Annotated in this window: 47 protein-coding genes; 20 read left to right on the top strand and 27 right to left on the bottom strand. The window is 38.4% G+C overall.

What is annotated here, in order from left to right; all coding sequences use genetic code 11:
• Positions 1 to 189: 189 nt before the first annotated feature.
• The 6 genes from GQR56_RS14465 to GQR56_RS14440 form a co-directional block, all read right to left on the bottom strand.
• Positions 190 to 2193 (bottom strand): methyl-accepting chemotaxis protein, encoded by a 2004-nt coding sequence (locus GQR56_RS14465; RefSeq protein WP_166112703.1) that lies wholly within the window; start codon positions 2191 to 2193, stop codon positions 190 to 192.
• A gap of 296 nt (positions 2194 to 2489) precedes the next feature.
• Positions 2490 to 5021, bottom strand: a complete 2532-nt coding sequence (locus tag GQR56_RS14460) for a TonB-dependent receptor (RefSeq protein WP_166112700.1) — start codon at positions 5019 to 5021, stop codon at positions 2490 to 2492.
• A 279-nt stretch (positions 5022 to 5300) separates the two neighbouring features.
• Complete coding sequence (locus tag GQR56_RS14455) at positions 5301 to 6146, bottom strand: DUF4198 domain-containing protein (RefSeq protein WP_024609996.1); 846 nt, start codon at positions 6144 to 6146, stop codon at positions 5301 to 5303.
• A gap of 49 nt (positions 6147 to 6195) precedes the next feature.
• Positions 6196 to 6705 (bottom strand): DUF2271 domain-containing protein, encoded by a 510-nt coding sequence (locus tag GQR56_RS14450; RefSeq protein ID WP_024609995.1) that lies wholly within the window; start codon positions 6703 to 6705, stop codon positions 6196 to 6198.
• Complete coding sequence (locus tag GQR56_RS14445) at positions 6705 to 7337, bottom strand: PepSY-associated TM helix domain-containing protein (protein WP_024609994.1); 633 nt, start codon at positions 7335 to 7337, stop codon at positions 6705 to 6707. Before GQR56_RS14445 ends, GQR56_RS14450 begins: the two co-directional genes overlap by 1 nt.
• Positions 7338 to 7505: 168 nt before the next feature.
• Positions 7506 to 7901, bottom strand: coding sequence for a YbaN family protein (locus GQR56_RS14440; RefSeq protein ID WP_024609993.1), 396 nt, complete (start codon positions 7899 to 7901; stop codon positions 7506 to 7508).
• Between the two features lie 420 nt (positions 7902 to 8321).
• Here GQR56_RS14440 and GQR56_RS14435 point away from each other — a divergent pair, with 420 nt between their 5' ends.
• Positions 8322 to 8522 (top strand): hypothetical protein, encoded by a 201-nt coding sequence (locus GQR56_RS14435; RefSeq protein ID WP_024609992.1) that lies wholly within the window; start codon positions 8322 to 8324, stop codon positions 8520 to 8522.
• An 80-nt stretch (positions 8523 to 8602) separates the two neighbouring features.
• On the opposite strand, the gene GQR56_RS14430 is transcribed toward GQR56_RS14435, so the two are convergent.
• Positions 8603 to 9919, bottom strand: a complete 1317-nt coding sequence (locus GQR56_RS14430) for a porin (protein WP_166112697.1) — start codon at positions 9917 to 9919, stop codon at positions 8603 to 8605.
• 100 nt (positions 9920 to 10019) lie between these two features.
• Positions 10020 to 10502 (bottom strand): MarR family transcriptional regulator, encoded by a 483-nt coding sequence (locus GQR56_RS14425; protein ID WP_024609990.1) that lies wholly within the window; start codon positions 10500 to 10502, stop codon positions 10020 to 10022.
• 444 nt (positions 10503 to 10946) lie between these two features.
• Here GQR56_RS14425 and GQR56_RS14420 point away from each other — a divergent pair, with 444 nt between their 5' ends.
• The 4 genes from GQR56_RS14420 (at position 10947) to GQR56_RS14405 (ending at position 16850) form a co-directional block, all read left to right on the top strand.
• Complete coding sequence (locus GQR56_RS14420; RefSeq protein ID WP_166112694.1) at positions 10947 to 11810, top strand: D-hexose-6-phosphate mutarotase; 864 nt, start codon at positions 10947 to 10949, stop codon at positions 11808 to 11810.
• A gap of 21 nt (positions 11811 to 11831) precedes the next feature.
• Positions 11832 to 12365, top strand: coding sequence for a PH domain-containing protein (locus GQR56_RS14415; RefSeq protein ID WP_346775769.1), 534 nt, complete (start codon positions 11832 to 11834; stop codon positions 12363 to 12365).
• The gene (locus GQR56_RS14410; protein ID WP_024609987.1) at positions 12358 to 13902 is read left to right on the top strand and encodes a PH domain-containing protein; all 1545 of its coding nucleotides are present in this window, start codon (positions 12358 to 12360) and stop codon (positions 13900 to 13902) included. The genes GQR56_RS14415 and GQR56_RS14410 overlap by 8 nt, the downstream gene beginning before the upstream one ends.
• Before the next feature lie 131 nt (positions 13903 to 14033).
• Positions 14034 to 16850, top strand: coding sequence for a hypothetical protein (locus GQR56_RS14405; protein ID WP_166112691.1), 2817 nt, complete (start codon positions 14034 to 14036; stop codon positions 16848 to 16850).
• 29 nt (positions 16851 to 16879) lie between these two features.
• On the opposite strand, the gene GQR56_RS14400 is transcribed toward GQR56_RS14405, so the two are convergent.
• Together GQR56_RS14400 and GQR56_RS14395 are read right to left on the bottom strand one after the other, a co-directional pair.
• On the bottom strand, positions 16880 to 18031 hold the full coding sequence (locus tag GQR56_RS14400) for a tetratricopeptide repeat protein (protein ID WP_166112688.1): 1152 nt from the start codon (positions 18029 to 18031) through the stop codon (positions 16880 to 16882).
• Between the two features lie 49 nt (positions 18032 to 18080).
• The gene (locus tag GQR56_RS14395; protein ID WP_166112685.1) at positions 18081 to 19214 is read right to left on the bottom strand and encodes a PepSY-associated TM helix domain-containing protein; all 1134 of its coding nucleotides are present in this window, start codon (positions 19212 to 19214) and stop codon (positions 18081 to 18083) included.
• Positions 19215 to 19502: 288 nt separating this feature from the next.
• Here GQR56_RS14395 and GQR56_RS14390 point away from each other — a divergent pair, with 288 nt between their 5' ends.
• The 4 genes from GQR56_RS14390 (at position 19503) to GQR56_RS14375 (ending at position 22286) form a co-directional block, all read left to right on the top strand.
• Positions 19503 to 20117, top strand: coding sequence for a PQ-loop repeat-containing protein (locus GQR56_RS14390; RefSeq protein WP_033024247.1), 615 nt, complete (start codon positions 19503 to 19505; stop codon positions 20115 to 20117).
• Positions 20118 to 20183: 66 nt separating this feature from the next.
• On the top strand, positions 20184 to 21008 hold the full coding sequence (locus tag GQR56_RS14385) for a hypothetical protein (RefSeq protein ID WP_166112682.1): 825 nt from the start codon (positions 20184 to 20186) through the stop codon (positions 21006 to 21008).
• Positions 21005 to 21478, top strand: coding sequence for a pilin (locus GQR56_RS14380; protein ID WP_166112679.1), 474 nt, complete (start codon positions 21005 to 21007; stop codon positions 21476 to 21478). Before GQR56_RS14385 ends, GQR56_RS14380 begins: the two co-directional genes overlap by 4 nt.
• Positions 21479 to 21497: 19 nt before the next feature.
• On the top strand, positions 21498 to 22286 hold the full coding sequence (locus GQR56_RS14375; RefSeq protein ID WP_166112676.1) for a PhzF family phenazine biosynthesis protein: 789 nt from the start codon (positions 21498 to 21500) through the stop codon (positions 22284 to 22286).
• 68 nt (positions 22287 to 22354) lie between these two features.
• On the opposite strand, the gene GQR56_RS14370 is transcribed toward GQR56_RS14375, so the two are convergent.
• A complete protein-coding gene (locus GQR56_RS14370) occupies positions 22355 to 24862 on the bottom strand; it encodes a zinc-dependent metalloprotease (RefSeq protein WP_166112673.1) in 2508 nt (835 codons plus the stop codon).
• A 287-nt stretch (positions 24863 to 25149) separates the two neighbouring features.
• Between GQR56_RS14370 and GQR56_RS14365 the strand changes: the two genes are divergently transcribed.
• The gene (locus tag GQR56_RS14365) at positions 25150 to 26328 is read left to right on the top strand and encodes an efflux RND transporter periplasmic adaptor subunit (RefSeq protein WP_166112670.1); all 1179 of its coding nucleotides are present in this window, start codon (positions 25150 to 25152) and stop codon (positions 26326 to 26328) included.
• Between the two features lie 14 nt (positions 26329 to 26342).
• Entirely contained in the window at positions 26343 to 29516 is a 3174-nt protein-coding gene (locus tag GQR56_RS14360; RefSeq protein WP_166112667.1) for an efflux RND transporter permease subunit, read from the top strand.
• A 92-nt stretch (positions 29517 to 29608) separates the two neighbouring features.
• Here the strand turns inward: GQR56_RS14360 and GQR56_RS14355 are convergent, their stop codons facing one another.
• Together GQR56_RS14355 and GQR56_RS14350 are read right to left on the bottom strand one after the other, a co-directional pair.
• Positions 29609 to 30061, bottom strand: coding sequence for a cytochrome c (locus GQR56_RS14355; RefSeq protein WP_166112664.1), 453 nt, complete (start codon positions 30059 to 30061; stop codon positions 29609 to 29611).
• A 93-nt stretch (positions 30062 to 30154) separates the two neighbouring features.
• Positions 30155 to 30625 (bottom strand): DUF2721 domain-containing protein, encoded by a 471-nt coding sequence (locus tag GQR56_RS14350; protein ID WP_024609978.1) that lies wholly within the window; start codon positions 30623 to 30625, stop codon positions 30155 to 30157.
• A 192-nt stretch (positions 30626 to 30817) separates the two neighbouring features.
• On the opposite strand from GQR56_RS14350, the gene GQR56_RS14345 reads away from it, so the two are divergent.
• Complete coding sequence (locus GQR56_RS14345) at positions 30818 to 32992, top strand: S9 family peptidase (RefSeq protein ID WP_166112661.1); 2175 nt, start codon at positions 30818 to 30820, stop codon at positions 32990 to 32992.
• Between the two features lie 43 nt (positions 32993 to 33035).
• Here the strand turns inward: GQR56_RS14345 and GQR56_RS14340 are convergent, their stop codons facing one another.
• From GQR56_RS14340 to GQR56_RS14325, 4 genes are all read right to left on the bottom strand, one after another.
• Positions 33036 to 34523, bottom strand: coding sequence for a HAMP domain-containing sensor histidine kinase (locus GQR56_RS14340; protein WP_166112659.1), 1488 nt, complete (start codon positions 34521 to 34523; stop codon positions 33036 to 33038).
• Between the two features lie 10 nt (positions 34524 to 34533).
• Positions 34534 to 35259, bottom strand: coding sequence for a response regulator transcription factor (locus GQR56_RS14335; protein WP_007580488.1), 726 nt, complete (start codon positions 35257 to 35259; stop codon positions 34534 to 34536).
• Positions 35260 to 35321: 62 nt separating this feature from the next.
• A complete protein-coding gene (locus GQR56_RS14330; RefSeq protein ID WP_024609975.1) occupies positions 35322 to 36059 on the bottom strand; it encodes a spondin domain-containing protein in 738 nt (245 codons plus the stop codon).
• 11 nt (positions 36060 to 36070) lie between these two features.
• Positions 36071 to 36772, bottom strand: a complete 702-nt coding sequence (locus GQR56_RS14325) for a spondin domain-containing protein (protein WP_024609974.1) — start codon at positions 36770 to 36772, stop codon at positions 36071 to 36073.
• Between the two features lie 183 nt (positions 36773 to 36955).
• Here GQR56_RS14325 and GQR56_RS14320 point away from each other — a divergent pair, with 183 nt between their 5' ends.
• Positions 36956 to 37321: a DUF4870 domain-containing protein gene (locus GQR56_RS14320; protein ID WP_024609973.1), complete on the top strand. Its 366-nt coding sequence runs from the start codon at positions 36956 to 36958 to the stop codon at positions 37319 to 37321.
• A 193-nt stretch (positions 37322 to 37514) separates the two neighbouring features.
• Complete coding sequence (locus GQR56_RS14315; RefSeq protein WP_346775768.1) at positions 37515 to 39296, top strand: tetratricopeptide repeat protein; 1782 nt, start codon at positions 37515 to 37517, stop codon at positions 39294 to 39296.
• Here the strand turns inward: GQR56_RS14315 and GQR56_RS14310 are convergent, their stop codons facing one another.
• Positions 39297 to 39977: a hypothetical protein gene (locus GQR56_RS14310; RefSeq protein WP_166112656.1), complete on the bottom strand. Its 681-nt coding sequence runs from the start codon at positions 39975 to 39977 to the stop codon at positions 39297 to 39299. It lies immediately after the preceding gene.
• A 202-nt stretch (positions 39978 to 40179) separates the two neighbouring features.
• On the opposite strand from GQR56_RS14310, the gene GQR56_RS14305 reads away from it, so the two are divergent.
• Both GQR56_RS14305 and GQR56_RS14300 read left to right on the top strand, forming a co-directional pair.
• On the top strand, positions 40180 to 41205 hold the full coding sequence (locus tag GQR56_RS14305; protein ID WP_166112653.1) for a hypothetical protein: 1026 nt from the start codon (positions 40180 to 40182) through the stop codon (positions 41203 to 41205).
• A gap of 115 nt (positions 41206 to 41320) precedes the next feature.
• Positions 41321 to 41755: a YqaA family protein gene (locus GQR56_RS14300; protein ID WP_024609969.1), complete on the top strand. Its 435-nt coding sequence runs from the start codon at positions 41321 to 41323 to the stop codon at positions 41753 to 41755.
• A gap of 14 nt (positions 41756 to 41769) precedes the next feature.
• Here the strand turns inward: GQR56_RS14300 and folX are convergent, their stop codons facing one another.
• The 7 genes from folX to ycaO all read right to left on the bottom strand — a co-directional run bounded on the left by folX (position 41770) and on the right by ycaO (position 50380).
• Positions 41770 to 42126: a dihydroneopterin triphosphate 2'-epimerase gene (gene folX, locus GQR56_RS14295; RefSeq protein WP_166112650.1), complete on the bottom strand. Its 357-nt coding sequence runs from the start codon at positions 42124 to 42126 to the stop codon at positions 41770 to 41772.
• A gap of 3 nt (positions 42127 to 42129) precedes the next feature.
• Entirely contained in the window at positions 42130 to 42684 is a 555-nt protein-coding gene (folE, locus tag GQR56_RS14290; RefSeq protein ID WP_024609967.1) for a GTP cyclohydrolase I FolE, read from the bottom strand.
• Between the two features lie 24 nt (positions 42685 to 42708).
• On the bottom strand, positions 42709 to 43428 hold the full coding sequence (folM, locus tag GQR56_RS14285; RefSeq protein WP_166112647.1) for a dihydromonapterin reductase: 720 nt from the start codon (positions 43426 to 43428) through the stop codon (positions 42709 to 42711).
• 133 nt (positions 43429 to 43561) lie between these two features.
• Positions 43562 to 44398: an ammonia-dependent NAD(+) synthetase gene (gene nadE, locus GQR56_RS14280; RefSeq protein WP_166112642.1), complete on the bottom strand. Its 837-nt coding sequence runs from the start codon at positions 44396 to 44398 to the stop codon at positions 43562 to 43564.
• Positions 44399 to 44468: 70 nt separating this feature from the next.
• A complete protein-coding gene (locus GQR56_RS14275) occupies positions 44469 to 45098 on the bottom strand; it encodes a DUF480 domain-containing protein (protein WP_166112639.1) in 630 nt (209 codons plus the stop codon).
• Positions 45099 to 45141: 43 nt separating this feature from the next.
• Positions 45142 to 48504, bottom strand: a complete 3363-nt coding sequence (locus GQR56_RS14270; RefSeq protein ID WP_166112636.1) for an ATP-binding protein — start codon at positions 48502 to 48504, stop codon at positions 45142 to 45144.
• A gap of 115 nt (positions 48505 to 48619) precedes the next feature.
• Positions 48620 to 50380, bottom strand: a complete 1761-nt coding sequence (gene ycaO / locus GQR56_RS14265; RefSeq protein WP_166112633.1) for a 30S ribosomal protein S12 methylthiotransferase accessory factor YcaO — start codon at positions 50378 to 50380, stop codon at positions 48620 to 48622.
• A 156-nt stretch (positions 50381 to 50536) separates the two neighbouring features.
• Here ycaO and GQR56_RS14260 point away from each other — a divergent pair, with 156 nt between their 5' ends.
• The 4 genes from GQR56_RS14260 to GQR56_RS14245 all read left to right on the top strand — a co-directional run bounded on the left by GQR56_RS14260 (position 50537) and on the right by GQR56_RS14245 (position 55699).
• Positions 50537 to 52822 carry a penicillin acylase family protein gene (locus tag GQR56_RS14260; RefSeq protein ID WP_166112630.1) on the top strand — a complete coding sequence of 762 codons (2286 nt, stop codon included), beginning with the start codon at positions 50537 to 50539 and terminating at the stop codon, positions 52820 to 52822.
• 79 nt (positions 52823 to 52901) lie between these two features.
• Positions 52902 to 53750 carry an MBL fold metallo-hydrolase gene (locus tag GQR56_RS14255; protein ID WP_166112627.1) on the top strand — a complete coding sequence of 283 codons (849 nt, stop codon included), beginning with the start codon at positions 52902 to 52904 and terminating at the stop codon, positions 53748 to 53750.
• 99 nt (positions 53751 to 53849) lie between these two features.
• Positions 53850 to 55382: a bifunctional GNAT family N-acetyltransferase/carbon-nitrogen hydrolase family protein gene (locus GQR56_RS14250; protein WP_166112624.1), complete on the top strand. Its 1533-nt coding sequence runs from the start codon at positions 53850 to 53852 to the stop codon at positions 55380 to 55382.
• Positions 55382 to 55699, top strand: a complete 318-nt coding sequence (locus GQR56_RS14245; RefSeq protein WP_024609960.1) for a multidrug efflux SMR transporter — start codon at positions 55382 to 55384, stop codon at positions 55697 to 55699. The genes GQR56_RS14250 and GQR56_RS14245 overlap by 1 nt, the downstream gene beginning before the upstream one ends.
• Positions 55700 to 55742: 43 nt before the next feature.
• On the opposite strand, the gene GQR56_RS14240 is transcribed toward GQR56_RS14245, so the two are convergent.
• Both GQR56_RS14240 and GQR56_RS14235 read right to left on the bottom strand, forming a co-directional pair.
• Positions 55743 to 56438, bottom strand: coding sequence for a hypothetical protein (locus tag GQR56_RS14240; RefSeq protein WP_240920939.1), 696 nt, complete (start codon positions 56436 to 56438; stop codon positions 55743 to 55745).
• A gap of 16 nt (positions 56439 to 56454) precedes the next feature.
• Positions 56455 to 57333: a DMT family transporter gene (locus tag GQR56_RS14235; protein ID WP_206018184.1), complete on the bottom strand. Its 879-nt coding sequence runs from the start codon at positions 57331 to 57333 to the stop codon at positions 56455 to 56457.
• Positions 57334 to 57671: the final 338 nt, after the last annotated feature.

Raw genomic sequence — 57671 nt, 5'->3', positions numbered from 1 at the left:
TTGTTTAAATTTAGTGTAAGCACAATAGAGCAAAAATAAGACCAATATATAATTCATTGTTTTATAAGTGATTTATATTTTTATGAAAATGAAAAGCATCAAAAAATAGTTAAAATCACTAAATATTAATAAATAATAAAAAAGGATGCGCAGTGCATCCTTTTTTATTTAGCGGCTTTAACCGTTGTATTAATGTGCTCTAAAGTAGCTTATTTGCTGTTTGATTTTTTCAGCCAATGTCATTAATTCACTTGCCGAATTTACAGTGCTTTGCGTGCGAGACTCACCTTCTTTAGCGAGCTGGCTTATTAAGTGTAGATTTTGAGTGATTTCTGCAGCAACGGTGCTTTGTTGATCTGTTGCCTCAGCTATATTGTTTGATGAGCGTGTTAGATCGCCAATACTTTGAGTGATAAAGTTAAGTTGCTCTCCGGTTTTTTCACCTTCTTCAGCTGATTTAATACCCAACTGACGGCTTTGTTCCATTTGCTTAGTTGCGGCGGTAACTTGTATTTGTAGTTGCTCAATTGTTTGGCTAATTTCTAAAATTGATTTTTGGGTGCGCTGCGCTAAGGTTCTCACTTCATCGGCAACAACTGCAAAGCCTCTACCTTGTTCGCCTGCTCTTGCTGCTTCTATAGCGGCATTAAGTGCTAGTAAGTTAGTTTGCTCAGCAATACCATTAATTACTTCAGTTACTTTACTTATTTCGTTACTTGCTGTGTTTACTTTTTCAACAGAGCTGTGGCTATCATTTAGCTGCTGGCTTAGCTGCATTAAGTCATTAACAACTTGGGTTAATTGTGTGCGACCTAATTGAGCTTCTGCATCTACTTGTTGGGTTCGTTGAGCGCCTTCATTTGCGTTATTGGCTACATCTTTAATAGATACCGACATTTCTTCGATGGCGGTGGCTATTAGGTCTGTTTGCCCCATCATTGCATGTGCTTCTTTACCGTTAGCGAGGGCGTTATTTTTAGAGGTGCCTGCTTGATTTTCCAGCTCAACTACTGAATCTTGTAAAGCGAGTATCAGTTTTTTTAGCTCAACCGACATGCTACTTACACTCGCGGTAATTTGGTCTATTTCATTTTCACTATTTGTATTGGTATTTACAAAATGTTGTGACAAATCACCTTTGCCTAACGCATCAACGCTACGTGTTAATTGTCTTAATGGGTTAAGTGTTTTTACTAGCACCCAAAATAGTAAAATTGAGATAGCAAGAATACCCCCAACAGACGTTATGCTGTTAACTACCATTAGTTTAATGCTTTCTTCAGTGAGTTCGCTTTCTTTTACACGACCAAGTAAGGTCCAATCCCACCCTGGTACTGTTTTGCTGTAAGCAAACATAGGGGTGTTATTTTCACTATTGTATTTTAATGACTGACCTTTTTTAATTGCCTCTAAGTTAAGTCCATCAAGCGCTTTGGAGTTCACTTTTGAGTCAACTGCGGCTTCTTTTCCTGCTATAACTACATTATTTGTATTTCTGAAAACAAATAAGTTACCGCTTTCTTCAATTACTATTTTATTAACAGACCCTCTAAGAGATGCCAGTGCGTCGTTTATATTGAAACCTATGTATAGAATACCAATCACTTGATTTTGTTTGTTTTTAATTGGTTGGTAAACAGTCATGTATTCGTTGCCGAATAATTTAGCATAGCCTTCATAGCTTTGACCGTTCATAAGAGGTTGATAGCCTGGGTGGTTTTTTCCTAGGTAAGTACCAATAGCGCGTTGTCCATCACTCTTTTTTAAAGAGGTAGTAATACGAAAAAAATCATCCCCATCTCGCATAAATACCGTGGCGTTACCTCCGGTTAATTTAGCGTAATTTTCAACAATATCGATATTGTTATTAACCTGTTCGTTATCATGTAAAAGAACGGGCACCATAGTATCTACGACCAATACCTTTTGATCGCTTTTTTTAAATTCACCAGGGTACATACCTTTAAATACAGTGGCATTACGCTTTGCTATTGCCAGTAGGCTGTCGTATTGAAGTTCTAAAAGATCTGAAATAGCCGTTATTTCAGATTTTATTGCTGTTTCACTTTTTTCAGAAAGTGTATTAGCTGAAATTAAATAGGTAGATAGCCCAACTAAACTAAATACACATAGCGTTAAAGTGAATGCAAGCGCACCAATTTGTTTTGATATTGACCAGTTTTTATAGCTCATACTTCACTCCAGAGAAAGACGGTATTTATGCGTGCTAAGTTTAATTATAGGCATTTTAAGTTGTTTTATTTGATGACTCGCTAGTAACGAACTTTGCCTGATAATCAATTTATCATATAAAACAAACAATACATTAAATGATAATAAAAAATTAACGGTTTGTGACGAAAGTGTTTTTTGTGGTTTGTTTGATTATAGCTAGGGTAGCTATATTTATTGCTGTTTTTTAAATATAAAAAATCCGATAGGGCATGCCATATCGGATCTTTATTTAACTCATTAAATTTGAGTATAAATTAAAAACTGTAGGTGATGTTGCCATATAAAAATCGACCATCTAAACCGTATGGTGCATACGGCGTATACGGGAAAATCTGACCAAAGTCAGAGTAACCAATGTTATTTACTGTCGCTTGCGGGTACTGATCGAATAAGTTATTAGCGCCTAATGCAAATTTCCATTCATCATTAGGACGATAAGCAACTTCTAGATCGGTTATCCATTTTGCATCTAGGTATTCATCGCGATCACTTGTTGTAGAAATATCTGCAACTTCACCGTAACGTGTTGCGCGCAGTGTTGTTTGCCATTCGTTAAAGTTCCAAACAGCAGATAAGTTCCACTTGCTATCAGGCGTACCTTCTTCAAAACGACCCACTTCACGACGAGCAAACACTACGTAGTCATCACCTAAAGAGTTAAGTTGCTCTGGGTTGTCGTCAACGTGAGTAACTTCGGTGTCGTTAAAGTTAGCGGCTGCATTTAAACGTAAATCGCCTAGGTTATCCAATTCAAGCGTATACGTTGCAACTATATCTATACCCTGTGTACGTGAGTCAATCGCGTTGGTAAAGTAGCGTACGCTTTCGGTATTTAACTCACCCGCATCGGCTAAAATTTGTTGCACTGCTTCACCCGATAAATTTTCAGATAAAACAACACGATCATCAATATCAATACGGTATGCATCAACCGTTAGGCTAAAGTTACCTTGAGTGTATACAAAGCCTGCTGTTAAGTTTACAGAATCTTCTGCATCTAGCTCTTTTGCGCCCAATGCTTGTGCTGCTGGCGCGTCACTTGGAAACAAGCCAACTTCAAATGGTTGATTGTTTTCAAGCACAGTTGAAATTTGGCGATATGAGCTTTGTGCTAAAGACGGCGCACGAAAGCCTGTACTTACAGCCCCACGTAACGATAGATTATCGGTAATGCTGTAACGTGTTGCTAGTTTTGACGTGAACGTATCACCAAAGTCGCTGTAATCTTCGTAACGACTTGCTAAAACAACATTCCATTTTTCTGTTAAGTAGGTGTCAAACTCAACAAAAATCGCTACGTTATGACGGCTTTCGTCAGTTACGCTCTCAGGACCAAAACCAGATAGTACTTGTGCGCCGCCGGCAGCAATTGGGTTGCCGTCGCTATCTAGCGCAGTAATATAAGAGGCTTCTTCGCCTTGTTCTATTTTGTAGCTTTCGTGGCGGTATTCAGCACCAACAGTAAAAAATACGTCATCTGGTAAACCTAAATCAAGCGTTGTGCTGGCATCACCATTAATAATAAATTGGTCATAAACGAGTGCACCGTTGTCAAACTCGGTTTGGCTGGTGGCGCCTAAAGATGTATTTAAGCTATTTACTACGCCCAAAGCAAAGTCGTTACGCCCGTAGTTGGTACTTACATCCCATGTCCACTCGCCTGTTTCACCTTGTAAACCAAGAGCAAGTGAATAGTCTTCTACATCTGTTTCAATTTGCGGTAAAAAACCATCTGGGTATACTTCTAAAATATTACGATCATCTTTTGCTCGGCGGTAAAAACCACCAGAATTACCTTCACGCTTTGAGTAGCTACCAAAAGAGTATAGGTTTAAGCCATTATCTAAATCGTAACCCATGTTGTAAAACAACGCGTAATCTTCAAGCTCTGCTTTACCAAAACGATGGTTGTAACGATCAATAGTAAATTCGCGTGGGTCTAGGCTGCCATCATCAAGGCGGCTGTATTGTTCGCGTGGGTCAAAACCAGAGCGTTGAGTAGGATCGTTATCACGGTACTCAATTGATACGTTTACAAAGCCTTTATCAGATAATGAAAAACCAGAGTTTGCACTAATAGTACGAGTGCTACCGTCGTTTACTTCTCGGTCATCACCGGTATTAAAAGCTAAGTTGCCGTTTGCATCTGCATAAGTACTTTCAAGATTTGGAGCGCCCGCCATTTGCGTGTCGTATTGCCCGTAAGTAACGCTTACGCTACCGCCTTCAGATGCATCTTTAAGGATTATATTAATAACACCCGCAATTGCGTCTGAACCGTATTGCGCTGCTGCACCGTCGCGTAATACTTCTACGCGCTTAATTGCCGATGTAGGGATCATGTTTAAGTCAACGGCAGTTGAACCACGACCAACTACGCCACCTAAGTTTAAAAGCGCACCAGAGTGACGACGTTTACCATTTATAAGTACTAATGTGTGATCAGGTGCCAAACCACGTAAAACAGCAGGGCGAGCATGGTCAGTGCCATCTGCAACTGTTGCGCTTGGGTAGTTAAAACTTGGTACTTGGTTAGCAAGTACTTGGCTAATTTCAAGCTGACCTGTGCTGGCCATATCGCCGCTTGTAATAATATCAACAGGTACTGAGCTTTCAGCAATACTGCGTAAACTGCGGCGCGTACCGGTTACTGAAATTACTTCGATATTTTTTTCTGCTTGATTGTCTTGCTCTGCGGCAACAGCCATAGAATATGGCGTGCTAAGTGCAGTAGTAACGGCCAGGCTAAGTGCTAATTTATTTGCAGATAAACGCTTAAAAGTCATTAATTGTTCCCCAAGAACTGCTATTTGTTAATGATTAGAAAAGGAGCGCATCATATAGAAGCGATCACATCAGTGCAAAGATAAAAACTATCTAAGTTATGCTAAGTTGTTAACAAGTGAGGTCACTGTTTACGGGTTATATAGACGTTTGGATCGTTGTAGTTGCAACTTTGTGTCGAATGGTTGCGAATTCAAGGAGATTTTAGATAAAAGTTAGTAAGACGTAAAAAGGCCAAGCAAATGCTTGGCCTTTCAATTTTTTAAGTTTAGTAATTTAAATTATTCAGGGGCAACTTCAAGCGTTGTAAATAATGCATAACGTCCTGCATCTACACCTTCTTCATTTACGGTAACTTTGTTAGAGGTTTCGATTAAGTATAGACCAGGCTCTTTCCACGTAATTGTAAACATACCTTCTTTATCGGTCGTTACTTTTACTTCGCCACGATCGTTACGGTAGCGTGTGTCGCCTTTTAAAATACTTACTTCAATGCCTTCGCCGGCAGATTTACCATCTTGTAAAAGCTGAAACTTAGCGCTTTCACCTACAAATAAGTCATTTGGATGTGTTGGACCGCTAAGCTCTAAGCCTAAACCTAACTGTGCAGGCTTTGAGGTGCCATTTCGGCTTACAAATGTATCTACTGTTGAAATAACCTTCGTTGTAGTTACATCTTTAGCATTGCTTGGTAACTTAGCGTCTGTTTTTTTACCAAATACGCGCTTGCGCTTGCCTTCTTCATTTTTGTAGAAGGTCATGTACATTGGCTTTTGGGTCATTGCAATGTGGTAAGTACCTTGCTCTGTTAAGCTTACCGCAGCTGAGCTTTTACGTTTTAAGTAATAAGCACGGATCGTTTCAGATACTGGCTCACCATTAGGCGCAAGTGCCATTAATAACGTATCGTCGTACTCGGCGCCTTTTTCTTTAGGTTTAAAGGCTTTGTCTGGTGCAAAAATTTCGTTTGAAATGCTTGCGTCAATCATTACGTAATGCGCTTTATCGCCTGATAAAGATGTATGCGAAGGTAGTAACCAACGTCCGTGTGCACTTGCTGAAGTTGACACTAAAGCAGATAAGCTCAATGCGCCGATTAATGCAGTTTTTAATAAATTAATTTTCATTATTTTTCCTTTGCTTAAATTCTAGTAATAAAATAAGTGCTACTTAGTGTTACTCAGTGCTTACAGTGACGAAACTTTGTGAAAACTCGTTTTTACCATCAATTGTAATTTTTCCTGACTTTGTTAAATCAAGCTCAACGCGGGTGTAATCTCTGCCGCCTTCTTCGCGTACAACTTCAATATTAAGTAAGTATTTACCTGGTTTTACTGGATTACCGTCTAAATCGTTACCTTGCCAATTTATGGTGTAAGTGCCGGCACGCTTTGTTGCACCGCTAATGCCGTCAAAATTAATATCGCTTTTACCCGCTTTACGCCACCATTGGCGTAGGTCTTTAAACCATTCTGCTTTTTGCACCCAAAGTGCAAGCGTAGTAACGTGCTTACGCTCTGGCGTTTCCAGCCAAACCGCAACATATGGGCGGTGATACGGTTGTACTTCTAAGTCGGGAAGCGTTAATTCAACTTCTAACTGTGGGGTTTGCGCATGCGCTGTTGTTTGAAAAAACGCAGCTACTAGCAGTAATGCGGCGCTTATAAATAATTTAAATTTAACCATTAAGACACTCCTTTTATTTGTGGAACCCAACATAAATAAATAACCAGTGGAGTTGCTACTCCTAGTACAGTTATCCATATTCCTGCTAAGCGTTTTTTTCTATTTTGAAATAAAATAATCATGCCGGTAATGGCAAATAAAATCATCAGTACGGCGGATATATCAATTACCCAGCTCCATACTTCGCCGCTATGGCGACCTTTATGTAAGTCGCCAATAAGGCTTAAAAATCCACCTGTTTGGTAATCAAGATTTAGCTCGCCAGTTGTAAAATCAAGCTCTGCGTAGGCAAACCCTGCAGGTAGCGGGTAGTCGAGCATGACAAGCGCATCTTCTTTTTCCCATTCAATGCTTTTTACTTTAGTAAGTGCATATTGCTTGGCCAAGTAAGCTTCTATTTCTGGGTAAATCGTTGGCAGCGTATCTAGTTGTGCATTTGCTTTATCAACAAGAGCTGCTGGGATCATTGCCGTTACTTGACCATTATTTTTATCGTTTTTAAGCCAATCAATATGGTTGAGCACAATGCCGCTAACACAAAATAAAATAAGCAAAAAAAACAAAGCTGTAGAAATATAAATGTGTAGTGCACGGCTTGTACTGTACAAAGTCCGTTTATTAATTAACGCCATAAGTAATTTGATATTATAAAATTTACAACATGATAATGATTTGTATTAGCTATTACAAATTTACTTACTCAACTTTACATTAAATTTTGAATTTAAGGGAATGCGCTGGTTTAAGGTATGTATCTTAACTTTAGTTATTAACCTGGCTCTGCTTGATATTCAGATTATCTAATGTTCAGGTGGGGCGGACGGTCTTAAAATAAGGTAGATCATTACCGATATTTCTATAACGGCAACAAGGTAAATAACCCAAATAGGGGCTGCAGAATAAAGTAAAAATATAAACCCAATTAACATACCGATGGCGGCGTAGCATTTGGCTTTTATAGGCACTACTTTATGTGCTTGCCATTGTTGTAGCGTTGCACCATAACGAGGATGGTTAAGTAACCAGTGTTCGAGCGCGGGAGATGAGCGAGTAAAGCAAGTTAGCGCTAAAATAAAAAATATAGTCGTGGGCATTACGGGTAATACAATACCTATAATACCGAGCGCAACAAGTAGTAAACCAAGCGCTTTAAGCCATAAATTTTTATAACAAACAAGGGCTGCTTTTATTTTCACTTACGCTCATTTCACTTAATTACAGTTATATTAAATTGTAAGCTAATTAGCCGGTAATTCGAAGTGGTACATAACAAGCAAATATAAAAATAATACACATAAAGCTCTATTTATAGATTGAGTACTGTGTGCTACATCATATAAGATAATTTTTATAATTATTTTTCAGTTGCTTAGCTTTTATATAGGTAGGGAAACAATAACAATAATTTTAAGTTGTTTAATTAAATAAGAGGATTTTTAAATATGATTCAAAACTCAGCACTGTTTTTACTCATTTTATTTGGCTTACATCTTTATACTCGCTCGCAAATGCATCCTAAAAAAGTTGAGAACGCATCAGATACGAATTTGGTGAAAATTCATTTATATTTTCAGTCTTATTAGCTTTATTTACAATGAGTGTAATTTGGTATGTTGATGACTCAGCAAGTAGATGAATTTCTTTTGCAGTTAAAGTATCAATTTGCGCTAGGCGTTACTAAAGAAGATGAGCTTTACACTCTGCCAAGGTGTGAACGTAATGCGGTTAGCATGTTAAAGCAAATATGTTCAGATCAAACGTCTGAATTTTCCCTGCCAAAGTCTACATGTGAAAAAGCAAAACAGTACTTCAAATAAAAAAGGCTGCGCTTGCAGCCTTTTAAATTAATTTTACGTACTAAGTTTAGAGCTAACTTAAAATTAGCTTAGAAGTTAGCTTAGAAGTAATAACCTAAGTTAATGTTGAAGCGACGTTCTGTGTCGCCATCACCAATAATTGTTCCGCCAATAAATGGCTGGTTACGAGCTTGAATAAAGTCGAAGTAACTAAAGAACCCACCGGCTGCTACGCTCATACCCGTTACGTTCATCCATGTATCTGCGCTGTCGTCAGACTTGTCGTAAATAATGCCGTAATCGTTATAAAACTGAATGTCAGTAACCGGGCCCCAATCAAGCGAGTAATTGTAAGCTACGTTAAAGTTGGTCATAGTTGCTTTGCTTGATACGGTATCGTAGTAAGCGTATGCAGCAACAGCAAAACGTTCGCTGTTATCGTCTAGGTCGTAGTCGTATTCACCGTGTTGAAATTGAATATTCCAGTTGTTAATTGTGCTATCAACATGAAATGCCCATGCACCGTAGTTACCAGCACGATCTTCACCATCATGTAACCCGCCACTCAGTAATGAAAAGCCAATGTCGGTAGTTACATTCTTGCTGTGCTCAATTTGATAAGTCGCACGACCAGCAAATGTATTATATTCGCCAATTTCGCCTGCAGGTTCTGCATAAGTACCTTCGTCAGCTGCACGAGTGCCTACTATGTCGTAAGAGTAGCGATGACTTTTATCTGATGCTGAACCATCTACGCCGCCTAGCTCGTCATTTTTAAAGAAACCTAAGTCTAGCTTCCAGTTGTCTTTAAGCTTACGTTTAACAACCACACCTAAATCAAAGTCGTCTTCTAGCCCTACATAATAGTTAGTGCTGAAAAAGTAGCTGTGCGAGTTGTATGGACCATTACCAAAAGGCACGTTTGTTATACCTGCTTGGCCTTCCCAGCCATCGGTAAACTCGTAACCTAAGTAAGCATACTTAACAACGGTCATGTAATCGTAAAAACGAATTTCACCATTTAACGAAATATCGTTAATTTCGCCAGACACATTTAAACGAAAAATATCAAAATCGAAGTCGCCGCCGCGATCTTCATTATCATCATCGTATGAGTTAATGCTGTAGTTAGCACGGATAGCACCACCAATTTTTATGCCTTCGTCTTTTTTCTCAGGCTCTGCAACAGCAACTACTTGGGTATCTGCTTTTTTGCTAATATCGGCTACTTGCTGTTCATGTTGCTTATTGATTTGTTGCTGTTTTGATTTTTCTTCAACCAACTGATTTTCAAGCAATTGCATTTGTTGCTTTAGTTGTTTTAATTGCGCTTGAAGCGTATCGAGATCTGCTGCATAAGAAGTGCTTGTAACACCACCTAGAACTAGTGCTAGTGTTAATTTTGAGAGTTTAGTCATAATAGCCGCTCTGATTGTGATTAAAAAATAAAAAATTCAAGGCGTAAAAAAACGCCTTACGTTTAGAGTAAGTACAAAAACTATGTGTTTTTTTTATTGTTTATTCTTTAGGAGCTTGAGTAAGCGCACCAACTTCTAGTAGGGGTGATGCATCTAATTTATCTGCATCCATCATTGCTGCTACGCGCTGCATTGATGAGAGTAAAAGACTCTGTTCCCATTCAGCTAGTGCAGAGAACTTTTCAATAAAGTGTTCTTGCAATGGCTGAGGTGCTTTTTCAAGTAACTCTTTTCCTTTGTCGGTGAGGTATAAACTCACTCGTCGTTTATCCATTTGACTGCGTACGCGTGTTACTAAATCTCTACTTTCGATTCTGTCGAGAATGTTGGTGACGGTTGCCGGGCTTAAATTTACATTTTGGGCAATACGACTGGCCGTTATGCCATCTGTTTGAGAAACTTCCTGCATTATAAGCAGTTGTGGCCCCGTTAAGCCTGCCGTTTTATTAAGTTGCTTAGAATGTAGATCAATTGCACGGATCACTTTACGTAAAGAAACTAATAACTCGTCATATTTTTTCATTTGCTTGTCTCGTCGAAAGAGCGGTGGTTTGCCGTAATCGCGAAATGTTACACATCAAATAAATTGAATTCAAATTATATATTGTATTTAAACCCGATTTTATGGGTTTTTATTAGTTTGAGCTGTAATTAATATCAGCATAATGTATTTGCATATAATTAAATGTTCTTAACAAGTTGTTAGCTAAGATTTGCGCACAGTACGTATGTTGGCGCTTATTCGCAAGTTTTAACGGTTAGACTTTAGTATTATTTAATAACAACTGTTAGTACAAAGTAATTGTTTGTAAGTTACCTGTGTAAATATTAATCCGCTATGAATAAATTAATACACAGTGCATTTAGTATAATCAATATTTAGTGCGTATAGTTTATACTTTGAGCATGCTTTATTGTGTGCGTATTAGCACCAAAAATCTTTAGTATCAGTATTATAGGACAAGGTATGAAATTATCGCCATCAGTCAGTATTGAGCACACCGAAACCGGTCTTGAATTCATTAATGTAACGAGTAATTTGTGTGATGCAAAAATATTTTTGCAGGGCGGGCAAATTACCGAGTTTAAGCCTAACGGTAAGGCGCCGCTTATTTGGGTATCACAAAATGAAACTTTTTTAGAAGGTGCCAGTATACGTGGCGGAATCCCTATTTGTTGGCCGTGGTTTGGTACACATGTTAATGATGGTTGGCCCGCTCATGGTTTTGCACGTACAAGTTTATGGCAGGCAGACGAAGTACACGAGTCTGACGAACAAATTACAATAAGCTTAAAGTTACCAATGAAGTTAGTTAACACAACGTATTGGTCGCATCAGTCAGCATTAAAAGTAGAGTTTGTATTAAGCGATAAATTACAGGTTCGTTTAACTACAGCTAACTTAGGAAATACGCCATTTAGTTTTACCCAAGCACTGCATACATACTTTCCTACATCGGACATAAAAAATACTCATGTTGATGGTTTGCAAAACGCACAATATGTTGAGTTTGGTGAAGGACCATTTTTGCAAAATGAAATTGTTGGCTTTGAACGCGAAACCGACATGGTTTATACACAAGCAAGTACAAAGCAAACCATAAACACACCCGAGGGTGTTATTAGTGTAAGCCGCGAAAATTCAAGTTCGTGTGTACTTTGGAACCCGTGGATTGAAAAATCAAAACGTTTATCTAACTTTGCTGATGACGAATATAAAACAATGGTGTGTTTAGAGGCTGCTAATGTTTTAGATGATGCAGTAACGCTTGAGCCAAAACAAAGCCATACTTTAATAACTACCATTAGTTGGCAAGCTAATAATAATTAAAAGCAGTGAAAGGGACTAATTGTGTTTAACAATCAACAAATAATGGATTTACCAAAGCATAGTGATATTAGCTTTAAGCCTTTGGCAGATAAAGCACTACTGCACACGCAACTTAATTGGCTCGCATTTTACATTCCTTTGATAGGAGTGCTAATTGCTGTTTGTTATTTTAACGAGACTTTTGCTAATAATGCACAAACGTACTTATTAATAGGCGTACCAATTTTAGTAGTTATATCAATGCTGTACAACATGCTGGGTATAAAGCTGCAAGGAGTGGCTGTACGCAGTCACGATATTGCTTTTAAAAAAGGAATTATTTGGCAACAAGTTACTATATTGCCACTAGCGCGTGTGCAACACATAGAAATACACAGAGGACCAATAGAGCGAAAGCTCGACCTTGCTAGCTTAAAGTTATTTAGTGCTGGTGGCGTAAGTGCTGATTTGCAAATTAGCGGTTTAACCCATGATGATTGTAAAAATATACGTCAGTTTGTACAAAGCTATCGTCAAGAAAACACGTGCCCAGAATTAGAGTTTGCTGATGAATAGCGCAACAACAGATGAGCAAACGCGCACTTTGCATTGGCAAAAGGTATCGTCTTGGGCGCTTTTATATTTTGTAGTGCACTTTAGTGTGCGATTTATAAAGGATGGCTTACTTAACTTATTACCAATGCTTGTCGTGTTTGTTACACAGGTCGAAAACAAACTGTTTTGGGCGCAAGTAGCGGGCGCAATTGCCTTGGTTTCGTTACTTGTTTACTCATTTTTATATTTTTTAAATTTTCGGTTTTGTATAAGTGACGAGAACGAAATACTGCTTAAAAAAGGTGTATTTAAAAAAGAGCGAATTACCCTTAGTTTTGCTCGCGTTCAAAATGTAAATGTTGCTGAGCCGTTTTACTTTATCCCCGTAAATTTAGTTAATTGTATTGTTGATGCCGCCGGTAGTGTGTCGCAGGAGGTTGTTTTACCTGGGCTGACAAAAGACTATGCACAGCAGATTCGCAAACAAATTTTTGCTTTTAAAGCGCAACAACAAGAAACAAAACTCGATGAGCAAAGCGAAACAGATATTACCGAAAACAGTCTGCGCATTAGTAACAAAGAAATAGCCAAGTTTGGTTTAATGTCTAACATGGCAATATTAGCTATTGCAGCGCTTGCTCCGTTTATAAATATGCTCATCGACTTTTTAGAAAAAGAAATAGTATCTAAAGTTGAGGGATTTTATCAGCAAGAGCTTGGCATAATGGCAAATGCAGCTACGTTTGCGATGATCACTCTTATTGCCATGTTAGTTTTAATGGCTGTTATGCTTTCGGTGACTATGTCGCTTATTCGTTTTTATAACTTTGAACTTTACTTTAAAGGTCAAAAGTTTAAGCGTATTGCTGGGTTGTTAGAACGCCACCAGTTATCCATGAGTATGGATAAGGTGCAGTCTATTGTTATAAAGCAAAATTTAATGGGGCGGATATTAAAGCGATTTACCGTTGAATGTTTACAAGCGAGTAGTGGTGGTGCGATTGCAGGTGTTGCAGCTAAAAAAAATAAGCAAACACTCGTATTACCAGTACTAAGCGCCGAGAAAGTAGATAGCGTGTGCCAATGGATTTACCCGTGGTTTAATAGTAAAAAACTCGCTTTTAAGCGCGCAGAGCGAGCGCTTTTGTATAAAAACTTAGCTTTTTATGCATTATTTCCCAGTGCATTAGTGTTTGGTTTTTGTTTTATTACCGAAACTAACAGCTTGATTAGCCTTGGCGTACTTGCTGTTTTTTCTGGCTTAGTGATCTTGTCGTATCAACGTTATGGCTATTATTTACATGAAGATAATGGTCGATTTTATATGGTTGTACGCAAGGGTATGATTGGTGTGCATTATCGTGTTTTTGAGCTTTATAAAGCGCAAAGTGCACGCGGTATAAGTACGTATTTAATGCGTAAATCAGGCTTAAAAAGCTTATACATACAACTTGCTTCAGGTTTTGCTTTCATGCCCTACATAAAGCAACAAGATGCTGACTTTATTATTGATTTTACAATTAAGCAGATTGAGTCAGATACTCGCAGCTGGATGTAATACCTCTTCATTAAAAAAACAAGGCATGTGTAAATACACATTTGCACATGCTTTATTACACTTTCTTACTGCCCATGAAAGACATTTAATAATACCCTAGATGGTATTAAGGAATTATTTTAGGGACACTCATGAAAAAAACACTTATCGCTTCTGCTTTATTACTCTCTGCACCAAGCTTTGCCGCTGATTGGCAAACTATTCATACCGAACACTTTAATATTCACTATAGTATTGAGCATACTGACTTTGCTAAATCGAGCGCAATAGAGCTTGAAATAGTGCGTACTAAAGTGCTTGAGCAGCAAAACCGAGCACTCGATAAAACAGTTGATGTAGTGGTGTTTGATCCCTTAAATGCAGCCAATGGCTTTGCGCTACCTACCTCAAATAATCCTGTAATGGCGCTTTTTACAACCCCACCACAATCCGATACAGTTATATCAAACAGCGCTGGCTGGCAGCAATTACTTATACTGCATGAATATATTCATTTAGTGCATTTAGCACAGCCTACACGTAACGATTGGCAGCAAAAAGTACGTAGCATATGGGATTTATACGACTTAACCTACAGCAATACACCACGCTGGGTAGCCGAAGGTTATGCCACGTTAATTGAGTCTAAAATGACGGGGCGTGGGCGTTTGTTTGATAACTATTCTGAGTCAATACTGCAAGAATTTGCTCAACAGGGCGCACTGCCAGCCTATGGGCAATTAAATGGCGAGCAGGGTTTTATGGGCGGCTCAATGGCGTATTTAATGGGGAGTCGCTTTTTAAATTGGTTAGAGAAAAACTATTCAGAGCAAATACTTGATAGCGTTTGGACGCGAATGCAGGGCGTAAAAACGCGTGATTTTGATGAGGCATTTAGCGGTGTGTTTGGGCAAAGTGCAGCCAAGCTATATCGCCGATTTATAGCTGAATATACCTATAAAGCAATGCAAATAGAGCAAGGAGAGCCTTTACTTAATAGTGAGCTTTGGCTTGAGCTTAACTTATATGCAAGCAATCCTGCTCTTTCAAAAGATGGGAGTAAAATTGCAATTGTTGAGCGAGATAAAGAGAGTAATACCAAGCTCATAATTTACAGCACTGATGACAACATTAAAGCGCAAGAAGAGTTTACTAAAGCGCAAAAAGAGCTACTCGAAAACGATGCACAAGACATCCCCGATACAGCGCCAAGTGTATTTAAGCGTGAACAAAAACAAGTGCTTAATCAAATTAACCGAGCCGGTATTGCAAACCCGCAATGGGTAAATAACACAACGTTATATTTTAATGCGTACAGCAATGAAGAGTCGGGTATTTATAACAAAGTGTCTGACATATTTAGCTATAACACTGAGACTGGTAATATTGAACAGCTTACCGAGCTTGCTGGTATACGCCGCTTTAACGTAACCAGTAACGGTGAAACCTTATATGGCGAACAAATAAGAGACGGTTACTCTGAATTAGTGAAGGTTGACCTCAATACGCAAACCATCACGCCATTATTTACAAAAAGCCTTGAGACAACTTACGATTACCCAATTCTCAGTCCTGATGAGACTAAGTTAGCTTATTTATCAACGTCATTAAATGAAAACTGGCAGTTGTATATACAAGATATAAACGGCGAACAACAGCTATCGGTACCTATGCCAAACGGGTATCAATATTTAAGTCAGCCGAGCTTTAGTCTTAATGGCGAGTCACTTTACTTTGTTGCAGGCTTAAATAGCGCCACCGATATTTATAATTATCATATTAAAAGTAAAACGCTCACCAAGTTAACCCAAGGACAAGAGGCAGTTGCCCACCCAATTGAAATGGCTGATGGCTCGCTGCTCTATTTTTCGATAACCGCAGATGGACCAAATGTAAAAACACTGCCAAAAGCTAAAAATAGCACTGTAGTTACTGAGTTTGCAGCTAACAAAAAAGCACCGTTGCTAATAGTAAACGAACATACACTTCCAAAAGCCAAAATATATACACACGAAACTACAGAGCAAACAAATTACAACGTACTCGACCAGCACGCTACTTTCGCGATTGGCTCTCAGTATTATTCGGCTTCAACAAGTTTGTTAGATTTAAGCATTAAAAGTAGCGACTTATTAAAACAGCTCGACTTGCAAGCGGGGTATAGCACTGATTTACACGATGGAGCACTGCACGGTGGTTATGTGCAGGCAAAATATAATGCGCTTGATGTAAAACTAAAACTAGCACTGTTTGACTACAATTTAAATACATCGCGCCAGTACCAAGCAAGTTTAAATGCCGACATAGATGCCCGTGGTGGTTTTGCCGCAATAAGTTACCCAGTTAAATTTGGGCAGCTAAGTGTCACGCCAGAGCTTGCCTACAATTACACTGATTATAAGCAAAGCCATAAAAATTGGACGCGTTTAGGCGTTGCTCAAAATTGGCAATATGATCGTCAAGATTTTGCAATAGGGCAAAGTGTTTATGCGAATTGGTACGATGGCAGCACCAAAAATAATAATTGGCAAGGTTACGATTTAGCCGCCCAAATTTTTGGTAAAGCGTTTGGTATTCCTCTTTATGCAAACTTTGATCAAAAGCAACGTGACGACAGCAGCCTTGCATTAGGTGGCTTTAGCTCAAACCTTATTAATCAGCAGCAAAGTAGTGATTATGTACTTTCATCTGAGCTGCCTTTTTACAGCGCAACTGCAAAGCGCTATCAAGGTTACGGTGGCGGCTTTAGCCTTAAAGAAGGCATGCCGTGGTTTTATTACAAGCAACATCAACTCGATGATGTTGTATATGCACAAAGTTACGGCTTAAAGTACCAAGGTGATTTTAGTTTTGGAATGGGCCCTGCGGGTGTAAACGATTTAACGTTTAATATGGGGCTTTCGCGAGTAGAAGGCGATAGTTTTGAAGATGAAATGCGAGCGTGGTTAAGCTTTTATTATTCACTTTAACGTTTAAAGTTAACCACGGTTTGGCTAAGTTATTTGTCCATTTGTAACGACAGTAACTTAGCCTGATATACATTAAGTTTTTGATTATCACGTTCTAGCTCGATTGCTTTTTCAAGTAAGGTTTGAGTTTGTTTAGCATTACCCTGTTGATAGCGAATTTTAGCGAGTTCTAAATATAATTCTGCGATATACGGCGCTTTGGTAATAGCTTGCTCGAGGTGGTTTTTTGCTTTGTTTATTTGCCCTAGTTGTAAATCGTTTTTAGCGATTACAAGCAGTTCATAAGGGTCGCTCTCTTTATTAACTAATCGCTTAGTTAATTTTTCTGCGAGTTCATTTTTCCCCAACTGTTTTGCTAACAATTTATAATTACTAAGCAGGTTAATACTAGGTGCTTGGTTATCGAGTGCTGTTTGATAAATTATCTCTGCATTTATTAGGTCGCCAGCACGGCGATGTAAAATTCCCGCCATATTAAATAACTCAGGGTCATTAGGAGTGTATTTGTTTGCTTGTAAAATAAGTGAGTAGGCAGTATCGAGCTGTTCTTCTGCTAATGCCGTAGCAGCTAAATTACTATAAAACTTAGAAACTAAATCGTTGTAATCGGCACTGCCTGAATAAAAACTACCACGACTAGGAAAGTAGTCAATTAAAGTACCCACTCTAAAAATATCAATAATATTCTCATCTTCTTTTGGTGCATATACTTTTGTTTTAAAATGGTTAGCTACATAAACAAGGTTACTTTCTTTTGCATACACCGGCTCGCTAGTTACTTCTTGAAAGCTGGTTTCTAAGCCAAGCGTTTGTGCATAGCTTTGTGTTAAAACGGCTAAACTTATGCAGTTTCCTTGAGAAAGATTTAAAGTTTGAGCTGAAGTAAGTGTATCGCCATGGTATTTAAAATTAGCTAAGTGGCTTTCGAGGTAGTTGAAAATAATGCGGTCATCGCGGATATGAGATTGCCTTTGATTTTTGGCATAGGCTAATAACTTTTCTTTTTCAGCGGTTGGCAACTCAAAAATACTGTGCTCAGAAAGGGTATCTAGCTTGTTAAACAAAGAGTGATTAAATAGCTGTTCAAGCTGTATTTTTTGCTCTACTTGCTGAACTTTGGTTGTGTTACATCCAACTAAACATAAAAAAGTAATACAGACTGCTATTTTGTAAAACATCATAAATCCACTCCATTGTTAAATTTTACATTACAATGGGGTGGATTTTTAATCAAGTGTTTGCTGTGTGGCGCTTATTAGAACGATTTTTTTGTGACTGTTTTTTACGTTTTCGGCGAGTAAACCATAAATAAAAGCCCGTGCCGGCTAGCCACACAGGGCTCAAGCCAATTACGCACCACAGTATTTTACTAATAAGCCCTGCAAAGTAGCCAAAGTGAAGCTTTCTAAAGCTATCAATTACTTGCCAGCCAACACCTACTTCGCGAATATCCCAGTTAGCTATGTGCTCGCCAGTTAGCTTGTCGTAGCTAACCGTATTGGCATATTCGCTCGCAAGCGGGTTGGTTGTATCTACTTCGCCAAATAAAGTAATGTTTTCGTCAGGCTCGAGTGGCATAACTAAAAACGTGCCGTTAAAAGTGGGTATTTGTTTTTTACTATTGTCTAGTATGTGTTGAAAAGAAATATCGCTACTGTGTAAGTTTTTGGTTAGTACAAAGTGTTCTTCTTCAGCGTGTTCAATAACTTCGTGATACCACACCGCCCAGTTAAAGTAGCCACCTGTAATAGCTAAAATAATAATGATGGGAGATCCTATAACCCCCGTCATTTTATGAATGTCGCTAAGTACTATTTGCAGTGTTGCACGCCAGCGCACACTAAATAGACGCTGCCAAAATTTACGATAAATAATAAGCCCAGTAATACCTAACACCAATAAAAACAATGCAAAAAAGAAGCCTAGAACAGTGCCGGTTTGCCCTGGTAAGTTTTTAAAGTCGTTAAGTAAAAAGGTGTAATGCAGTTCTAAAAACCAATCAGTAAAATAATGGCTGGTACCTACAGGCTCTGACAAAATGTCACCCGTATACTGGTTTAAATGAAACTTATACCATTGCTCTGTCCCGCGTTTAACTAAGTAAACCCGATCCGCAGTATCATCGTTAAATATTTCCCAACTACCTACTACATACTCTGGGTAAGTATGCTCTGTTTTAGCAATTAATTTATCGATTGGCATACGCTCTGGTAATGCTTTTACAACAAAGTGACTGCTTGGCATAAGCAAGCCATCTATTTCACTTTTAAAAACTAATACACTGCCAGTAATGCTAATAACAATCAGCGGAATAATTGCTGTAAGAGCGACCCAACTGTGAATTTTAAAAAGAGTTTTTCTCATAGATAGCTTTATACGTAGTAGTTAATGTTTTGCGCATGATAACAACTATCATTTTTATTTAAAAGTTGGTGTTATAACTTTCAATAAAACCTACTAACTGTGAACTTAATTCCACGCTTTTGTATACCCAACTTGCCAGTACCCAAAACAAGAGTTTGCTATTTAGTTGAGTTAAACTTGCTCCGCTTTACAATGCCGCGCTCATGGTAAAAACCTTTTAAAACAAATGTTTGATAAAAGCTTTTATTTGTATTTTTAATTAACAGTTATTTAACGAACGAGGTTGTTTTGGCGCATTATTTGCCTATATTGTCTTCATTTATTTTGGTGTTTAGTTTTTTACCATTATTAAATAAAATTCGAAAAAATCGTAGTGTCTCAGGTTTATCACTATTAATGATGACATTTGGGTTGGCGCAGAGCCTTTACTTTATAACTTACAATATTTACTTTGAGCGTTTTTATATTGCATTACCATTTTTTGTAACGGGTGCATTAAGCGGGCTTATTTTGTATTTTTTTGCACGTTTCAACGCAGCTCCACGAGAGCGTGTGCAGTTGGTTACCATGTTAGGTTTTTCGTTACTGCCTTTTTCGCTGCTTTTAAATTCTAATCTTGATACTGCAACAGTGTTAAATGCTTTAACTTATGTAGGGCTTGTGATGAGTTCGGTACGAGTTATGCCGCAAACTTATAAAACTCTGCGTACGGGTAATGTGAGTAATTTAAGCGCACGCTATTTTAGCTTACAGTTTATTGCAGGTATTTGTGGTTTAATTGTTGAGCTTACAGCTGCTGTACCAAGTACGGCGCACTTACTTATGTTTATTATGCTATTGCTTACCAATGCGGTGCAATTTGGTTGCATGCAATATTATAGAATGCGACCAGCAATTATTTAAACGCTACTTTCATTCCTATTTAGCTTTGTTTATGGCAAATTACTTTATCTAATAAAAGGATAAAGTATGAATTGGAATCAGTTTGGGTATTTCTGTCGTGTTTATAGCTCTAAAACACTCAGTGCAGAGCAAAAAGTTGAATTAAGTACGCAGTCACATTTAAATGTTTATACCAATAGCGGTATGGACGGTAAATTAGCACATGATTTAGCGACGCAAATTGCATCTCAAGATGAAGCAACGTCGCAAAAACAAGCTACGCATTATCAATGTTTACCAGAGTTAGTTGATGAATTTAAGTTTGAGTCTAAGGGTTGGCTTGGTTACTTAACCATTGTGTTTGTTATTTATGTTTTATCCTCTTTGTTGTATCAGTCTTTTGTTGTGCCTACTTTTGTAGAGATATATAGCACGCACACAGTTTCTTTAAATCATGTATTTGATGATTATTTTACTTATTGGTATGTGCCAATCATTTTATTGGTTTTATTATTAAGTATTATTTTTACAGTTATTTTAAAGCTTAAAAAAGCGAGTGCTCTAACAGAGCTACAGCCTTTTTCAGGTTTATTTAAAGTCCTCATTCCTCGCCAATTAATTAATAAATACAACTCTTTAATTACCACGTTATTATTTCCAAGTAATTATAAAGAAGGTGTTAAAGCTTCTACACCCCAAACCGAGCATTTAGCCAAATGCGAGTTGTTAGGTTTAGAAACACAAAAAGAATTTAAAGCGTTATTAAAGCAGCAGTTAAAATTGCTTAATGCGCATATTAAAAGCTATATAAATAAGCTCGTTATTATTTATGGTTTAGTCATTGTTGTGTCTATTTACCTGTTTGTTAAAGCGGCTTATCAACCAATATTTATGCTAGGAGATGTGTTATGAAAACGAAAGGATTTACGTTAATAGAGTTGATGGTGGTGGTATCTATTATTGGTGTTTTAGCTGCGGTTGCTCTACCTCAGTACAGTAAGTATATGCAAAAAGCAGAACTTGTTGACCCACTTGCAATGGCTGCTGCCATTCGAGAAGACGTTACTGTTTATTATCTTGAAAACAGACGCTTTCCAGCAAGTAATGAGCAAGCGGGTGTACCTGCAAGTAAGTTCTTAATTGGTAATAGAGTGACGGGCATCACAGTCGATAATGGTGCTATTCATATTAGCCTCGGTAATAAAGCTTCACAGCCTTTGCAAAATACAGTTTTAACATTCAGACCAGCAGTAGTAACAGGAAGCCCTACAAGTCCAATTGCATGGTTATGTGGATTTGACGAACCAGTAACTGGCATGCAAGCAGTTGGCGAAAACAGAACAACAGTACCAAAAGACATTTTACCTTCAGCGTGTATATAAAATAGTTTAGGGGATTAAAATGCAATTAACTATTCATCAAATTGATGCATTTACGAGTGAGTTGTTTAAAGGTAATTACGCGGCAGTGATCCCACTTGAATCGTGGTTAAGTAACGATTTAATGCTAAAGATTGGCGCTGAAAATAACGTATCTGAAACTGCTTTTACCTGCCAGCAAGACGATGGCAGTTTTGTTATTCGCTGGTTTTCACCGTTAATGGAAATAGATTTTTGTGGTCATGCCACACTTGCGGCAGCCTATGTTTTATGTGAAGAGTATAAAACATCGCAAATTCGCTTTATTGCTGATGCGGTGGGTGAGCTAATCGTTAATAAAAACGCTGACGGTAGCTTTGCAATGACCTTTCCTAAACAAGCACCAGTTGAGTTACAAAATGTACCGCAGCAATTGCTTGATGGCTTGTCTATACAACCGAGTAAAGTACTTAAAAATCGTCAAGCTTACTTTGCTATTTACGAAAGCGCTGATCAAATAATTGAATTAACAACTAACTCTGAACTTTTAAAAACACTTCATCCACTGGATGTAGTGGCTACAGCACCTAGTGATGATTACGATTTTATATCTCGTTATTTTTGGCCCGCAAGCGGTGGCGACGAAGATTATGTAACAGGCTCTATTCATACGGGGTTAGCCCCTTTTTGGGCGCAGAAATTAGGAAAAACTACGTTAAGTGCTTATCAAGCTTCAAGCAGAGGCGGGGAGTTAAGCTGTGAAGTGGGTGATACAACGGTAACTTTAACCGGACATGCTGTAAGGTATTTAAAAGGCACTATTTATATTTAATTTTTAAATCTCGCTCTATAAAAAAGGCCACGTTTAACGTGGCCTTTTTGCTCAATTTTAGAAGTTACTTACGCTTCTAACGCTTTTGCAATTAAACGGTCAATATATTTTTTATGCGCTTTAGTTGCTGTATCAGCTCCCCACGCCACACTAGTATCGGCTATTTGAGTTAGCTGATATAACGCCGCTGTTTTAGCTAAGTTATCGTATTTACTTGCTCTGCCAAGACCTGCAATCGCGATTAGCTGATTCACATACTCTATTTGTAAGTTGTGGCTAATAGAGTTTGCGTCTTTGCTTTTTACAAAAATGTTGGCGGTTAAATCTTCCATAAACTGAGTTAGGCTATATTCGTTACCGTACAAAGCTGTGTCAGAAATACGCAGCAATACGGCTGGGTGTAATAGCTGCGCAAGTACAGATTTTTGCATACCTAAAATCATTTTGTGTGCTTTAGGGTCTTCATTTTTACCAAAGTGATTAAAGCCACGACGTTGCAGTTGTAAGTAGCTGTATAGAGGTTGCATGTTTTGCAGTACGTCTGGTGCAAATACAAACTTGGCTAATATATCCATTGCTTGTGTTTGACGCTCAAGCGATACCGGTGTAAATGGTTTATCTGCGTTTGTATCACCTACTACAGCCCGCTCAACGTACACACCACCAATCTGTCGAGAAACAACATTTGCTTGAGCTCTATACTGACCAAATAAGGTATTAGCAGAGGTAACAAGTTGTTGGTAAGACTCACCTTTAACCGTTGCTTTATCTTTTAGCTCAGTAAATAGTTTATTAATTAGCGCCATACGATCTGCGCCATAGGCCGCAGGGTTTGACGACAAATCACCAATCATTACACGTGGATCGATATGGCGACCTGGTGCGCGCATATCGTCTGCATCGTTACCAAAGGCAAGGGCGTGTTCACTTGATCGAGCAAGTATTTTTTCAAGTCTAGCTTGCTCAGCAGCTTCATCTGCAAGCGCTACGCTGTAGCCATAGTTAATTGCCCAATCATCGTAAGGACCAGGTTTTGTCTGAAAAATATCACCTTGCTGCATACCAATTGGGGCAATGTTAGCCGGTGCATAATCCATAACAGAACCGGTTACTATGCCTTGGGTTTTGTTTTTATCGTGTACTTCTTTTTCATCCCACAAAATTGATGATTTCATATTGTGGTTAAGACCTAAAGTATGACCAACTTCGTGAAGTACCAATTGCGTTAGACCTTGGCGAAGCATTTCTTTATCTTCAATTTTGTCGCCGCTAGCAAGGCCTTTGGCAAGCATTAGATTTTGTTGAATCTCATGCCCTAGTGAGCAATTTAGCTCGCCGGTATTTGTTGTTTCACCGTGGCTCATTGTTCCTTGTGTGAAAAGTGTGTCGTAAATCCAGCGGTTTTTCATAAATACAAACTCAAGCATAATGTCTGAACCCAGTATTTCGCCAGTTAATGGGTTAGCAAGTGCTGGTCCGTATCCGCCAAATGGAGGTTTAGGTGATGAAGTCCAACGCAGTACGTTGTAATTAATATCGCCCGCATCCCAATCTGCATCATCTGGTTGTACTCTTACCTCTAAGGCATTTTTAAAACCGGCTTTTTCAAAAGAAGTATTCCATGTTAAAACAGCGTCACGAATAGTATTGCGCCACTCAATTGGTGTGGTGTTTTCTATCCACCAAGTAATTGGTTTTACTGGTTCTGAAAGCGCTGCATTTGGGTCTTTCTTTTGTAGATCCCAACGTTTTATAACATCTTGATAAGGTGCCCAATCGGTAGATGTCATTTGATCAAATTGATTTGTGAAATAACCAATGCGAGCATCATCCATACGGGGTGCATAGTTGTTGCTAGGTAGAGCAACAAACGAGTGTTGTACTTTTACCGATACGCTACGCGGATCGCTTACTGCATTTGAGCCGCGTACCGTTGGGTTTGGATTAGTAAATACATAATCAACAACCACGTCTAAGTTATTAGGGTATGGGCGCTGTTTAATAATGCGTGATTTTTTATCGTCTAATTTGCCTACTTTAAAGCGCTTTTTAGCGTTTTTATCGGCAGGATTTGGTGTAGGCGATACTTTATGAAGTGCTTCGCTTAAAAATAACTTATTTACATTGAATGCTATTTTACCGTCTTCTTCTTTTTCTATTTTAATGCTCGCAAGTACCGCTTCACTAATATTGGCATCACTCGCTTTTGAAATGGCACTGTTTTCGTCAAATTTATAACGAGGTGTTTTGCTAATAATATCGATACGATCAAAGTATTTTCTAAATTCAATTAACTTAGTTTCACGGTACGAACCACGATAATGACCTGCATCTGTAACGCCATCAACAGTATGGGCAAAATATACAAACGGTGTATTAAGTTGGGACTCGTTAATCACCATAAGGTGCTTGCCGGTTTTTTCGTCTTGATAAAGGCTAAATATACCGGCAAATTCGGTTTGCCCTTTAATCATTTCACTAAGAGTTTTTGGTTCTTTATCTTCTTTTTTATCGGCTGCAAATGCATGACCGCTAAGCGCTAAACTAAGTGCAAGCGTAATTGTAGTTAACTTCATTTTGAGACTTTTAATATTTGTTAATATAATTGGACTGTACGTAAATTAATATTATTTAACACAGCTACGCGATGAAATTCGATTCGCTTAATTTAACCATTTGATTTAAATAAATAAAAGTTTGTAACAAAATATAACTAACAGATTAAATTACAGACATTTATTTTTACTGCGCAATTATTAAGATGATTTAAGTTATAACTGCAACAGTTGCTTACAAATGTCACCTTAATGTTTCATTTAGCTCTGTTATTATAACGTTAATAGAATTTTGGGGATAATAAGGTATGCAAACAAATTCACTTAAATGGGTTTTTCCATTTGTAGCGCTAATTGTTGGTGTTGTTGGCTTTATGGGAATAAATGCCATTGCACAAGAGCCAGAAAAAAAAGAAGTAATTGATACTCGCCCAACGGTGCAAGTTGAGCCTGTGACTGCAAACGATCACCAAGTTATTATAAATAGTTACGGCGAAGTTAAGCCTCTTGAAAATACACAGCTTTCGGCGCAGGTGTCGGGCGAGGTATTAAGTTGGCACCCTAATTTTGTAGCCGGTGGCGTAGTTGCTCGTGGCGAGACGCTATTTACTATCGAAAAAGATAACTACGAAGCTGCCGTACTTGTTGCTGAGGCAGAAATTGCTCGCGCACAAGCAGGCTTAATAGAAGAGCAAGCGCAAGCGCAAGTAGCGGAGGACGAAGCAAAGCGTTTTCCAAGTAAAGCGCGTACAGATTTATTTTTACGTAAACCTCAAGTATTAAGTGCACAGGCATCTGTTAAGTCGGCGCAAGCTGCATTAAAACGTGCACAGCGTGACTTAGATAATTGTGATGTTACAGCCCCTTACGATGCTTTAGTGATTAGCCGTAATGTAGGTGTTGGGCAGTACGTAACTATAGGTTCGCAAGTTGCTGAGCTAAACAATATTGAAACCGCCGAAGTGATTATTCCTATCGCAGGGTTTGATAGCGTATTTTTACCAAAACGAATTAAAGGTATTAAAGCTACTGTCGTTCAAAAAGGCTTAAATAGTTTTACCCGAGAAGGGGTAATTGACCGTGATTTAGGGATTATTGATAACGCTACGCGTATGACTAGTTTGGTAGTGCGTATAGAGGACCCGTATGGACTTAAAAATAAGCAACCAACAGTTAAGTTTGGTAGTTACGTTCAGGTAAATTTTGCAGGATCAATACTTAATAATATTTATCGTTTACCGCAAGAGTTAGTTAATAACAAAACTGTATGGATAGTTAATGAAGAGCAACAGCTTGAACCACGAAAGGTAACCGTTATTCGTGAAGAAGGTGAGTATTTTTATATCAGTGGTGGTTTACAAGCGGATGATAAGTTAGTTATCACTTTGCCAGAATATCCGCAAAAAGGCATGGCTGTAAAAATCGTTGGTACTCAAAATACTAAAAAAATAGATGCACCAAAAAGTGCCGCCACTGAAGAACTATAAGGGTAGATTGAGTTATGAATAACACTGAACTACCAAATACAGCGCCAAAAGCTGAAAAGCAAACGGGTATTATTGCTTACTTTGCTAATAACTCAGTAGCTGCAAATTTAATGATGTTTTTCATCATTGTAATGGGATTGATAAGTTACTTTACGATTCAGCGACAAATGTTCCCTAACATAGAAGTTAACTACATTAATATTGAAGCTAATTATCCTGGTGCTTCACCACAAGAAATCGAAGAAAGTATACTTATTAAAGTTGAAGAATCATTAAAAGATATAACAGAGATTAAAAAAGGTGTGTATCGCGCATTTAGAAACAGCGGTAGAGCTAGCCTTGAAATTAATACCGATGCTGAGCTAACCGACGTGCTTGATAAGGTAAAGTTGCGTATTGATGGTATTGCTACTTTTCCCTCAGGTATGGAACCGGTCACCATAAGTCAGATTGAGTTTCGTCAAGACGTAATTGGTATGACGTTAGTGGCTGATTTACCCTTAATTGAACTAAAGCCTATAGCAAATCAAGTAGAAGATGAATTACTACAGTTATCTAATGTATCGTTGGTGGTAAACGATGTACCGCTTGATGAAATTGCTATTGAGATAGAGCCAGATACGCTACGCCAATATAATTTAACACTCAGTGATGTAATGAATGCAGTGCGTCGTCACTCTGCTAACTTTTCGGCGGGGCAATTAAAAACAGACGCAGGTATTATTTCTGTTCGAGTAGAAAATCAGTTTTACTCTGGTGAAGAGTTTAGACAAATTCCGGTAAAAATTGGTGCTAATGGCGCTAAGGTATTACTGCAAGATATTGCGATAATTAAAGACCAATTTACTGAAGGGGAGCGCTACTTTAAATTTAACGGTGAAAATGCAGTTTATTTATCGGTAAAAGCAACGGAAGAGCAAAGTATTATCCCCGTGGCTGATTCAGTGAAAGCGTATATTGATCAAAAAAATAAAGCGTTACCACCGGGAGTGCGTCTAGAGCCGTTGATGGACTTTACCTACTACCTAAATGCACGTTTAGATATGATGAAAGCTAACCTATTTCAAGGCGCTATTTTGGTCGCAATTATGCTATCAATCTTTTTACGCTTTAAATTGGCGCTTTGGGTAATGATTGGCTTACCGGTGTGCTTTTTGGGCGCGATGATGATGATGCCATTGTTTGGTGTGACGATTAATATTGTGTCTTTATTTGCATTTATTATGGTGCTAGGGATTGTGGTGGACGATGCCATTGTCATAGGCGAAAGCGCCTACACCGAAATAGAGAAAAAAGGTGGCGGTGTTGTTAATGTGGTCAATGGGGCAAAGCGTGTAGCGACTCCAGCTACTTTTGGTGTACTTACAACCATAGCTGTGTTTGCACCATTTACGCTTTCTAGCGGTCCTGAAAGTGCTTTATTCTACGGTATTTCGGTAGTTGTTATTCTGTGCTTAATTTTCAGCCTTATTGAATCGAAATTAATTTTACCAGCGCATATTGCACATACGCATTTTTCACCGATTAAACCCGACGGTTGGCGTGCGCGTTTTAATAATCGTTTTTTTGGTTTTGTTAATGGTCCTTACAAACAATTTATAGTGAATTGCATAGAGTGGCGCTGGACAGTTATGTTTGGTTTTATTGCGCTGTTAATCTTAACTTTTGGTTTGATTTCATCTGGTCAAGTTCGTACGATCCCTTCGCCTAAGGTACCCCACGATTTCCCTCAAATTAATCTAGAAATGAATGATAATGTGTCAGACATTCAAACCATTAACGCGATTCGTGAAATTGAAGCTATGGTGCTAGAGGTTGATAGAGAAACAGAGCGTAAAGAAGGCCAGAAAATGGTGCGTGATGTACTGGTGTTTAATCAAGGTCGTACTGAGGCGCAATTACTCGCGCCATTAGTAGATGAAGATTTACGTTTATATAATGCATTTGAGCTGTCTCGACGCTGGCGTGAAGCGATGCCAGATATCGCAGGTGTTAAATCACTAACTATTCAAGATGATGTTGGTGCTGGAGGCGGTGGTAGTGATGGCGAGTTTGGCTATTTATTATATGGATCAGATATCGATACGCTTAATAATGCGGGTCGTCGTTTTATACAGTTATTACAACAGCAGGAAGGTTTGTTTGATATTAGCTCAACTATCGACCCAGCAAGCAAAGAAATACAAATGAGCTTAAAGCCTGTTGCTTACGACTTAGGTTTAGACTTAGCGGCGATAGCGAATCAAATTGGGGCAAGTTTTTATGGTGGCGAAGCGCAGCGTGTTATTCGTCGTGGTGAAGAAGTACGCGTAATGGTGCGTTACCCTAAGCTCACTCGTGAAGCATTTTCATCGCTTAAGCATGCGGTTGTTACAACACCACAAGGCAGAGAGGTTTTATTAGGAGATGTGGTTGAGCTGACAGAAACACCTGGTATTAGCTATATTCGTCGAGAAGGTGGTTATCGTACAGTGTACGTTTATGGCAACATTGACGAAGAAGCAATCGAACCGGGTGAGGTGGTTAAACAAGTTAAAGAAAACCTACTTCCACAACTTAAAGAAGAGTACCCAAGTGTTAAGTCTGAATTAGGCGGCGCAATAGAAGAGCAGCAAGCACAAGCAAATGAGCAACAATTGTTTTTTATTGGCGGTATGATTTTAGTTTACATATTATTGGCTGTACCACTTAAAAGTTATTCACAACCTTTAATAGTGATGTCGGTTATTCCATTTAGCCTGACAGGCGCAATTTGGGGGCATTACTGGTTTGGTTTAGACATGAGCTTAATGTCGGGTTTTGGCTTGATTGCTGCTGCTGGAGTAGTTATTAATGACTCGTTGGTAATGACTGACTTTATTAATCAGGCACGCCGCGCAGGCGTTCATACTAAAGATGCCGTAATAGAAGCTGGTTGCGCTCGCTTTAGGCCTATATTACTTACCTCAATTACTACATTTGCAGGTGTACTGCCAATTATGTTTGAAACAAGCTTGCAAGCTAAGTTTGTTATACCTATGGCTGTAGCACTTGGTTTTGCTGTTATGTTTGCAACATTAATAACACTTATATTAGTGCCATGTTTGTACATTATATTAAGTGATATTGGTAAGGTGTTTCCACGCATTTTAGGTGGGATTAGAACTGTATTTAAACGTCGCCCGCAGAAGGTTTCGTTAAACAAATAAAGTACTTGCATAACAAATACAAAAAAGCACTCAACGGTTAACGTTGAGTGCTTTTTTATTGTTACTACTTTAAGTAGTTACAACAATAAAAATTAATCTTTAAATTGTTTATGGCAATCTTTACAGCCTTTAGCCCATGCACCAAATGCTTTACCAATTACGGCTTTATCGCCCGATTGAGCTGCTAACGCTAGCTTATCTGCATTTGCTGCAAAAGCATTCGCTTTTTCAACAAAGGTTGCATTTTCGGCCCAAACAGCAGCAAGTGCAGCTGTGTCGCCTTTATCAGTCCCTTCGTAAAACGCTTCCCATGGCATTTTAGATAAAGCAGCGGCGTTGTTAGCACGCTTTTGAAATTGCTCTGCGTCAAAAGGTACTTTGCCTTTTAGCATTGCGCCCATGTCGCCAATTTGAACTGAAATCATAGAAAATGCTGCTTGGCGGTATTCAATAGCATCGCTTGGCTCTTTAAATGCTGAGTTAGCTGATACGCTAAGCGTACATGTTGCTAATGCTATTGTTGCTAAGATTGTTTTAAATTTCATAGTTTGCCCCTGTTGAAAATTATATTTGTTGATTAAGTATATTGTATCTAACGTCGTTTTTATTCAAGCAAATACGATGGATTTAATTAAAACTTAATCATTAAGTCCTATATCAGCAAATATCATCCCTCGGCGCATACTTCTGGTAGCCAAAAATACTTCTCCAAGTAATGAAATAAATGCACATATGAGAAATGCCATTGCTGCAACAAAACAACAAGCAATGGTTACACTTAAATTAATAGACTGAATGTGCGATAAAAATAAAAACATAACAACAGCACACACCAATAGCGCACTTAATACGCTTAAACTAAAAGCGATATGTATAAAACGAGATCGCTTTAATAGTGCTCTAAGTTCGGTAGCTAATGATTTGTTAAAATCGTCGTCTGTATTTACTTTTAGTCTTCGCTCTAGTAGCCGTGCTCGGTCGGTAATTCGCGCCAAGCGATTAGATAAAACACCTAAAGTAGCCGCTATACCAGTGATTAAAAATACCGGAGCAACGGCTGTTTGAATTACTTTAGCCATGGTTAAAATATTTATTACTTCGCTATTCATTACTACCCTTAATCAGTTGAGCTTAAAAGTGACTTATTATATTTACAGAGTACCTGATGTAGGCTTGTTAAGTAAAAAGGAATTACGTTGATTTACTTTACATAGCTTCACAAACTAAATCACAATAAAGGTCATTTATAGGTATATTTAACTACTTAATAAAAAATAAAAACACAATAAGGATTTTGACTGATGAAACATACTCCATTTGCACTTGCTGCATTGTCGCTAGCTATTTTAAGTGGCTGTAATCAAGCCCCAGAAGTAACTCAAAAAAATAATACGCAGGTTAAAGCAACTCAAGTTGCACAAGCTGTTGCGCCTATTGCTAAAAAAGTACCGCATGAAATGACTATTCATGGTGATACACGCATTGATGATTACTATTGGCTACGTGATGACGAGCGTAAAGCACCAGAGGTAATTAACTACTTAGAAGCTGAAAACACATACACTGATGCAATGCTCGCACATACTAAAACACTGCAAAGCGAGTTGTTTGAAGAGTTAAAAGGGCGTATTCAAAAAGACGATGATTCAGTCCCAGTTAAAAACGGTGATTATTTTTACTCATCGCAAACACGTGGCGATAACGAGTACACCACTTATTTGCGCAGTAGTGATTTTGCAGGTACCGATCAGCAGGTGATTTTAGATGTAAACAAACTCGCTAAAGATCATGATTATTATGCGGTAAGTGGCTTAGATGTAAGCCCTAATGGTAATTTAATGGCTTATGGGGAAGATACCGTTAGCCGTCGTATTTATAGTATAAAAATAAAAGATTTAACAACAGGTAAATTACTCGAAGACACTCTTGAAGGCACCAATGGTGGCATTGTATGGGCAAACGATAATAAAACTGTTTACTACATTAAAAAAGATTTACAAACCTTGTTAGGTTACCAAGTTTACCGTCATACGTTAGGTACACCGCAAGCTGATGATGAGCTAATTTACGAAGAAACTGATACCAGTTATTACATGGGTATGAGTAAGAGTAAAGACGAGTCAGAGATTTATATTTGGCATAGCAGCACAGCGGCATCAGGTGTATCGGTATTAAGTGCTGATGATACTAAAGCAATGCCTAAGCGCTTAATTGAGCGTGAAGCAGGGCTTGAATATGAAATTTCGAAACTAGGAAACACTTATTATATTGTAACTAACTTAGATGCTGTAAATTTTCAGCTGATGAAAGTTGATATTGATAAAGCAGGCGACAAAGCTAATTGGCAAAGTGTGATCCCAGCGCGCGACGACATTAAACTCGAAGGCATTGATTTATTTAATGACTACTTAGTTTACCAAGAACGTGAAATGGGCCAATCAAAGTTGATTGCGCGTGATTTAAAAACAGGTAAAGAGTTACCACTGAGCTTTAACGACAGCGCCTATACAATTGGTACTTATGGCAATAACGATATAGATAGTAGTACGTTACGTGTTTACTACACAAGCATGACTACACCAAGCTCATCGTACGATGTAGATTTAGCGACTGGCGATAAAACGCTTCTTAAACAACAGGTTGTGTTAGGTGATTTTGATGCTAAAAATTACGCGTCAGAGCGTATTTTTGTAACCGCTCGCGATGGCATAAAAGTACCGGTAAGTTTAGTTTACCGTAAAGATGCGTTTAAAAAAGATGGCACTAACCCGCTACTGCAATATGGTTATGGGTCGTACGGTGCAACAATGGATCCAACGTTCTCAAGCTCACGTTTGAGCTTGTTAGACCGTGGTTTTGTATTTGCAATTGCCCATGTACGTGGCTCGCAAATGCTAGGTCGCCCTTGGTACGAAGATGGTAAGCTACTAACTAAAAAGAATACGTTTAACGACTTTGTTGACGTAACCAAAGCATTGGTTTCTCAAAAGTATGGCGCAAAAGATGAAATATTTGCGTTAGGTGGCAGTGCTGGTGGCTTATTAATGGGCGCAGTAGCGAACCAAGCGCCTGAGCTTTATAAAGGCATGGTTGCTGCGGTACCGTTTGTAGATGTAGTAACAACGATGCTTGATGCGAGCATTCCGCTTACAACAAATGAATACGGCGAATGGGGTAATCCGAACGAAAAAGCGTATTACGATTACATGCTGTCTTACTCGCCATACGACCAAGTATCTAAGCAAGCGTATCCTAATATGTTGGTAACGACTGGCTTGCACGATTCACAAGTTCAATACTTTGAACCTGCAAAATGGGTTGCTAAGCTGCGTGACTATAAAACTGATGACAATAAGTTACTGTTTAAAATAGATATGGAAGCAGGGCACGGTGGTGCATCGGGTCGCTTTAAGCGCTTAGAAGATACCGCGCTAAACTATGCATTTATGCTTGATTTAGCGGGTATTAAAAAGTAGTTAATCTTTATATTTAAATAGATTTAACTCAATAAGGTGCTTTTTAAGGAAGCACCTTTTTTTGTGGCAAATTAAAGCTAAACATAGTGCCTTTACCAATTTCACTTTGTACGTAAATTTCGCTATCCATCAGTTTTAATAATCCCCTACAAATAGCCAGCCCTAAACCACCTTGCTGACGACCTTCTTTATTTGAGTTGCTTGCCTGATAGTGCGGATCAAAAATAGCACTTAGTTCATCTTGTTTTATGCCTACGCCCGTGTCTGATACATGCACAAATAATTGATTATCGTCACTGCGTTGTACATTTACTGCGATACTGCCGCCGCGAGAAGTATGCCTAATTGCGTTATCTATTAAGTTACTCAACACACGCTCTAATTTAGCTATGTCGGCAACCACAGGGAAATCACAAATCGCGGGTTCTACCGATAAACTAATACCTTTTTTATCAACGGCTAAACTAAATTTTGCCATACAATCGTAAATGAGTTCACCTAAATTAAAGGTTTCTTTATTTATGTTTATTTCGCCATTTTCTAAGTGAGCAAGCTCAAATATTTGTTCTATGAGTAGCTTTAATTGCCCACAATTATTAAGCGATACCTGTAAGTATTCTTGCTGCTCTTTTTTACTTAGCTGCTCGCCGGACTGGTTTAATACTTCTAAAAAGCCTTGCAGTGAAGCAAGCGGTGTACGTAGGTCGTGCGATAAGTGAGTAAGCAACTCTTTGCGTTGTTTATCGCCTTGTTCAAGCGCTTTAAATTGCTCGTTAATACGGGTAAGCATGGCTTGAATACTTCGACCTAAGCTATGCACTTCGTTACTTTTTTGCGTTGAATAGTTACTTAGCTTGGTGTCGGTAAGGCTGTAATTATTCGCTTCAATATTACTTACATCGCGCGCTAAGCGCTGAATAGGATTAGTAAAAAAGCGCAGTAAAATGAGCATAGCAATGAGTAAAAATGCAAGTGCAGAGCCAAGCCATAAAGCGGCTAGCCATAACTTGTCATTATTTTTTACCGTGCTTAGTGAGGTGTCGTAAGCTTCGCCACCAATAATTACATATAAATAGCCTTGTAACTTATCGTGATTGAATACTGGTGCGGCTGAAAATATTTTTTGTTGCTCTTTATTACGAGGATTATCACCATAAATAGGTGCAGCGCTTGGGTTGTTAATCAGCTTTTTTAAAGGCGTTAAACTAATATGCGTGCGTTTAACTTTCCCTGGCTTTGCTGAGTAAGTAAGAATTTTTCCGGTTTCGTCTACAAAATAAAATTCAAACGCAGGACCTAATAACATTAAAGTATGAAAAAGATTTTCAAGCGCTTTGTAGTCGTAAACACCTTCTTTTATTAATGGATTATCTTGTACTAAATGCTCAGCTAGCGCTAAATGTAGGTTTTGTTCGGCGTGGTGTTTTGATGTGAGTTCTAATTGCTTGCTCCAGCCGTAAACAAGGACGCAAATAAAACAAAAAATGACGACTAGCGATATAGCTAATTTTTGATACAAAGATAATTTCATAATAGGTGTCTTAATTGAGTTGGCTAGGGTTTAGTTTGTAACCAACACCCCAAACGGTTTCGATGATAGGCGCTTGTTGGTGTTCTTCTAGCTTGGCACGTAAGCGGTTGATATGTGAATTAACCGTGTGCTCGTAGCCACTATGCTGATAACCCCATACTTTATCGAGTAATTGCTGGCGACTAAAAACATGATTTGGGTGGCGTGCAAAATAAACGAGTAAATCAAATTCGGTGGCGGTAAGGTTAAGTGCTTGTTTGCCTAAATACACTTGGTGCGAACTAAATTCTATATTGAGTGAGCCTACATTTAGTGTTTGTTCGCTATCAACGGGGGAGTTGTCGTTATTTTGGCTAGCGAGTAGTTGTGCTCTGTGGCGTAATTGGGTTTTTACTCTGGCTTGTAATTCGCGTGCAAAAAATGGCTTACAAATATAATCATCAGCGCCCATTTCAAGACCAATTACTCTGTCCATATCGCTACTAAGCGCGGTGAGTAAAATTACGGAGGTAGTTGGGTAATGCTCTTTTATTTTTCGGCATAAGCTCAAACCGTCCATTTGCGGTAAATTTATGTCGAGTAAAATAAGCCCATAGGGATGCTTGGCTATTTTTTTTAAGGCAAGTTCTGCGCTTACAACATGATCTACATGTAAGTTAAGCGAAGTAAGTTGTGTGGTAATTAATTTACCTATTTCTCTGTCGTCTTCTACTACTAATATTTTTTCGTGACGCATGTATAACCTCGTAAAAAGGGGGGCATCCATGCTCCCTTACTTCCCCATTACAAGCTGGAACTTTACTGCGTGCGCGTAATTACTATTTTCGATACCGGATTATCAAACTTATGCTCAACACCGAGTACTGATGTTGATAATCCATCTTGATTTGACACAATGCCTGGATGCATTGCAATTATATCGGCAGTATCGTCACGTATTGGATTAAATCCTTCACCGCTAGCGGCAGGTCCTGGCACTGTTTCAGCTGTTTCTGTATTCGCTTCAGTACCTGCATCATAAGCAACGGTAGTACGTGTTATAGAACCACCGACTTCTAATGTAGATACATCTACAAGACTAAGACCGGTAAATGTGTCATTTGTATTCCCAAGCATTGCAGCAAATGACAAATTAAGTGTTTCCAGTGATTCGGCAGAAATAGTAACTGTGGTTGTTTCTCCTGGACCAATACCACCTTCAGCAGAAACTGCCGCTAGAGCGTCTTCAAATAATAAGTATTCATCATTCGCGCCACTTTCAGCAAGCATCTCTAAACCTACTGATGCTGGAGCACCAAATGTCCAAGGCGCTTCATCTTCAAAAGCAATCACAGATAGCGGAGATAAGGGTTGCCCTGCGGTTAAATTACTAAAAGTAATAGTAAACTCACTAATTACAGGTTCAACAACAATTGGCTCTTCAATTACAGGCTCTTCAATTATCGGATCGTTGTCGTCGTTATCGCTACATGCTGCCAGTGCAGTTGCAAGCATGATAACTAAAGCACTCTTTTTTAAATTATTAATAGATGACATAGTCAATACTCCTACTTAACTGTAACAGTTAACTTAGCTACAGGGTTTAACCATCTGTGTACTGTATTGCTAACGTCGCTATTACCAGCAGTTAAATCATCATCGCCTAAATTACCAGGGTGAATATGAACATTGATATTTGTATCGTTACTAACAATACCTGCGCCACCAGTACCTGCATCACCACCTGGTGCTGCTGGAATACCTGGTACACCTGGCGCACCAGAACCTTCTACTACTAGTTCATTATTTTGTTCAGTACCGGCATCATATGCATTTAAATAAACAGTATAAGTACCTGCTTCTGTAGGTATTTTCCAGCTATCTAAACCCGCGAAAGCATCGTTAGTAGGTAATAACATTGCTGTAACCGACAGGTAATCGTTACCATCGGTTGTTGTTAATGTGGTCATTGCTGACGTTGCAGGAGTAAGTAAACCACCTGCAGGGTTAGCAGCAATATCGCTACCAGCAGCAGTTGCTTGTGCCATAAGTGCTGCAATATCTCCGCCTTCAGCCATTGCTTGTAGTGCAGATGAAGCTTCTGTTGCAACTTCAAACAGTTTATCTTCAGTGTTATGAGCAGTTATTAGTACGGGTGTAAAGTGCATGCCTTTAGTTAGATTTGTAATTTTTAGGTCTAACTCTGCAGCCATAGTTGATTGGCTAGCTGCTGCTAAAATAGTTGCGATTGTAAATGTAGAAGCTTTCATTATTATTTCCTGTAAGTGATGATTCGAGTTAAGTATTGAATAATCGTTTCCAGAAACTCTCACAAACTTATCACTTTTTTATCACAAGATTTCACGTTGTGATTTTTTTGTAAATACAGTGGTTGATTTGTAGACATTTAGCCAATTAAGAGGCAACATATACAAAACAAAATGGAGAGTGTTATGGAAGAAAATCAAGAAGTTAAACCGGTTAATAAAGATGACCGTACATGGGCAATGCTATGCCATTTAAGTGCGCTTGCAGGGTTTGTTGTGCCATTTGGCTCAATAATAGGACCATTAATAGTGTGGCTAATTAAAAAAGATGAAATGCCAATTGTTGATGAGCATGGTAAAAAAGCACTTAACTTTCAGATAACGATGGCAATCGCGTATTTAGTTTGTTTTTTACTAATTTTTGCAGTGATAGGTTTAATTTTACTGCCTATAGTGGCTATTTTCTCGTTAGTAATGGTTGTAATAGCAAGTATTAAAGCAAATGAAGGTAAGGAGTTTAATTACCCTCTGAGCTTAAATTTAATAAAATAATAACTTAACTTATTATTTTAAAAACCCAGCTAAAGGCTGGGTTTTTACGTTAAAGCACGGCTATGTTGCTGTGGCTTACTTTATAAACGTTAGCAAGAGGGAGCTTTATTAAAGGTAGTAAATTAAAGAGAGTAAATCACTGTTGTTAATTTGGTGTATAGTAAAGGTTAAATTTATTATTTGGTGCTGTCGCGTGAAAGGATTTCAAATAAGGCATTTTGCATTTATGCTATTACTGCTTTTATGTACAAAAGTTGAGGCTAATAATTCATATTTAGTTGAGTGTCGCAATAGCATGAAAATGCAAACGGCAGAGCTTAGTTTAGTCAATTGCGAGCAGAACTTATCTTCTTTAGATCAACAAAAATTTCCGTTAGTTGCTGCTAAATTAATGTTGTATCTACATGATATTAATAATGAGCTGGGGAAAGGCTCAGCTGCAGAGAATTATTTATCTCAAATAAAAATAAGTAAAATATTTACTCAAAGTACCGAAATACAATATTTGTGGTTCAGAAAAATAGCTACTGATAACTTTTATGATAATGCTTACGAAGAGGCAAAAAATTATTATCAAAGCGCCTTTGAAATTGCAAAAAAAGAAAACAAAATACAATGGCTTGCTAAAAGTTATAACGACTTGGCGAGCATTGCAAAAAAACAAGGTGATTACCCTCAAGCGTTAGCTTATTTTCAAAAAAGCTTAGCCTTAAAAGAGGAGTTAGGAAATGACTTTTATACGGCAAACACACTCAGTAATTTAGGGCTAATTTATAAAACGCTAGAGAAATATGATGAGTCACAGCATTACTTTGAATTAGCATTAGAAAAACTGGTTAACTACACCGCTACTCATGATGATTTAAAAGCACTAGAATATTTAGCTCATATTTATCAATCATTAGCGCATATTTACACTATAAATGGTGAATACCAAAAACAGCGATTTTATAGTGAAAAAATAATCGATTATTACCAACAAACAAAAAATTTAAAACAGTCTTTGTATGCACTTATAGTGTTAACACGCTTACATATAAGTGCTAATGAATATAAACCAGCGCAGCAATTCCTCGTTAAATTAAATCAATACTTAGATACTTCTGAAAACCAGTTTCGCGGTGAAATATTTTTACTGAACTCGCAAGTGGCACAAAATGAAAAAAGAAGTGAAGAGGCTATTAACTATATTAAACAAGCGATTGAGGCTGTTGACAGTACTAACGAAGACACATTAAAAATGGAAGTGTACTTGTATGCAAGCGAATTGTATTTAAATACGGGCTACCCGTATGACTCAATTGTTTTTCTTAAAAAGTACCAAGATTTATATGAACAATTATTGCAGCAAAAATACAGCGAAAATATTCAAATAAAGCAAAGTGAAATTGAAAATGAAAGAATTAGTGGTCGGTTACTCGATCAAGAAATTATTAACCAAAAAAAGCAGCAAAGAATAAACAAGCTACTTAATATTACTCTATCAATATTTGTTTTATTTTTAATTATCGGCTTTTGTTTTGCAGTTTATATTTTTAGAAAACGAAAAACTCACCAACACCTTATTACTGTAATTGAGTCACATAAACAGCAGCTTTTTTTATTAAATAATATTGAAAAAGAGGAGGTGCAGGGGGCTACACACGCAGTGGATAATACGCTGTCTGAGTTGCTTGTAATTGCTATGCAAGATTGTTTGGCGGTATGGGAAAAGTACACACAAACTAATAAGGTAGAGTTGGCAGAGCGAAGCCAAATATGGAGTATCTCGATTGACTCTGGCAGGCTTAGAACACGATCACTTGATAAGTATCTTAACTTAAAAAAGATCCCCGAAAATCCTCGATGGCGAAATGTAGTTAAAACCTGTCACTTCATTTTATCTGAGTGCGAGCTCGATAAAAAAGACAGGGAGTTGTTAACTCAAGGGCTTAACAACATTATGACGATAGTAAAAAAAGAATCTATGCAGTAATTAATGTGAATGATTTAACTCATTAGTTTTAATTTTTTTTGGTGCTGTTTTAATCGAGCGACGCTTTTCTTCATATGTTGGCTTTATACTTTTGGCCACATAAACACACTCAAAAGAAAGCCCATGAGATAATTCATAAGTTATTGGCTTAGTACCTTTTGAATAAATAGCATCAATTAGGGTTTGCGGCCCGGTAAAGCGCGGAACTAAATTAGGCAATTTGGCTTTATAGTTAACACTCGCATGAGCATTACACATTGATACCGCAGCAAACCCAGCAATATTAAGTTTATTAATAGGAGTATTACCATTTTCAGATGAACTTTGGTTTCTGCTATTAAATGGATCGATCAAGTCGTGTATCGGTGGTACTTCAATTATATTTACAGTGGAGGTGGCTAATGCCTTTGTTGATGCAATTTGATTAGCATGTTGACCAGAAAAATGATTGTCATCGAGTGATACATTTTGGCTCATCATCCATTTTTCGACTTCAAAATATTTAGATCGCAAATGGAACTCTTCAATAATTTCTTCTTTATTCATTTCAAAAGAAGTAACGACTGTTATGTTTTTTTGATTTGTAGTTAGCTTATCAAAAGCAAGTAAATGCGCATTTACATTAGTAGAAACCGCGACGAGTGCACTAACAGATAATGCATTTAATATTATTTTTTTCATTATTGTATCCTTTAGTTATAACTCTAATAACAGTAGTCAAACTGCCTTATTTAATCTAATTCTAATGGGGGTAAATTTAGGGTCTATTTGAAAGAGCCCCTATTTTAACCCCTTAATTTAAAATACATTTTTATTTTTACTGCTAAGTTTCAATGAGCCAGAGGTATGGCTAATCATAAATTGAAACTTAAAGGATATTAAAATGAAAATATTAAAAAAACTCATACTTGGTACCTGTCTTATGAGCGCAACTTTGCATGTAAATGCGGGTACGGCAACGGTCACAGGTAATGTAACGGCTGATAACGACTTTATTGTTGTGCACTCCCAAGGCAGTGTTAACAACGTTGTGCATCGTGGCGCACATGGAAGCCAATGGAAAAAAATTGAAGAGTTTAAGTTCGCTGTTAATAATTCAGCGAGTGCTATGGAAAGCTGCTCAGTTAGCGTAATTGCTTGGGGTGACGGAAGTAGTGCTCAAGGATTTGCAGGGATTTTTAAAGGTGACCATACCGTTTATACTGGTTCAGGAGTATTTAGAGCGCATCAATCCGATATTGCATCGACGGGATGGGCGCAAAGTGGTGGTCCAAATGCTGCACAAATAACCACGCTTATAAATGCACAAACAAGCCTGCCTTATACTATGAATAACGGTACTGTTGCTAGCGGCACTCCACCGTGGATGGCGTTAAACTTTCCTTTAGCGAATGTGGTTAATACAAAGTTATTTCGTTGGATTTGGTCAACAAGTAATAAAAGTAAGCGCACCTACTCAGTATTTACGGCTCCATGTGGAAAGTTAGTTAAACCGGAGAGTGTTGCAGTAAGTATGCCTGGAGAGCATTTTCAGTGTTACAACGTTGAGAAAGCAGACCGACTTCCAGAAGAAACAATTATGATTGCAGATCAGTTTGGTAGAACAAAGGCAGTTTTAGGGAAGCCTGTTTTGTTATGTAATCCGTCAACTAAAATACATAATAAACAAGAGTTTAAAATGCTAAACTCAAAACGACACTTAGTTTGCTACAACTACGTTAAGCAAAATAAAGTTAAGAGCCAAAATCTATTAATTAATAACCAATTTGCTCCAGACAATATTGTAAGCGGTCAGCGCGAATTGTTTTGTGTACCTTCAAGTAAAAAGCATGTTAGACCTACACGCCCACGCCCAGTTGAAGAAGTGGCTGTTTTGAAGCCCGCAAAGCTTAATAGAATAAATAACTAATAATTTAGGTCGTTAAAAATAGACTATATGATTTATTTATTTTTGATAAAGTAGGCATCATATTATTTTAAACCCAGCAATTAGCTGGGTTTTTACGTTTAGCTATAAGGGCGTTATGCTTTATTTCACGCTATTTGTTAGTGCATTTATATCTGCCACATTACTGCCTAGCTCATCTGAAGTGATTATGGTGGGAATGATTTCTCAAAATACAGTAAACCTTTGGCTTTTATGGTGTGTTGCAACACTTGGTAATGTTTTAGGCAGTTGCGTTAACTATTGGTTGGGTACACAAATATTACGCTTTAAAGATAAAAAGTGGTTTCCGGTATCACAAAGTGGGCTTGAGAGCGCGCAAAAGCAATTTAATAAATACGGTGTGTTTAGTTTGTTGTTTGCTTGGTTACCTATTGTAGGCGATCCGCTAACAGTGATTGGGGGGATATTTAAGGTACGATTTAGCTTATTTTTATTGTTGGTAACACTAGGCAAAGGCGCGCGCTATTTAGCGGTTATCGCCCTTGCCATAGGATTTGAAAAGCTTTTTTGAATGAACTTTGTCGGTTATTTAGCCCAATCAAGCGTTAACGACACCGAGTCAGCAAAACGCAGTGCGTGGGGTTTATCTACACGCGCTTTGGCATAATGTACACTTGGGTGTATGTGGCAAACAGCAAGAATTTCAGCAACCAGTTTTTCAAGTAGTAAAAAATGACCTTGCTCTACTAAGTTAATCACTTCTTTGGTGATTACTTTATAGTTTAATGCTTGGTCTACTTCATCTGTTTTACAGGCATCATCAGCAGGGTAATGAATCTCTAAGTTAATCACTACGTCTTGCTTTTTTTCGCGCTCATCTGGATTAAAACCAATAAAAGTGCGTAGGCGTAAGTTGGTTACATTAATAATTGCATTAGCCATAGATTAACCTCTTACTAGCTGCAAAAATTCGTTACGCGTTTTTGAATCAGCTCTAAAGTTACCTAGCATTGCAGAAGTTCGCATACTTGAATTTTGCTTTTCTACACCGCGCATCATCATACACATGTGCTTGGCTTCAACAATAACACCTACACCTTTTGCACCGGTTATTTCTTCAACCGCTTTGGCAATTTGATGGGTTAGTTGCTCTTGAATTTGAAAACGACGTGCGTACATATCTACTATGCGTGCAAATTTAGATAAACCGAGTACTTTGCCATTTGGAATATAAGCAATGTGACAACGACCAATAAATGGCAACAAATGATGCTCGCACATAGAGTAAAGCTCTATGTCTTGTATGAGTACCATATCGTCGGCGTCAGAGGTGAATATTGCGTTATTGGTTATCTCTTCAAGTGTTTGACGATACCCTTGCGTTAAATATTCCATTGCTTTTGCTGCGCGTTTTGGCGTATCAAGTAAGCCTTCACGATTAGCGTCTTCGCCTACAGCGGTGATTATTTTTTGGTAACTATCTTTTAATTCATTATGCATAAATGTCTCAGTTTATTAGCTTATTTACTTTAAATGACGACCGCCATCCACAGGCAAAGAACGACCTGTGATGTACTGGCTTTGTAATAGTAAATCAATGCTATTGATAATTTCTTGGCATCCGGGTTCAATGCCCATTAATGATTTTTTTAGGGTTTTAGTACGGTACTGATCGTCATCATGCTCATTAAAAATAATGAGCGATGGAGCAACCGAGTTTACTTTTATATTTGGCGCATATTTAGCGCTAAACGATTTTGTTAGATTTTCAAGTGCAGCTTTACTTGCTGCATAAGCTACATGTTTTGGGCTGCCAGTTTCTACTACGTAATCTGTAAGATGAATGATATCAGCAGGTTTTTTTAAACTAGCTTGATAGTTTAATAGTAAATCGGCACACATTAAATTAATTAAATAAGGTGTTTTAGCATGAATACGCATCATGTTATCAAATAATTGAACGTAGTTAGGATTGTTACCTTCACAGTCCCAGCTTGATGCATTATGTACAATTGCTCGCAATGACGTTGTATGCGTATTAAGCGTGTTTATGAAGTTACTTATACCTTCATCGGTACTAAAATCAGCATACACACACACAGCGCCTTGTTGCTCTAATAAATCAACAGCCTTATGGCGAGTACGATACGTAATAATTATTGCCTGCCCTAGGGCGATATAATGCTGAGCCAGTGCCAAGCCAATACGTTGGCCGGCGCCGGTTATTAAAATGGGCGATGTCATATAATGCAGTGTTCTCTTTGGCGGGTGGTTAATAAAATTTCAAAGCGTTATTTAGTTAGCATATACGCAGAGTTTAAATCAGTCGATCAAAAAAGTAATTAATGCTTATTAGGCATTAATTACTTTATATAGCTTACATGTCATCATAAATAGTTGGAATTGCTTGGCGCTTATGTTGTGTACGTAGGTAAATACCTACAAGCTTTTCTTCAACATCTTTAGACACAGGTTTCCCTTCTAAAAAGTCATCAATTTGTTCATAACTTAAACCTAGCGCTTCTTCATCGGTAAGCCCTGGGCGATCGCTTTCTAAATCGGCTGTCGGTGCTTTTTCTACTAATAAAGCGGGCGCACCTAATGCTGTTGCTAAAGAACGTACTTGGCGTTTTGATAAACCAAAAAGAGGAGCTAAATCGCAAGCGCCGTCACCAAATTTAGTATAAAAACCAGTAATGTTTTCAGCACTATGATCGGTACCCACAACTAAGCCTTGGCAAAAACCGGCTATTTCGTATTGTGCAACCATGCGTTGACGTGCTTTTACATTGCCTTTAATAAAGTCTATTTTTGCTTGCTCTGGTAATGTTTCACCATTACCAACAACAGCAGCTATTGCTTGTTCGTGAAGCGCATCGGCAGCAGGCTGAACATTAACGGTCATACGCTTGCTTGGCTGAATAAAATCAACAGCCATTTGTGCTTCATCTTCATCGGCTTGCACGCCATAAGGTAGACGCACAGCAATAAACTGGTATTTATCTGTACTGTGTTCTTTATTAAGCTCGTTTACGGCAAGTTGGCATAAACGTCCACAGGTAGATGAATCAACACCGCCACTAATGCCAAGCACTAAAGACGTTGAATAGGCAGCTACTAAACGTGTTTTTATAAAGTTAACTCGACGAGTTATTTCAGCGTTTACATCAATCATTGGCTGAACTTTCATTTCAGCTATAATTTCGGCGCGCATGGGTAGCTCCTTATTGTTTAAATTAATTTATATACGCAATAGACTTATTATGTGATTTAGTACGGTGTAATTAAAGCCCTAAATGGTCTTTTATCTGGCGAAGCTCTGCTTTTAACTCTTCAATTTCGGTGAGTAGTTCATCTAGCTCGTTATTTTGGACTGTATCTAACGTTGCGGTTGCCGCATTATTTATTAAATTAGACTCTTGATCACCAAACAGATGAATATAACGGCTATCGCGTTTACCCGGCTCTCGATCTAGTTTATTAACGTAGTCACTTTTAACAAGTTCGTTTAACGCATTTTCTACTTCGTTTACGTTACTAAATTGAGCAAGTCTATTACTGCGGGTTTTTAATTCACCTGGGGTTTGCGCGCCGCGTAATAACATTAAACAAACAATCGCACGTTGCTGATCAGTAAACTGTAAATTACTAAATTGCGTATTACAAAAGCGATGGTCGTATTTATTTACACGACCAGACAGCCCTTCGTCTATTGTCACCAAACGCATTTCAATTAATTCATCTAGTGTATTTTGTACGTCATTTTCAGTAAGATTTAAAACTGGGTCACGATTAGATTTTTGATTACACGCATTGACCAATCCATTTAAAGATAAAGGATAGTGCTCCGGCGTTGTACTTTGTTTTTCTAGTAAACACCCAATAATACGTTGTTGATTTGCTGATAACTGCATAAATAATCTCAAATTAGTAAGCGTATTTTATTAGCTTACACCTTTATTGAGTGCCAAGCCATTGTTGAAGCTTTGGTTGTAATGCAGCTAAATCGAGAGGCTTACTTAAATAGTCGTTCATGCCTGCGGCTAAGCATTTTTCTTTATCGCCCTGCATGGCATTGGCTGTTAATGCAATAATAGTAATATTTTCATTACCTTTACCCGCATCGCCTTCTCTAATAGCTTTAGTTGCTTGGTAGCCATCCATTTCAGGCATTTGGCAATCCATTAAAACTAGCTTATATGGTTTCCCTTGTTTTGCATTGAGTTTTACAATTGCCTCAAGCCCATTTTCAGCAATATCAAAAACCACTCCTGCTTGTTTTAATAAAGCAGAGGCAACAACTTGGTTAATTTTATTATCTTCAACTAGTAAAAGTGTGGGCTCGGTTGAATCAACAGTTGTTGCTTTAGTTAGTTTATTTTGTAGTTGCGCTTGATTTTGTTGCTGCTCTATATATTTATCATTTGTGAGTGAGTCAAATAAATCAGAGGGAGTGAGTGGTTTGAAAATCATACAGTTGACCTCCATACCAAGCTTTGACTCTTCTCGTGAGTAGCTCATAGGAGCCATTATCACTAACTTACAGCTGTACATAACTATAAAGTTTTTGAGGGTAGCAATATGTGACGGAGTGGCTTTTTCAAAAAAGTAGTAATCTACTAAAATAGCATCTGGCTGAATGGTTATATTTTTTAGATAATCAGCTACATCACAGTAGCTATGTATGCAGTTAACAGTTGCACCCCATACAGTGAGCTGCTTATTTGCAGTGCCTGCATTTAAAGCACATTCATCAATAATAAGAATACGTTTATTTTTAATTAAATGACTCGGTAAATCTTGCTCTTTACTCAAGCGTGGTTGTATTTTTATGGTGAAAGAAAACGTACTGCCTTCGCCTACCATACTATTCACACTTACTTCGCCATTCATAAGCTCACATAGTTGTTTAACTATAGCTAGGCCTAATCCTGTTCCACCAAATTGGCGCGTAGTTGAGGTATCTGCTTGCGTAAAAGATTCAAATAATGAATTTTGTTGTTTAGGATCAATACCAATACCAGTGTCGATCACTGAGCATTGTAAAAAGGAACCATCGGTTGTTTCATCTATTTTTGCCGTTATTATTACTTCACCATTTAAAGTAAATTTAACCGCATTACCAATTAAGTTATTTAAAATTTGGCGTAACCTATTAGGGTCACTAATTATCTCACTTACTGTAATTTTAGTTGCGTCTAAAATAAGTTTTGTGTTGTTTTGTTCTACTTTTAAAGCAAATGATTCAACTACTTCACCTAATAACCTTGGGAGATTAAACTGTACATTTTCAATATCGAGCTTACCCGCTTCAATTTTCGAAAAGTCTAAAATATCATTAATTATATTAAGCAGAGATTGAGCTGATGATTGTGCAAGTTCAATGTGATGTTCTTGCTGCTGATCTAATTGAGTTTGTTTTAGTATGTTTAACATCCCCAAAACGCCATTCATTGGGGTGCGAATTTCGTGGCTCATACTCGCTAAAAACTCACTTTTTGCAGCAACTGCTTTTTCTGCGTCTTCTTTAGCGGTAACTAATTGCTGTTCTGTTTCTATTCGTTGTTGGCTTGAGTGTAAGCTACCAATTAATGCAGCGACGGCAATTAAAAAACTCTCTTCATTTTTAGACCAATAGCGTTTTGATTCACACTGCTCTGCACATACCATTCCTATTACGCCACTGCCAGCAGGAATAATTACGCATAGCATAGACTTAATGTTTAATGGGGTTAAATAACGTTTTTTGAGAGGTTCTAAAATAGGATTATTTAAAGTATCAGGAGCATTAAAAACAGCCTGATGATCTATAGCATTAAAAAAGTTAGGCGTATTTTGTCTAAGCCAAATTGGCTCCACTTCATTTTCGGGTGAAAGTTTACTATGTACAGCAAAAGGGTTTAGCTGACTTTTATCTTTATTAAAAAGTAAAATACTGGCACGTTCAATATTAAATGCTTGGCAAACAGCTTGCGTAATAATGTCTTTTGATTGGCTTAATTGACCGTTTAAAATTAACTTATTTACAGTAAGTGAAGCTAAAATTTCGTTATGTAGCGCTGTTTTACTATTTTCTAATTCAATTTTTTTACGATTATCAATATTTTGTAACGAACCAAAAATTCTTACACAGCGTCCATTTTTTAACTCTGCTTCTCCATGTACAAGTACCCAAACAGATTCACCTTCAGCATCTATTACTTCTAATTCAACTTCATAGCTCTCACCATATTTAATAGCACGCTCAATTAAGGGTTTAATGGTTTCTCTGCTAGTGCCTTTTTTAAAGTAGTTTAGATCTTTAGGCCATTCGGGTTGTGTATTAAGGGGGTATTTAAATATTTTTTTAGTCATATCTGACCAATACACTTGCTGAGCTTCTAAATTAAAAGCCCATGCGCCAATTTGGGCTAGATCGCTCATGGTTTCGAGCATTTTTTCGTTTTGTTGTTGGCGCTCAAGCATTTTTAAAAAGAATAAAAATGCCCAAATTAATAGCCCACAAATAATTATTATTGCTAAGCGTAGTGGCCATATAGCTGAGTTAGGAGGGCTCCAGCCGACCTTCGGAACGACATAGAGTTGCCAGTTGCCACCTTGAAAATTTAAAGTAAATTCAATCGGGTTTATGTTTGTAATACTTTGATCTCCGTAAAAAAACTCACCTTTTTTACCTAATCCATTACGCCCTTGTATAGCTATGGTGTATTCTTTTTCGAGCTCATAAACCCCTGAGTTGACATATACTTTTTCAAGATCTAAAACAACGGATAATAAGCCCCAAAAGGTATTATCCGTTTGCAAATAAACAGGAACGCGTGCCACTAGCGCTAAATCACCTTGCTCTAAAGTGAGAGGACCAGCCATAACTATTGTATTTGTATCGCGAGCTCTAATTGCATTTTCGCGCTGTTTTTCATTTTTTAAAAAGTTAAGACCAATTGCTTTTTCGTTTTCTTTTAGCGGATAGCTCATTTGAATAATCATGTTTGGAGCACCGGCAATACTACGTAACTCGTTTGATGTTTTAAAAAGAGGGGCGGCAATTTTTCCAAAGCGTTCTTGTGTTAAATCGGGTTCAGCAGCAACGGCAACGCCTAAACCTCGTACTAGTTGAATATTAGAAACTAAAGTAGATTCGAGCTGCGCTCTGTAGGTACTTACTTCGGAAAGAATTTGCAGACGATGGGTATCTTTAACACGATTATAGTTAATACGATCAAGAACTACCCCAACTAGTACTGTTAGCGTAAGCGATAACCAAAAGGTCAGCTTAAAGTTATGAACATTCGTTTTTTTATTGTTACTAGACGGTGGCATTAGCTACATCGTGGCGTTAATTTAGGCAAATTAACTATAGCTAATTTATTGCACAAATGAAAACGGCGCATTAACAAATGCGCCGTTTATTTTTTATAATTAGTAGTTTAGCGAGTTACGAATCGCTAACTTCACGCGCCCAATGATTTTGCTTTGCTACGTGTAGCTTGCGGTAACCATCAAGTAGTGCCGCATGCTTTTTAAAGCCTTCAAGCGATAAACCAGGAAAAGTTAAACCGTTAAACTGCTTTTTACCTTCGGCAATTTCTATAGCCAGCGCTACATTATTAGCACCAAACATTAAGCCTAATGCATCTTGGTAATCAGCGTATTCGCGCTCGTCATCGTATTTAATTTCAAGAATCGCTTTTAAACAGCGGAAGTGGCGCATTGCATCTTCGTTTACTTGACCTGTATGAAGTATCCAATCAACCCAATCAATGGCTTCTTCGCTGCCTGCGGCTAAACATAGGTGCGCTTTAAGCTCACCTATACGCAGTGTGTGCCATGGTGTGTCGGCATCAGTTGCTAAACCAATAAATTCTGCGGCGCGGATAATATCGCTATGACCTGCTTCTTCTAGGCTGTCGTAAATATCCATCCATTGCTCGGTGCTAAACTGATCAAGCGATAAAAATGCTTCGCGGAATTTAGCGCCTTCGTTATTGTTACGCCAAATAAGCTCATCAACAGGATAAATGTCTGACATGCCCGGTACTAAAATACGACATGCGTATACGTTTAGGTGCGTGTAATCCATGATGTATATATCGTGATCCATGCTGTGAATTAGGTCAGTACAGAAGTTATATTCTTGCTCTGTTGTGCCGCTAAAGTCCCAGTGTACAAATTCAAAGTCAGGTTTTGCACGGAAGAAATCATGCGAAATCAAACCGCTTGAATCAATAAAGTGCAGTTCAATGTTTTCTGGTGTTGCTACTTCATCGTTATCAAATGTTGCAGGTTGGAATACATCTAGTTGATCTAAACGACGACCTTGTAGTAACTCTGTAACGGTACGTTCAAGCGCAACTTCAAATGATGGGTGAGCACCAAAAGAGGCAAATACAGAGCCATCAGTTGGGTTAATAAGCGTTACGCTCATTACTGGGTAAATTCCCCCAAGCGATGCATCGGCAATACGTAAATGAAAGCCATGGCTGCGAAGCTCTTCACACGCTTCGTGAATTTTAGGATATTGTTTAACAACATCTTCAGGCACGATTGGTAAACAAATACCTTCGGCGATGATGCGGTTTTTAATCGCGCGCTCAAATACTTCTGATAAACCTTGTACGCGAGCTTCAAATTTTGTGTTACCTGCGCTCATACCGTTCGATACAAAAATATTACCAATAACGTTTACCGGAATGTATACGTCTTGGTTATCGCGTTGGCGCGTGTATGGCAGGGTACAAATGCCACGATCAATATTGCCTGAGTTAAAATCAAAAAGGTGTGATGCGGTAAGTTCGCGCTCTGGGTCAAAGTAATCCCATAAGCTTTCATCCATAATACCTTGTGGTACTTCATCGCCTTCAACTTTAAACCATTTTTCGGTTGGGTAATGAGTAAACTCGCCATTGGCAAATTCTTCACCTAGATAAAAGTCTGCAAAAAAGTAGTTACAGCTTAAACGCTCAAAGTATTCACCGAGTGCTGAGGCAATAGATGCTTTGTCGGTAGCGCCTTTACCATTGGTAAACATAACACCGCAGTCACTGTCTTTTATATGAACCGAATAACAGTTAGCTACAGGGTTAAGCCAAAGCGCTTCTTCAACATTAATGTGTAGGGCTTCAAGCTTGTTTTGCATGGTAGAGATTGACGATTCTAGGTCGCGGTCTTTACCTTTGATAAATGTTTTTTCAGTCATATTGATCTCAACTAGTTCTGCACGATGTGTGGAGCTGACATTATCGTGGATTTTGATGTTTATTTCACCCTTTGCGAGCAAGAACATTATTATTTAATAAAACTGTGGTTATTATATGTCCTTAACGCTTGGTCAAAACGTGCAAAGGAAAGGTTGATGTTTAAAGTAATCAAACGCTTGTTATTATTAATTGTGATTTTAGGGCTGGCAAGTACCGCCGTTGTTTATGGTGTACTTAGTTTAAGTTTACCTGCCCTTGATGGAAACGGACGTAGTAACGCGGTAGTAGAGCCCGTAAAAATTTCGCGCGATGCACTAGGGCAAGCAGTGATAAATGCAAATAGCCGAAACGACGTTGCCTATGGTTTAGGTTATACGCATGGGCAAGACCGATTTTTTCAAATGGATTTACTAAGACGTAATGCCGCAGGCGAGCTAAGTGAGTTATTTGGCGAAGCCGCGTTGGGGCTCGATAAAAAGATGCGTTTTCATCAATTACGTAAACGCAGCCAAATTATTTTACAAACGCTGCCTGAGACCGATAAGCAATTACTTAAAAGTTACGCTCAAGGTGTAAACGAAGGTTTAGCGCAAGTAGGGTATTCAAGCTTTGAATATTTACTAACAGGTGCACCACAAAAGCCATGGCAAAGTGAAGACAGCCTACTTGTGATATTTAGCATGTACCTTGATTTGCAAAGCGCCACATTTGAACGCGACCAAGCACTCATTCAAATTGAGCAAGCGTACACAAAGCAAATGGTTGATTTTTTAACGCAACCAAGTAAGTACCAAGCCGCGCTTGATGGCAGTAAATTAGCGCCTTATAGCGGCGGCATACCTACTTTGCCAACTCAAACACAGCATACAGTTAAAAGTATTGAAGCCAACCAAGAGCGCGGCAGTAATAACTGGGCTGTTACAGGAGCGTTGACTAAAACAGGCGCTGGTATGGTGTCGGATGATATGCATTTATCGATGGCAGTGCCTGCAATTTGGTACAGAGCCCAGCTAAATTATATACAAAATGGAAAACCTGCTCAGGTAACTGGTGTATCGCTGCCCGGAGCGCCGGCAATTGTTGTTGGCACTAACAATAATATTGCATGGGGGTTTACTAACGGCTATTTAGATACAGCCGACTGGATTGCATTAAACGATGATAGTAAAACATGGCAAGTAGATGAACCTATTGCATTACCCGATGGGGGAGTCGAAAACTACTCATTAATACTCAGCGAATATGGCCCTGTAAAATACATTAACGAAAAACCTTATGCATTGAGCTGGGCTGCACATCAGCCTTACGCCGTTAATATGCAACTCTTAAAATTAGAGCAAGCCAAAACAGTAGATGATGCACTTGCCGTAGCAAGCGATGTAGGAATACCTGTGCAAAATCTTATGGTGGTAGATAGCCAAGGGAGCGCAGCGTGGAAGCATATGGGCGGCATACCGGCTCGTAAAACGCCTAGCGAGCTCGGTGTAAATGCTGATGACTACTCAGCGCTTTGGCAGCAAACCGAATTACAACGTCCCTTTATTAAAAACCCACAAAGCGGGCGATTATGGACTGGTAACTCTCGCGTGGTATCGGCTGAGGATAACGCTCGTTTTGGCAATGGTGGCTATGCACTCGGTGCACGTTCGAGCCAAATTCGCGATAGATTATTTGAAAAACAAACATTTGCAGAGAGCGATTTTTACGCACTACAGCTCGATAATCAAGCTCGCTTTTTAATGACTTGGCATGCGTTGCTATTAAAGCAATTAAAAGCCGATAAAACTAAAAATCAGCAATATATAACAGCGCTCGAAAATTGGCAGCAATGTGCGTGTTCAACCTCCATAGGGTATACCTTAGTTAAGCGCTACCGCGATGAAGTGATTAATATTTTATTTAGTAATATTGAAAGCCAACTAAATAAACAACAAGGCACACTTAAATACGTAAAACGAGATTTAGAGCCCGCAGTTTGGCAGCTTATTAACAACAAACCCGACACCTGGATAAACTCACAATTTAAAAGCTGGGATGCACAATTACACGGTGCATTTAACCAAACTATTACTAAGCTTACTGAGCAGTTTGGCAATAACGTGCAAAGCTGGCAGTGGGGCAAGGTCAATGAGTTAGTGATAGAGCATCCGTTTGCAAAGCAAATGCCGTTACTTGCTAAGTTATTAAATATGCCCACAGCAGCGGGTTTTGGTGATAGCTACATGCCCGCCGTACAAGGGCGTAGTTTTGGCGCATCGCAGCGCTTTATTGCACAACCTGGGCATTTAGAACATGCAATTTTAGCTATTCCGGGTGGGCAATCGGGACACCCTCTTTCTGAATTTTATAGAGCGGGGTTTAGTGATTACGTAGAGGGTAAACATACACCTTTATTGCCGCAAACACTTATACATCAAATAGTCATAAGCCCTGTTAAATAACGTTTAAGTGATCAGTGAGTGAGCTTAAATAGTGATAAAAACGTTCTATATTTATTAATTCATACAACAGAGAACAAAAATGAAAAAAATACTACCCGCATTAATAACAGGTTTATTACTAAGTACAGCAGCGCAAGCCGACGAGGGTCCAGTAACAGCACAAAAGCTAAGTGAGCATGTATACGTACTATTTGGGCAAGGCGGTAATATTGCAGCAAGTGTAGGCGATGATGGCATTTATATTATTGATGATCAGTTTGCCAAGTTATCAGACGACATTAAAAAAACGATTAGCGATTTAAAGCCAGGCAGTGCAGAGTTTGTTATTAATACGCATCATCATGGCGATCATACCGGTGGCAACGAAAACTTTGCTAAAGCGGGCGCGCACGTTATAGCACACGACAATGTACATAAACGTTTAGAAGAGCAGCATGGAGAAGGGTCAGACTTTTTACCGCGCATTAGTTTTGGTCACGATTTAAAACTGCATTTTAATAATGAACATGCCCATGTAGTGCATTACGAACATGCACATACCGATGGCGACTCGGTTGTTTTTTTTAGTAACGACAACATAGTGCACATGGGCGATATTTACTTTAATTTTGGCAGCTTACCGTTTGTTGATGTAGATAGTGGCGGTAGCGTTGATGGTATTTTAGCGGCAGTAGACGATGTCGTTAATCAAATTGACGACAACACTAAAGTAATACCAGGACACGGTAAGGTAAGTGACCGTTCAGGACTGATAGCGTATGGTAAGCTAGTTCAAAATGCGAAAGATGTGATGCTAAAAGCAATGCAAAATAATGCAAGCTTAGAGCAAGTACTTAAAGCCGATCCATTGGCAGAACTTGGTCTTGAATACGCAGGCTGGTTACCAAAAGAGAAAGTAACCACACTCTTTTATCGCAGTTTAAAGTAGTACATCTAAAGTAAAAAACATGATACAAAGCTGAGTGTATTCTTGATTTAATCGAGCGTACATTCGGCTTTTATTTTCTTATGCCTAAAGGAGTTGTGTATGTCGGCAGAAAAAACCCATCTTGAAATTTGTAACTTAACCAGAGAGCAATATCCGCAAATTAAAACCTTGATGGATCAAGCGTATCCCGACTTAGGTGGTGCGTGGCCAAGTCATACCATTTTTAGATTAATAGACCAATTTCCTGAAGGGCAAATAGGTATTGTAGATGACGGTGTGCTGGTGGGCTTAGCATTAAGTGTACAAGTTGATTACACACGTTTTTCAAACCCGCATACATACGAAGATATTGCAGATGGTCACGACCGTGTATTTAGCGATACCGATGGCGATGCGCTATACGGCTTAGATGTGGCCATTAGCGAAACTCACAGAGGCATGCGCTTAGGTCGTCGCCTTTATGATGCCCGTAAAGAACTGTGCCGCCAATATAACCTACGCGCTATTTTAGCGGGTGGGCGTATTCCGCGTTATTACAATCACAGTAATGAAATGACGCCAATGGAATACATTGCAAAAGTAGATCAGAGAGAGCTATACGATCCTATTTTAAGTTTTCAGTTATCTAACGATTTTCAGGTAAAGCGTTTACTTAAAAAGTACCTACCGGAGGATCAAGAGTCAGTTGGTTATGCCACTTTACTTGAGTGGAATAACATTATGTATGAACCAACCGACACGGTACTCGAGTCAACTAAATCAATCGTGCGTGTGGGTGCTGTGCAATGGCAAATGCGTTGTGTTGAATCGGTTGAAGAAATGCTAAAACAGGTTGAATACTTTGTAGATACCGTATCTGACTACAAAAGTGACTTTATACTCTTCCCTGAATTTTTTAACGCGCCATTAATGGGCTTAGGAAATCAAAGCAACCAAACTGAAGCGATTCGTTATTTAGCGGAATATACCGAAACGTTTAAAAACGCGATGTCGCGTATGGCAATAGAATACAACGCCAATATTATTACCGGCTCTATGCCGCTCGCCGAAGACGATAAAATTTATAACGTAAGTTATTTATGCCACCGCAGCGGTAAAATAGACGAGCAACGTAAAATACATATTACCCCGCATGAGCAAAACGATTGGGTTATTCAAGGCGGCGACAAAATTGCTGTATTTGAAACCGATGCTGGGCGTGTAGGTATTCAAATTTGTTATGACGTAGAGTTTCCTGAGCTTTCACGTATATTAGCAAAACAAGGGTTAGATATTTTGTTCGTCCCATTTTGGACCGATACTAAAAATAGCTACTTACGTGTGCGCCATTGTGCACAAGCGCGTGCAATAGAAAACGAATGTTATGTGGTTATTGCAGGCTCGGTAGGTAACTTACCACAAGTAGAAAGCCTTGATGTGCAGTACTCACAATCGGCTGTGTTAACGCCATCGGACTTTTCGTTCCCGCACGATGCAACACTTAACGAAGCCACACCTAATACAGAAATGCTGTTATTTAGTGACCTTGATATGGATAAGCTTAAAATCCTTCATAGCGAAGGTACAGTGCGTAACTTAAAAGATCGACGTGAAGATTTATACGACGTAATTTTGAAAAAGAGAGATGTTTAATGGCGTGGATTTATTTGGTTATTGCCGGTTTACTTGAAATTGGCTGGCCGATAGGTTTAAAAATCTCACAAAACCCAGATACTCGCTGGCAGGGCATCGCAATAGCGGTGGCATTTTTAGTTGCTAGTGGTTTTATGTTATGGCTTGCCCAAAGGCAAATATCAATGGGCACCTCATATGCCGTGTGGACAGGCATTGGCGCTGCGGGTACGTTTTTAGTGGGTATATTGTTTTATAACGACGCAGCTACATTTGGTCGTATTGCGGGAGTATTAATGATTATTAGCGGTGTGATAACACTTAAAATAAGCTCTTAATTTATATTTTAAAACGGCACTAAGTTTTTTAGTGCCGCTTAGATTAAAAATATTGAGTCGTTTTATACTCGTCTATCGCTCTTTTTATAATATCTGCGCATTCAAGAGGATGTGTTTGAGCAATAAAATGCCCACCGAATATTGTGACAACCTTTGTATTATTAAATACGCTTTTTACCTCATCAACAGCACGTTTATTAACTAATAAGTCGTTTGTAGGTTTGATGTATACCACAGGCGTAGCATGTAAATTTTTAGGTTTACTTAATCGAGATATGTTCTGCAGTCTATTTTTTAGTTTAGCTTTATTTGCGAAGCTAATTGATTTAAATACATCTAAAACTTGGCTTTCACTTCCCAAACCTGCAAATCCCATTTTATTTAATAGCCATATATTTAATTTTGATGCCTGCAAAGCAAATGTAGGAATTAGATAGGCATACCGAGATAATAAACTAGGCGCCGAAATGAAGCTTGCCAGAAATACAATCTGCTTTACATTACTACCCAATAAATTACATAGCTCATATGCTATTGGTCCTGAGTATGACTCTGCCACGATAAATAACTCAGTGCTTTGCAAATGTTTAGCTAGATATTGTGCTTTTTTAGCATAGCTATCGCCTTCGAGTTCATCTAAACAGAACACTTGAATATCTAAAGTCTTAGGAAGTACTTTGAGTATTCCTTTAAAAAGCATTCCTGTTCCATCAAGCCCCGGTAGTAGTATTATTTTCAATTAAAACCCTTTTAATTTATAGTGGCAACATTACTAAAACAGCGGCAATGGCTATGAGTATTAAGCCTGCAGTATCTTGTTTTTTAAGTGGCTGCTTTAACCAAAGTACGGCAATTAGCATGGTAAAAAAGACTTCAACCTGTCCAAGTGTTTTAACATAAGCAACATGTTGTAAGCTCATTGCACTAAACCAGCCAATAGAGCCGATACAACTAAAAACACTAATTGCGGCTGTAGTGCCTTTGTATTGCCACAGTTTACTGAGTGTTTGCGGTTCTTTTAATAATAAATAGCTCAGTAGTATTAGTGTTTGTAAGCTAATTACAAACAGCAAAACCCAAGCGGCTGAGTGTGGAAATAATAATCCTGAGTTTAAGCTGGCTTCACGTACCCACAGTGAGGTAAGTGCAAAGCAAGTACCACATGCCAGTCCTAGTAATGCCGTTTTAGCATTAAAGTGTTTAACGCTTGTTATGCCGCTGAGTAGCAATACGGCAATAGCGCCAAAAAACACACCAAGCCAACCGAGTAAAGAAAGTGCCGAGCCAAAAAATAATACACCTAAAATAGCAGCCACTAACGCCTCGCTTTTGGCAAGACCAGCACCTACAGCATAATTATTCATTTTAAATAATTTAACCATTAAACCAGTGGCAAGTATTTGCATAACACTTGCGCCTACAATAAATCCCCAAAAGGCATTATTAAACGTAGGCATAGCTGTATCTTGATATTGATACAAACTATATAAATACACGGCAGCAATAGGACCTGCAATAATAAAGCGGGAGAGGGTTACGCCAGCAACACTCACATCGTTGCTTAATTTACTTTGCAGGGCATTACGCCATGCTTGCATGAAGGCGGCTAAAAAAGTGAAAAATATCCAGGTCATGGTCGTCATCGTTAAAATATAAGGTAGTAAAGTTAACACGCCCTAGTAAAGCGATGCATTAACTATAATGTTGAATATTCATCATCTGCGACATTATGTCGCATGGGTTTGAGGATATATTTAGCTATAGTAAGCCTGATGTTATTGTTAGCCGCCAGAGTTTGTCATAAAACGTATCTGGCGGCTTTTTTATTGCGCTTATGCTAAATTATCCGAAACATCAAAAGGATAAATTATGACAACATTAGGGGCTGTTGATCTTTGTAGTATATATATTAATCAGCCCACATTGGTAGCCACATCATAGTAAATGCTAAAGCGAGCATGGAATGATAATT

Origin of the sequence: Pseudoalteromonas sp. Z9A5 (assembly GCF_011378875.1) — a bacterium.
In the GTDB taxonomy this organism is placed as follows: Bacteria; Pseudomonadota; Gammaproteobacteria; order Enterobacterales; family Alteromonadaceae; genus Pseudoalteromonas.
The sequence above is the reverse complement of the archived record's forward strand: the minus strand, read 5'-3'. Positions and strand labels throughout refer to the sequence as shown.

What these genes read in the sequence shown, in the direction of transcription:
- GQR56_RS14465 (WP_166112703.1), bottom strand. Translation starts at nt 2,193, where the DNA reads ATGAGCTATAAAAACTGGTCAATATCAAAACAAATTGGTGCGCTTGCA.
- GQR56_RS14460 (WP_166112700.1), bottom strand. Translation starts at nt 5,021, where the DNA reads ATGACTTTTAAGCGTTTATCTGCAAATAAATTAGCACTTAGCCTGGCC.
- GQR56_RS14455 (WP_024609996.1), bottom strand. Translation starts at nt 6,146, where the DNA reads ATGAAAATTAATTTATTAAAAACTGCATTAATCGGCGCATTGAGCTTA.
- GQR56_RS14450 (WP_024609995.1), bottom strand. Translation starts at nt 6,705, where the DNA reads ATGGTTAAATTTAAATTATTTATAAGCGCCGCATTACTGCTAGTAGCT.
- GQR56_RS14445 (WP_024609994.1), bottom strand. Translation starts at nt 7,337, where the DNA reads ATGGCGTTAATTAATAAACGGACTTTGTACAGTACAAGCCGTGCACTA.
- GQR56_RS14435 (WP_024609992.1), top strand. Translation starts at nt 8,322, where the DNA reads ATGACTCAGCAAGTAGATGAATTTCTTTTGCAGTTAAAGTATCAATTT.
- GQR56_RS14430 (WP_166112697.1), bottom strand. Translation starts at nt 9,919, where the DNA reads ATGACTAAACTCTCAAAATTAACACTAGCACTAGTTCTAGGTGGTGTT.
- GQR56_RS14425 (WP_024609990.1), bottom strand. Translation starts at nt 10,502, where the DNA reads ATGAAAAAATATGACGAGTTATTAGTTTCTTTACGTAAAGTGATCCGT.
- GQR56_RS14420 (WP_166112694.1), top strand. Translation starts at nt 10,947, where the DNA reads ATGAAATTATCGCCATCAGTCAGTATTGAGCACACCGAAACCGGTCTT.
- GQR56_RS14410 (WP_024609987.1), top strand. Translation starts at nt 12,358, where the DNA reads ATGAATAGCGCAACAACAGATGAGCAAACGCGCACTTTGCATTGGCAA.
- GQR56_RS14405 (WP_166112691.1), top strand. Translation starts at nt 14,034, where the DNA reads ATGAAAAAAACACTTATCGCTTCTGCTTTATTACTCTCTGCACCAAGC.
- GQR56_RS14400 (WP_166112688.1), bottom strand. Translation starts at nt 18,031, where the DNA reads ATGATGTTTTACAAAATAGCAGTCTGTATTACTTTTTTATGTTTAGTT.
- GQR56_RS14395 (WP_166112685.1), bottom strand. Translation starts at nt 19,214, where the DNA reads ATGAGAAAAACTCTTTTTAAAATTCACAGTTGGGTCGCTCTTACAGCA.
- GQR56_RS14385 (WP_166112682.1), top strand. Translation starts at nt 20,184, where the DNA reads ATGAATTGGAATCAGTTTGGGTATTTCTGTCGTGTTTATAGCTCTAAA.
- GQR56_RS14380 (WP_166112679.1), top strand. Translation starts at nt 21,005, where the DNA reads ATGAAAACGAAAGGATTTACGTTAATAGAGTTGATGGTGGTGGTATCT.
- GQR56_RS14375 (WP_166112676.1), top strand. Translation starts at nt 21,498, where the DNA reads ATGCAATTAACTATTCATCAAATTGATGCATTTACGAGTGAGTTGTTT.
- GQR56_RS14370 (WP_166112673.1), bottom strand. Translation starts at nt 24,862, where the DNA reads ATGAAGTTAACTACAATTACGCTTGCACTTAGTTTAGCGCTTAGCGGT.
- GQR56_RS14365 (WP_166112670.1), top strand. Translation starts at nt 25,150, where the DNA reads ATGCAAACAAATTCACTTAAATGGGTTTTTCCATTTGTAGCGCTAATT.
- GQR56_RS14360 (WP_166112667.1), top strand. Translation starts at nt 26,343, where the DNA reads ATGAATAACACTGAACTACCAAATACAGCGCCAAAAGCTGAAAAGCAA.
- GQR56_RS14355 (WP_166112664.1), bottom strand. Translation starts at nt 30,061, where the DNA reads ATGAAATTTAAAACAATCTTAGCAACAATAGCATTAGCAACATGTACG.
- GQR56_RS14350 (WP_024609978.1), bottom strand. Translation starts at nt 30,625, where the DNA reads ATGAATAGCGAAGTAATAAATATTTTAACCATGGCTAAAGTAATTCAA.
- GQR56_RS14345 (WP_166112661.1), top strand. Translation starts at nt 30,818, where the DNA reads ATGAAACATACTCCATTTGCACTTGCTGCATTGTCGCTAGCTATTTTA.
- GQR56_RS14340 (WP_166112659.1), bottom strand. Translation starts at nt 34,523, where the DNA reads ATGAAATTATCTTTGTATCAAAAATTAGCTATATCGCTAGTCGTCATT.
- GQR56_RS14335 (WP_007580488.1), bottom strand. Translation starts at nt 35,259, where the DNA reads ATGCGTCACGAAAAAATATTAGTAGTAGAAGACGACAGAGAAATAGGT.
- GQR56_RS14330 (WP_024609975.1), bottom strand. Translation starts at nt 36,059, where the DNA reads ATGTCATCTATTAATAATTTAAAAAAGAGTGCTTTAGTTATCATGCTT.
- GQR56_RS14325 (WP_024609974.1), bottom strand. Translation starts at nt 36,772, where the DNA reads ATGAAAGCTTCTACATTTACAATCGCAACTATTTTAGCAGCAGCTAGC.
- GQR56_RS14320 (WP_024609973.1), top strand. Translation starts at nt 36,956, where the DNA reads ATGGAAGAAAATCAAGAAGTTAAACCGGTTAATAAAGATGACCGTACA.
- GQR56_RS14310 (WP_166112656.1), bottom strand. Translation starts at nt 39,977, where the DNA reads ATGAAAAAAATAATATTAAATGCATTATCTGTTAGTGCACTCGTCGCG.
- GQR56_RS14305 (WP_166112653.1), top strand. Translation starts at nt 40,180, where the DNA reads ATGAAAATATTAAAAAAACTCATACTTGGTACCTGTCTTATGAGCGCA.
- GQR56_RS14300 (WP_024609969.1), top strand. Translation starts at nt 41,321, where the DNA reads ATGCTTTATTTCACGCTATTTGTTAGTGCATTTATATCTGCCACATTA.
- folX (WP_166112650.1), bottom strand. Translation starts at nt 42,126, where the DNA reads ATGGCTAATGCAATTATTAATGTAACCAACTTACGCCTACGCACTTTT.
- folE (WP_024609967.1), bottom strand. Translation starts at nt 42,684, where the DNA reads ATGCATAATGAATTAAAAGATAGTTACCAAAAAATAATCACCGCTGTA.
- folM (WP_166112647.1), bottom strand. Translation starts at nt 43,428, where the DNA reads ATGACATCGCCCATTTTAATAACCGGCGCCGGCCAACGTATTGGCTTG.
- nadE (WP_166112642.1), bottom strand. Translation starts at nt 44,398, where the DNA reads ATGCGCGCCGAAATTATAGCTGAAATGAAAGTTCAGCCAATGATTGAT.
- GQR56_RS14275 (WP_166112639.1), bottom strand. Translation starts at nt 45,098, where the DNA reads ATGCAGTTATCAGCAAATCAACAACGTATTATTGGGTGTTTACTAGAA.
- GQR56_RS14270 (WP_166112636.1), bottom strand. Translation starts at nt 48,504, where the DNA reads ATGCCACCGTCTAGTAACAATAAAAAAACGAATGTTCATAACTTTAAG.
- ycaO (WP_166112633.1), bottom strand. Translation starts at nt 50,380, where the DNA reads ATGACTGAAAAAACATTTATCAAAGGTAAAGACCGCGACCTAGAATCG.
- GQR56_RS14260 (WP_166112630.1), top strand. Translation starts at nt 50,537, where the DNA reads ATGTTTAAAGTAATCAAACGCTTGTTATTATTAATTGTGATTTTAGGG.
- GQR56_RS14255 (WP_166112627.1), top strand. Translation starts at nt 52,902, where the DNA reads ATGAAAAAAATACTACCCGCATTAATAACAGGTTTATTACTAAGTACA.
- GQR56_RS14250 (WP_166112624.1), top strand. Translation starts at nt 53,850, where the DNA reads ATGTCGGCAGAAAAAACCCATCTTGAAATTTGTAACTTAACCAGAGAG.
- GQR56_RS14245 (WP_024609960.1), top strand. Translation starts at nt 55,382, where the DNA reads ATGGCGTGGATTTATTTGGTTATTGCCGGTTTACTTGAAATTGGCTGG.
- GQR56_RS14235 (WP_206018184.1), bottom strand. Translation starts at nt 57,333, where the DNA reads ATGACCTGGATATTTTTCACTTTTTTAGCCGCCTTCATGCAAGCATGG.